The sequence below is a fragment of the Roseateles toxinivorans genome (genome assembly GCF_004362525.1).
GTDB classification, from domain to species: Bacteria; Pseudomonadota; Gammaproteobacteria; order Burkholderiales; family Burkholderiaceae_C; genus Paucibacter; species Paucibacter toxinivorans.
In genome coordinates this window covers 562,288-618,583 of sequence record NZ_SNXS01000001.1, presented here as the reverse complement: position 1 = coordinate 618,583, position 56,296 = coordinate 562,288, and the positions used below count along the sequence as shown (strand labels likewise).

The window sequence follows — 56,296 nt, the reverse complement described above, 5'->3', positions numbered from 1 at the left end:
TGCTGTCGGCGCTGATCGGCCGCTTCCACGGTGGACCGGCCCAAGTCGGCGTGCTGTCGTCGACCCTGTTCGGCGGCGTCTCCGGCTCGGCGGTCGCCGATGCCTCGGCGATCGGTTCACTGCTGATTCCCTGGCACAAGCGCCTCGGCTACCCAGCCGCGTTCTCGGCGGCGACCTTGGCTGCGGCCGCAACGATCGACATCCTGATCCCGCCGTCGATCCCGATGATCCTGTTCGCGCTGAGCTCAAACGCGTCGATCGCCGAGCTGTTCGTCGCCGGCGTGATGCCAGGCATCCTGATGTGCGGCGGCTTCATGGCGGCATGCTGGTGGGTGGGAAAGCGCCGCAACTTTCCGCGCGACACCACGCCCTTCGACGGTGCCGCTTTCCGCAAGCACCTGTTGTACGCCACCCCGGCAGTCGTGCTCCCGGTATTGATCATCATCTTCCTGCGCTTCGGCATTGCCACGCCGACCGAGGTGGCGGTGCTGTCGACCCTCTACGCCGGCGTGGTGTCGATGATCGTGTACCGCGACCTGAGTATCCAGCGCTTGCACCATGCGGTCGTGCAAGCGGGACTGGCCACGGGCGTCGTGCTGCTCGTCATCATGACATCGTCGGCCATCGGCTGGCTGTTGACCTTCGATCAGATGCCGCAGGGCATTGCGCAGTGGGTCCAGGCCAACGTGCACATCAAGTGGCTGGTGATCCTGTTGATGAACCTGCTAATGCTGTTCCTGGGCATGTTCATCGACTTGCCGGCTGCGGTGCTGCTGCTGACGCCCGTCTTCGTGCCGCTGGCCCAAAGCATCGGCATGGACATGACACAGCTCGGAATCATGATGGTCGTGAACCTCGCGATCGGCCTGTACACGCCGCCGGTTGGCACCACGCTGTTCATCACCAGTGCACTGGCCAAGGTCAAGGTGGGCCAGACGGTGCGCGAACTCGGACCGTTCTACCTGGTCGCGTTTGGCGTCCTGGCCCTCGTGTCCTACGTGCCGGCCAGCATCCTGCGCTGACCAACTTTCAACCTTCTCCAAGGAGATTCCCATGAGTACGACGATCGCCGCGCCGACCGGAATGGCCGGGCTGAGTGAACTGAAGCAATCGGCCTACCGCATCCGGCGCTACGCGCTTCAGATGGGCGAAGTGCAAGGTCAGGGCTACATCGGACAGGCCCTCGGCTGGGCTGACGTGCTGGCGGTGGCCTACAGCCACGCGCTGAATGTGCGCCCTGACGAACCTGAGTGGGAAGGCCGTGACCGCTTCCTTCTGTCACACGGCCACTACGCGATTGCCTTCTACGCCGCACTGATCGAGGCCGGCATCATTCCCCAGAGCGAACTCGAGACCTACGGCAGCGACGACAGCCGCCTGCCGATGTCCGGGATGGCGACCTACACGCCGGGCATGGAGATCTCCGGCGGCTCGCTGGGCCACGGCCTGCCGATCGCCGTTGGTATGGCCCTGGGCCTGCGGCAGAAGAAGAACCCGGCCTTCGTCTACAACTCGATGTCCGATGGCGAACTCGACGAAGGCTCGACCTGGGAAGCGGCCATGGGCGCTGCGCACCACGGTCTCGGCAACCTGATCTGCCTGGTCGACATCAACAACCAGCAGGCCGACGGTCAATCGTCCAAGGTGATGGGCTTCGAGCCGCTGGCCGACAAGTGGGCCGCGTTCGGCTGGCACGTCCAGCGCGTCGATGGCAACGATCTGCCAGCGGTGCTGAAGGCCTTTGACGCCGCACGCGCGCTTACCGAGGCCAAGCCGCGCGTGATCCTGTTCGACACGCTGATGGGCAAGGGCGTGCCCTTCCTGGAGAAGCGCGAGAAGAACCACTTCATCCGCGTCGACCCACCGGAGTGGCATGAAGCCTTGCAGATCCTGGACCAATCGCAACAAGCTCAAGGAGCCTTGGCATGAACGCACCAGTCGCAGAAAAGAAGCCGCGTCTCACCACGTCGGCCATGATCGCCTCCATCGCTGCTGAAGGGCAGCGCGTCAAGGCCGCGCCATTCGGCAAGGCTCTGGTCGAGCTGGCGGCGAACCGGGCCGAGATCGTCGGCATGACCGCCGACCTGGCAAAGTACACCGACCTGCACCTGTTTGCCCAGGCCTACCCCGAACGCTTCTACCAGATGGGCATGGCCGAGCAGCTGCTGATGGCGGCTGCCGGTGGCATGGCCAAGGAAGGCTTGATCCCGTTCGCGACGACTTATGCCGTGTTCGGCACCCGACGCGCCTACGACTTCATCCACCAGGTGATTGCCGAGGAGAACCTGAACGTCAAGATCTGCTGCGCACTGCCGGGCCTGACCACGGGCTACGGCCCCAGCCACCAGGCGACCGAAGACATCGCAATGATGCGCGGCATTCCCGGCATGACCATCGTCGACCCCTGCGACGCGCTGGACCTGGAGCAGGCCGTGCCGCAGATTGCTGCGCACAAGGGCCCGGTCTACTTGCGCCTGTCGCGTGGCAACGTGCCCCTGGTTCTGGACGAATACGACTACAAGTTCGAACTGGGCAAGGCCAAGGTGCTGCGCGAGGGCAATGAAGTGCTGGTGATCTCCAGCGGCTTCATGACGATGCGCGCGCTCGAAGTCGCGCAGTCACTCCAGGCCGACAACATCGGCGTAGCTGTATTGCACTGCCCGACGATCAAACCGTTGGACGAGGCAGCGATTGTCGAGGCCGTGAAGTACAAGCATCGGCTTGTCGTCGTCGCTGAGAACCACTCCGTGATCGGTGGACTGGGCGAAGCGGTAGCAAGTGTACTGCTGCGCCATCGCGTGCAACCGGCGGGCTTCCAGTTGGCTGGGCTCCCCGATGCCTATCTCGACGCTGGTGCGCTGCCGACGCTTCACGACCGCTACGGAATCAGCCGGGACGCGCTGGCGCAGCGAATCAAGAACTGGTTGGGTTGACCGCCGGCCCCGTTGTTGCGCATGCGCATGAGGTGATTCCAAAGGTCGGCGCCCGGTGACTTGGCCGAGCGTCGGCTTTGTTCCGGCTGCTCGAACGTCACCTTCTGGCCGATGCTGTTGAAAATCCCTCCGCCAAATCTGACCTGTTAGCCGTACAATTGGTGCGTTAGCAGTTCAGATCTTGGAGGGCGCCGAGATGATGGGACGACAAGCAAACGGGCAGGATCGACTCTTCTACTCGTTCAATCTCGAAGACCACGTCCCCCAGAGCCACCTGCTGCGCGGCATCGACCGCTGCTTGGACTTCGGTGGTCTGCGCGAGCACCTCGCTGAGCACTACAGCCCGATCGGTCGCCCCTCCATCGACCCCGAGCTGATGCTGCGCATGCTCATAGTGGGCTACTGCTACGGCATTCGGTCTGAACGTCGCCTGTGCGAGGAACTCCACCTCAACCTGGCCTACCGCTGGTTCTGCCGTCTGGGTCTTGAAGATCCTGTACCCGACCACTCCACCTTCTCCAAGAACCGCCATGGCCGTTTCCGCGACAGCGGCGTCTTTCGCTGGCTGTTCGACGAGGTTGTTCGGCGCTGCATGGCGGCCGGCCTGGTCAAGGCCGAAGGCTTTGCCGTAGACGCCAGCATCGTGGCGGCTGATGCCAGCAGTCAGCGGGGCGTCCCCGGCACGGAGCCCGTCGACTGGAAGGACCCGGCGCTGAGCACCCGTGCCGTGCGCGAGTACCTCCAGGGCTTGGACGCCGAAGCCTTGGGCAAGGTGCTACCCAAGAAGATCTCGCTGACCGATCCCCAAGCCAGCTGGACCGCGGCCGTGGGTGGTCCCGCGTTCTACGCTTACTCGACTAACTACCTCATCGATGTCGCTCACGGCGTGATCCTGGACGTCCAAGCCACGCCGGCACACCGCACCGCCGAAACTGAATCCACCAAAGTGATGGTCGAGCGGGTGCAGGCGCAGTTTGAACTCAAGCCCCAGCGGCTGATCGGTGACACGGCCTATGGCACGGCGGCCATGCTGAGCTGGATGGTCGACGAGCGAGGCATCGAGCCGCACGTGTCCGTGTGGGATCGAACGCAGCGCGACGACGAAACGTTCTCCAGCAGCGAGTTCACCTGGGACGAGCAAGCCAACGAATACACCTGCCCGCAAGGCCGTCCGCTGCGCAGCCAGTGGCGGGCCTTCAAGATCGAGCGCAGCCACGTCACCAAGGCCGACACCATCATCTACAGCGCCAGGAAGCAAGATTGCTCGAGCTGTCCCATGAAGCAGCGCTGCTGCCCCAACACCCCGGTGCGCAAGATCGCGCGCAGTGTTCACGAAGCTGCGCGCGACGTGGCGCGCAAGATCGCCACCACCGAGCAGTACGAGCGCTCGCGCTGCGAGCGCAAGAAAGTGGAAATGCTGTTCGCCCATCTGAAGCGAATCCTGCGACTGAATCGACTGCGCCTGCGAGGGCCCAGCGGAGCGAGCGACGAGTTCACGATGGCGGCGGTGGTGCAGAACCTGCGTCGTCTGGCGGTCATGGTGCCGCAAGGCCCGCCGTTCCAAGGCATTAGTGCGCCCGCTTGAGGCTAAACCCCACCGATCAACCTCAAAACCGGGTCGAAAGGCTTGGTTCTGACGAATAAAGGTGAACTGCGAGCCGCCGCACCCGGCCTGGCAGGACTGAACCCGTGCCGATCACCAACTTCTTCAACAGAATCGGCCGATAGTGTGTATTCGCCGCGACCCACGGAATCAGATTAGGATCTGATCCAGATCACCCAACGAGCGCCAGCTTCATGGCGCCGCGGCCTACAGCCCGATCCGGCCACAAGCAGCCGTTGGTCGAAGCCTGGCTGACGGCAGCTTCGTGCCGAGGCCGTGTGAGAACTCAATCTGACCGGAATTGGGTGCGCAAGGTTGGCGCGCGCGGTGCCCAGAGGTCCGTTTCGGGCCGTATGGACGGCGATTTACCTTTGCGAATCAGAACTGCGTCACCTGGCTTGGCGCATCTGCTGTACGGCTTCCAGCACCGACTCATGCTCCCAGCGTGAGATGCGCCGATGTTGGCTGGGCGTGCATTGGGCTTTCATCGGGCATTGCCCGCAGGCACTGCTCCAGTAGCGGTGCATCAGCAGACCACCCTCCAGGCGACTGAATCGGTAGATCGCACGCTGCCCCGCCGGGCAGCGGTACTCGTTATCGCTGGTGATGTAGACGAAGTCCGCCTTGTCGAAGCGGCCTTCAGCGCTGGCGCCTGAGGTCATGGGCTTGGGCAACATGACCGTGATGCCCGCATCGTCGCAGTCTTTGATCTGCTGCCCGCTGTAGCAACCCCGATCAGCAACGGCCTCCAGCGTGACCTGGCCCATGGCCTTCTTGACCGCCTGCGCGACCGGACTCAGTTGCGCACGCTCGTTGCCGATGTTCGTGACTTCGTGCGTCACGATCAGGTGGTGCTTGGCATTCACTGCCGCCTGCACGTTGTAGCCCACCACCCCGGTGGCCTTGCCTCTCGAGCTCATCGAGCGTGCGTCCGGGTCCGTCAATGACAGTTGCCCATCGGGCTGTGTGCCGAGTTGCTGTTTGATCTCGTGGAGTTGGCGCATCTCTTGGCGCAGCCACTCGATCTTGCCCTTCTGCCGCTGTGTCTTGGCCTCCACCTCTGGGGGCTGCGTGCGGCGTCCGAATCTCTAGAACTCAAGCGTCGAGTGCGGTCGGCATCATTAATCATATGTAGAAGGTCCGCAGCTATTCCCTAGTTTGAACAAGGTAGCTATCGAGCGGGTGGCGTACGATTCTTTGAAACCAATGGGAGAACCCTATGTTGCTTCGTGCCACCGCCCTTTTGACTTTTGCTGCTGCCGCAGGGGTCCTACCTGTCCAGGCGGCCAATTTGATCGTGAACCCCGGAAACGAGGAGGCGATGGTCGCTGGCGAGATCCCAGGATGGGTAGAAGTCATAGGAACGGGTTGGACCCAGCGCAGCCTGGACCCGGTGGCGTTTGAAGGGGCGCACTACTTCTTTGCCGGTGCGGGTTCTACGGCCACACTGCGGCAGTTCATCGATGTCTCCTCCTTTGCTACCAGCATCGACGGAGGTCTCGCGACTGTCGCGTTCAGTGGTCGTGTGCGTAGCTGGCCCCAGACGCCCGTTGACACGTCGTCCATAACTATTTCATTCTTGGACGCCGTCGGCACAGTGCTGGGTAGCCACACAATTGGGCCATACAGTGATACGACACAGTGGCAACTGGTCTCCGCCGATATGGCTGCGCCGACGAGTATGCGTGCGGTGCAACTTGACCTGATCGCCACGCGATTTGGCGGCACGAACAACGATGGCTACTTCGACGATCTGTCCTTGGAAGTGATGGCCGTCCCTGAACCGTCCAGCGCGGCGCTCCTCGCCGCCGGCGTCACTGCCCTTCTCTGGCGCCGTCGAATTCGCCGACAGGGCATCTAGCTTTTTCGGCCCGTGGCCCTCGGCCGAAGCTGAGCGGCGAACTACTACAACGCTGCCACTCACCAACGTCGGCTGGTGGCCGACTGTATGAACTGATCGAGCCAAGACAAATACCCGCAATGGGCACCTTGCTGTCTCCCGAGACGGCGGAGGCTATGTCGGCTCCTGTCCGGGTCCGTGCGCTCGGCCGAGCGCCTGGTAGCTGCCTTTCGCAGCATCGGGGCGCGGACCGCCAAGGTCAGCTATCTGGAACGGCCGCGGACTGGAAGTCCCGGCCACAAGCTGTCATCCACGAGCGTCTGTTTTCAGGGATTCCGTAGAAGCCCGGCCGTGCGTGGCAGTCGCGACCAAGGGCTCGAGAAACAGGCAAATCGCCGTAGATGCAAAGCCCCATCAGCGCTGTATCGGCCAGCGTATGCGGTCGCTTGGGCGGCGGATGCCGAACCGGAGCACAGCGAACTGATCGACCAACTCTGCGAAACGGCAATGATCGCCTTCGCGCGTGCCCGTGAAGCGGGTGAAGCCGAGTGGATGCTCATCTAGGCCCGGACGAGCAATTAATGCTCTCCTGCCGGTTTCGGAACGACACCGTGACGCGCTTCGCCCCCGACTGGCGGTCATAGGATCTTCTCGAAGTCCTTTGCTGCCTGGTCCAGCTTCTGGAACGCGCTCAGCACCCCGTCGAAGGGCAGGCCTTCCCGCGCAGCGAGGATGTCGAGGTCACCCGCAGCCCGGAACAGCTTCTCCGCCACCAGATTGCGTACGCGGATATCTCCCCCGCTGGCGATCTGATCGTTCAGGTTCTCGCCCGGCTCGCCCTCGGGCCGACTGCGCTCGATCTCCAGGCGCAAGGACTTCAGCAGAGTGCCTGCCGCGCCGAACTTGCGGGATCCGATGTCCTTGATCGCCTGCTGCAACTGTTCCAGCGGCGTCGTCCCGTCGCCGTCTTCGGACGGGGCGTAGTCCATCAGCGTCGCCGCGAGTTCGTCGATGCTGCGGAGCAGTTGTTCGACATCGACATCCCCCGCCTGCATGAGCAGGAAAGGTTGGATCGCTTCCGAGAATTCATTGCGCAACTCGTAGATCGTGATCGCCGCCTCTTCATGGCCGCGATCGGTGAAGCTGCCGTCGAGAGCGTACTGCCGCACCCGTTCGACCAGTTGGATTAGCGAGTACTGCTCGCTCAGGATCTCGTGGATCAGCGGGAGCACTGCAAACGGGTCCTCGCCGTTCTCTCTGCTCAGCACTTCAGCCTCGTTCACCAGCCTGCCGATGGTGTTCAGCGGCGCCAGCGCACCGCGCTTCCACTCGTCGCCGCTGACGGGCAAAGCATAGCGGACCATGCCGTCGGAGGTCAGGCCGTAGCCATCCTCGGCAGCCTGGCGGCGCAGTTGTTCGATCCACTCCGGTCCCTGATCGCGGAGGAACTCCTCTGCGCCCTCCTTGTAGGACGGGCTTTCCATGTCCATCATCCGCCGGGCTTCCGCTCGCACGGCTTCGACGCTGCCGCCGAGAGCCTGGATGCTGCCGAAGATGCGCAGCGCAGCCTCGAAGTCACGGTCCTGGTTCGCCTTGCGCAGTTGCGCGAACGTCCTTTCCAGCAGTTTGGCCAAGGGCGTGTCGGCCCTGCCGACCATCTGGCCCTCCATGCTGACCAGATGTCGCTCTTCCGGGACGGTCTGGCGCCATCGCTCCGTCAGCTCTTGTTTCCTGGCGAATTCCTTGCGCTTGACCTCCTCGGGGCTCAAGGTCGGCGGCATCACCATGCGGTCGAGGGCCAGGTCCTTGTCGAGTTGGTCGAGCAGGTCGTGGGCCGCCTGCCATTCCTGCTTGCGCGTGAACGCGGCCGCCTCGCTGAGCTTGAGTTTGGCACCGTTGGCGCCCGCCAGGCCCAGAGCCAGGCCGTCCTTGATGCGGGGGAGCATCTCATTGACCCGTTCGGTGAATTCCCTGCTCTCGCGGCTGGGCGGGCTGCTGGTTTCCGGCTTGACTGTCGTCGTCGGCGTCAAGGGCGGGACTAGCGGCGCAGTGCCTTCACCCGCGAGCAGCTTAGCCACCGCGTCCAGCCCCTGCAGCGCCGCGGCGTAGAGACCGTCCTTGGCCTTGCCCTGCGCGAATCCGAACACGGCCTTGAGCTTGCCGACGTCGCCGGTCTGGCCGCGCAGCGCGCCATCGATCTTGGGCGCCAGCTCGCGCAGTTGCGCCAGGTACTGCGCCTTCTCGGACGACTCTTGCTCTTCACTTTCGCTGCTTTCGAAGTGCGGGGCGTCGCCATCATCGTCATCGTCGCCGTCATTGTCCTCGCCGTCCTCCCCACGCACGACGACCTTCAGGCGCAGATCGGTCTGGTCGTAGAGGGCCTGGCGCAGGCGCTTGGCCATACCAGCAGCCGCGCCCTGCACGATGAAGGTCAGGGCCTGGTTCTCGTAGCGGCATTCGCCGGCGACGTACTTAGCCCCGCCCTTGGCGTCGATAGCCTCGGCGAGCATCTCGCGACGGGCAGGAGCGATGGCTCGCCGCATCACGAGCACCGCCGTGCCCTTGCCGGCAGTGCAGATCATGGCGTGCATGGTGGCCTCGCCCTTCTTCAACTCGCGCAGCAGCGGAACCAATTTGCTCGTCAGCAGCGCCGGGCTGTCCTCCTCTTCCTCGCCAGAGGAAGACTGCGACGCCGTTCTCTTTGCCTCGGCCTCTAGCTGCTTGCGCTCCTTGCCCGCTGCCTTCTCCGCGTCGTCGAGATAGCTGCCCAGCGCCTTGTCCGCCTTGTTCGCCTTGCGCAGCAGGTCCGCCTGCTTCTCAATGTCCTCAAGCGCCGCCAGCTTCGCCTCGGGCGTCTTGCCCGCCTCCAGCGCCGCCAGCGCCTTGACGAAGACGCCGTCCTTGTAGCCCCGGCCTTTGGAGAACTTCCTCCACTCCAGCTCCGTGATGTTTCTGTCGCTCATGGTTCCACCTGCTCCTTGTGGTTCGTTGTGTTGGTTCGCGGGCCGCGAGGTGCATCCGGGCGGATGGACCACAGCGCGGGCTGGCTGCTTACAGCTCCGGATCGACGCTGCGGCGATGCTTGCGCCCGAACTCAAGGCGCAGTTGGCGCAAACCCAGCGTCTCGGCTGCCTGCTTCAGCTGCGACCAATAGCCGCGGCTGACAGCGTGGTCCTCGCCGGCCTCCTCAAGGATGAGGAGGGCGCGCTCGTGCTGGTTGGCCTCGATCAGGCCGCGGAACTTCCGCGAGGCCGATGTGCCGGGAACTTCCGCGGCGGCGATCTGGAGCATCTCCAGCGCGAGAGACTTGCGTTTGTCGAGATCCATCGATGTTTTCTGACCGTCCGGCATGAAGCAGCTCGGCAGCATGCAGGAGGGATGGCTAATTCGCTGGCGTCTGAGATCCGGTGACAGGCATTCGAGACGGCCGGTATGCGAGGTATCTGGGTGGATCCGGGGCGCTGGCAGAATCGCGGCGTATGACGCGCCCCTCCCAACAGACGTTCATCCAGCGCCAGGAGATCGAACTGCCCGCGGACGGGCCGGACAGCTTTGCCGCCTTCCAGATCCTGGTTCGACCGATGTTCGAAGCGGTCCGCCCGCGAGGCGACCAGCCCTTCTTCGCGCGCTCGTCGTTGTCCCACCTGCCGGACGTGCTGATGTCACGCGCGGTGACCGCGTCGGTGCGCTTTGACAGGACGCTGCGCAAGATCGCCCGCTCCGGTATCGACGACGTCCTCGTGATGACCTATCTCAGCGGCTCGTTCAGTTGCGAGGTCAACGGCCGGGTCCGCACCGTCGAAGCTGGGGCGATCGCATTCTTCGACTTGGCGCGGCCATTCAGCATCCAGAGCGATGCCGTCGACAATATTTCGCTGCATATATCGCGGCATCGGCTGGCAGACTTGGTGCCGGCCATGAACGATATTCACGGCTTCGTGTTGCACAGCGGCGCCACGCGACAGTTGCTCCTCGATCACCTGAAGACATGCATCGAGGTGGCTCCGCAGATCACGTCCGCCGAATCGTCGCTCATCGGCGAAGCGACGATTCAGTTGGTGGCTGGAGCTCTCCAGCACGCTAAACGCGAGGGGATCAACCCGCCCTCCCATGCGGGCCTGGCCTCGCTCGCCGAGATCAAGAGTTTCATCGAAGAGCAACTCGCATGTACCGACCTAGGTCCGGACGATCTGACGCGGGCCTTCAGCCTGTCCCGGGCCAGCCTGTACCGCCTCTTCGAGCCGTTGGGCGGCGTTTCAGCCTACATCCTGGATCGCCGTCTGAACCGTGCACTGCAGGCCATCACGGAACCCCAGACCACCCACCTGCGGATCAAGCAACTCGCCCGCGACCTCGGCTTCACGCACCCGACCTCCTTCAGCCGCGCGTTCAAGAAGCGCTACGGAATGCCACCGCACGAGGTACGCGCCCGACGCGGCTACCCCGACGACGTGCAATCTGCGGCATGGAGGCAAGCCATGGCCACGCACCTGCCCTTGCTCGATACGGTGACGAAAACCTCGGGGTGAACGCTGACGCCGGGAGAGCGACGCACACCTGTCGAACGGCACCAGCGTGATGGCCGCGATCAGCTGCACGCCACGCAGGGCCTGCAGCGCCTGCACCACCGGCATCAGCCCCCAGTCAGGTAGCGCGTCGCGCAGGGCCTGCTCCAGCCGCTCGATGCGAGCACCGGACTCGGTGATCGCGTGCAGGTACTCCTGGAAGGCGATCTGCTGGGCCGAGTACTCCAGCTTGACCGTGGCCAGCCAGCGCAGGTGCGCGGCCGTCCATGAGGTCTTGCCGGCGTAGGGGATGCCGTTGCGCAGCAGCAAGGCCTTCAGGCGGTGGCGGCCGTTGCGCTGCTCGCGCACGGCCTCTTCGCGGGCACGCACCAGGCCGCGCACGGCTTCGTCCACGCCAACGGGCACGCGCACCACCGAGAGATCGCCCGAGCGGGCCAGCCTGGCCAGCAGCAGGGCGTCGCGCCGGTCGGTCTTGACCCGGTCGCCGCTCGGGCGAGAGATCGACGATGGGGCCACCACCTCGCAGTGCAAGCCCTGCGCCGTGAGGTGGCGCCAGATGACGAACCCGCAGGGGCCGGCCTCGTAGACGATGTGCCGCGGCTGGCCGCGGCTGACGAGTTTGCGCAGCGATTTGTCCAACGAGGCGAGGTCGCCCCGGATGCTGCCGATATGGCGGATCTCGCCATCCAGCGGCGCATCCGCCACGGCGATGTCGATACTGTCCTTGTGGACGTCCAAACCGACGAACAAGGTGCTAGATTTACTCATGGCCCGACTCCTTGCCAACTTGCGACGCCCCGGCAGCCCGTCCGCCGGGTGCATTGGTGTAGCTCTGCAGGCCCCGTGCCTGCAACCTACTGCATCGCAGGAGTCGGGCCGCCCGGCGTCACGACGCCATCTTGTCTAGGCAGCATGAAATTTCCTCACATTGCAGCAGTTGTCGCAATACCAATCGCGGCACTCGTCGCTTCGGCGACCTGTTTTGAAAAGGTCAGCACGTCAACTGTCTTGTGCTTTTCCCAGAGCGAACGCGCCATTTCGCCGCATGTCGCGGCAGATCTCGATCGTCTTCTCGAACGATCGAAAGACTTCGGCCCTGTTGTGACGCTCTTCGGCATCACCATACCTTCGAGCAGTCGTCGGAGCCTTACGTCCGAGCAAGAAATTTGAAGCGCGTTCTGAGCGAGATCTCGCCGACCTTTCCGGGCGTCGATCTCTACTACCCCAGTCGGCCAAGCAGAAGGCCTTGTGGACTACGCCCGGGCGCATTTCGGGCCGCAGTAAAGCGCCGCCAGGCGATGAAGGCATGATGGCGGCATGTGTACTCCACTGCTGACTTTCACGCCATGAATCCCACCAAGGGCGCGACCCTGGCCGATGTGGCTGCGGCTGCCGAGGTGGACCGCTCCACCGCCTCTCGCGTGCTCAACGCAGGCGTCGGCCACCGCGTGGGCGCCGCCACGAGGGAGCGCGTGCTGGCGGCCGCCAAAGCGCTCGGCTATGAGCCCAACCCGCTGGCACGTGGTCTGCGCACCGCCCGCTCGTACACGCTGGGAATCGCGGTGCCGCAGTTGGAGAACCCGGTCTTTCCCGAGATCATCTTCGGCGCCGAGATTGCCGCTCGGTCTCGCGGATATGCACTGCTGATATCGCACTCGGACGACGCCGGCGGCGATGCCGGCCACTACGCTCAGATGGCCCGCGTCAGCCGCGTGGATGGGCTTCTGGTGGCAACGCTGGAGCACGAAGTCGCACTGTTGGCTTCACTGCAGCAGACCTCCCTGCCCTACGTGGTACTCAACCGCAAACTCGACGGTGTCGGCAACTATGTGGTGTTTGACAGCTTCGCCGCCGCCAAGCTGGCCACCGAGCACCTGATTGCACTGGGCCACCGCCGCATCGCCCACCTGGCTGGGCGTGCGGAAGGCTACAACGGCCAGCGCCGGCTGGCCGGCTACCGGGCCGCCTTGGACGCGGCCGGCATTGCCTATGACCCAGCCCTCGTCATCACGGCGGGCTACACCTTTGAAGGCGGCGAGACCGGGATGCGCGCGCTGATCGACAGCGGCGCCGCGCTGACTGCCGTCGTCGCTGCTACCGTGCTCACCGCTGCGGGAGCGATGAAGCTTCTTCACGCGCGGAGCATCGCTATTCCCACGCAGGTCTCGGTCATCGCGATCCATGACGCCGCCATTGCGGACATGCTGCATCCGCAACTCACCACCGTGCGCCTGCCGCTGCGCGAGATGGGCAGCGTGGCGACCCATGGGTTGATCGACCTCGTTGAGCAGAAGACCGAAGCCATCGCGCACACGCTGCCGCTGGAGAGTCTGGTGCTGCGGGCTTCGACGGGCCGACCGCAGGCCTAGCTTGCTCGAGTAGACACCGTTCGGGCTGAGCTTGACGAAGGGTCTTGGACGCCAGCCGTCCACGGACCACCCGGCGCGTCACCAAACTCAGAGTAGCCACCTGAGTAAAAACCCCGATGCCACTTGCCTTACCTCGCAGGCATGATTTGCGCAATCGATTGCTCAACTGCAGCAACGCCCGCAAGGACACGTCATGAAACCCGTCAAAAGCAGCCCGCCTTCCTGGCTGGCCGAACTGACCCAGATCACTGGCCCGGACCAGACGCTGAGCAGCCTGCCCGAGCTCTGGGCCTATGCCCGCGACCGGCTGCCCTATGCCACCTACATGGTGCGTGACGGCAATCTGCCCGCGCGGCTGCCCTCGGCCGTGGCCTGCCCGGCGGACGTGGACGAGCTGCGGCGCGTCATCGAGTTGTCGCGCCGCGAGAAGATTCCGCTGATTCCGTTTGGAGCCGGCTCCGGCGTTCTGGGCGGCACGCTGCCGATGGACCACGAGCTGGTCGTCGACCTCAAGCGCATGAACCAGGTGATCGAGCTGAACACGCTGGACGGCACCGTCACCGTGCAGTCCGGCATGAACGGCGGCCAGTTCGAGGCCTGGCTCAACGAGCGCGGCTACAGCTGCGGCCACCTGCCGCAGTCGCTGCACATGTCCACCGTGGGCGGATGGGCGGCCTGCCGCGGCGCCGGTCAGAACTCCACCCGCTACGGCAAGATCGAGGACATCGTGCTCGGGCTGGCGGCCCTGTTGCCCGACGGCCGCGAGCTGCGCGTGCGCCCGGTCGCGCGTCGGGCGGTAGGCCCGAGCCTGAAGGACCTGATGGTCGGCTCCGAAGGCGCTTTCGGCATCATCACCGAGCTGACTCTGCGGGTTTGGAAGCTGCCCGAAGCGCGCCACAGCGTGGTGCTGGGATTCGAGACTTTAAAGACCGGCCTCGACGCACTGCGCCAGATCATGCAGGCCGAGCTGCGCCCCGCCGTCGTGCGCCTGTACGACGCGGCGGAGTCCGCACCGCGCGGTGCCAGCGTAGGCATCGGTGAGGGCAGGCCCTTCCTCGCGATCCTGGAGTTCTGCGGCTCGCCGCGCATGGCCGCGCTGGAGCGCGACCTGGCGATGGAGATCGTCGCGGCGCACGGCGGCGTGCAGCTTGGCGACGAACCGTATGAGCACTGGTGCGCACATCGATATGAGTCCTACTCGCCGCAGTGGCAGTCCAAGGACTACTTCATGGACACCATCGAAGTCACCGCGCCCTGGAGCGCATTGCCGGCCCTGCACGCACGCATCGCCCGCGAGATGCAGAGCCTGTTCCCAGGCATCCATTTCGGCACCCACTGGTCCCACGTTTATCCCGAAGGCGCCTGCCAATACATGACGCTGCGCCTGCCGCCGATGGAACGCAGCGAGGGCCTGCGTCTGCACCGCGAGGCCTGGCACCTGACGCTGACGGCCTGCCTGGACCTTGGCGGCACCATCAGCCACCATCATGGCGTCGGTGTGTTCCGCAACCCCTGGTTGCGCGAGGAGCTTGGCACGGGCTTGGAGCTGTTACAGGGCGTGAAGGACTATCTCGACCCTGACAACCTGTTCGTCCCCGGCAAGCTTGCCTTGCGTGCGCGCGAAGGCGCCGTCAACCTGGAGCACATCCACCATGAATGAGCGCGAGCTGATGCGCTTCTGCGCCTGCTGCCCCAACCCCTGCCGCCGGGACGTGCCTGCATCTCTGGCCCGACAGGTGGAATCGGAAACGCCATCGGCCCTGGCCCTGATCGCGCTGGCAGTGATCGACGGCCACCTGCCCTATGACGCCGACGCACAAGCCGCGCTCTCCCGCACCGAGGCGGCGCATGCCTGCAAGGCAGCTTGCCCTTACGGTTATGACATTGCCGGCGCGGTCGACACCCTCAACGCGCGCCTGAGCGCGGGAGCCGCGGCATGAACCGGGCGGTGCTCGGCATCGACATCGGCGCGGGCAGTCTGAAGACGATGGTCGTCGATGACCAGGGCCGTGAGCGTGGCAGTGCGTCGAAGGACTTCGCCACCGATACGCCGCATCCTGGCTGGAGCGAGCAGAACCCCGAGGACTGGTGGGCCGCGCTGTGCGAGACGGTGCCCCGCGCGCTGGCAACCGCCGGCATGACGGCGGCCGACGTGGCCGCGGTGGGCTTCAGTGCCGGCGCGCACACGCCGGTGATCACAGATGAAAGCAACCGCGTGCTGCGCCCGGCCATCCTGTGGAACGACCAGCGCAGCGGCGTGGAGGCGCGCGAGCTGCAGGCCGCGCACGCCGATCGCATCCTGGCCATCGGCCTGAACAAGGCCTCGCCCACCTGGACGCTGCCGCAGCTGATGTGGCTGAACCGGCACGAGCCCGAGATCGGCCAGAAGGCCAAGCGCGTCTACGTTGCCAAGGACTGGCTGCGCATGCGCCTGACCGGCGACTGGCACACCGATGTGACCGATGCGGTCGGCACCCTGCTGTGGGACCACGCAAATGCCTGCTGGTCCGACGAGTTGTGCGGCATGGCGGGCTGGGATCCGGCCACCTTACCGCCGGTGGTCAGCCCCACCACCCTGGTCGGCCGCGTGACCGAGGCCGCCAGCCTGGCCTGCGGGCTGCGCGTGGGCACACCGGTGATCTGCGGCACGTCCGACACCTCCTGCGAGTCCTACGGCGCCGGCTCGGACCGCGAGGGCGCGGGCGTAGTGAAGCTGGCCACGGCAGGCACGGTGAGCATCGTCGGCACCGCGCCTCGCGTGCACACGACGCTGATCAACTACCCCTTCGCCATCCCCGGCCTCTGGTACACGATCAGCGCCACCAACAGCTGCGCCAGCGCGCACCGCTGGCTGCGCGACCGCTTCTTCATGCACCCCGGCGCCAATGGCTCCGCCGTGTTCGCGGAGATGGACGCGATGGCTGCCGCTGCGCCGCTGGGCGCTGAAGGTCTGCTGTTCCACCCCTATCTGCAAGGCGAGCGCGCGCCCTACTGGGACCCGCTGCTGCGCGCCGATTTCGTCGGCCTGACGATGCGCCACGAGCGCGGCCACCTCGTGCGCGCGCTGTACGAAGGCATCGCGATGAGCTTGCGCGATGTGCTGGCTGACTTCAAGACACAGGGCATGAGCATGCAGGAGGCGCGCATCGTCGGCGGTGGCTCGCGCAGTGCGGCCTGGCGGCAGATCGTGGCCGACGTTCTGGGCGTGCGCATCGTGCTGCCGGCGGTGACCGATGCGTCCTTCGGCGCGGCGCTGCTGGCCGGCGTGGCGGCGGGCTTTTTCGAGAGCGAGTTCAAGGCCGCCGCGCACGGGCAGGCGAGCCGCGCGGTGCATGAGCCGAACGCCGCGGCGGCACGGCGCTATGACGATTTGTTCGGGCTGTACAAGGAGACGCAGGCCAGCCTGTCCGGCGTCAACCACCGCCTGCACGCCTTCGCCGCAGGACATTGAGCGATGGCACAGATCGAACTTCGGAGAATCGAGAAGCGCTACGGCGCCGTCGCCGTCGTGCAGCCGATGGACCTGCTGATCCCGGACGGGGAGCTGACCGTCTTCGTCGGCCCCTCCGGCTGCGGCAAGTCCACCACGCTGCGCATGATTGCCGGGCTGGAGGACGTGAGCAGCGGCCAGATGCTGATCGGCGGGCGCGACGTCACCCGGCTCGAACCCAAGGACCGGAACATCGCGATGGTGTTCCAGAACTACGCGCTCTACCCGCACAAGACGGTGTTCGAGAACCTCGCCTTCGGCCTGCGCCTGCGCAACCTGGACAAGGCGCAGATCGACCGGCGGGTGAAGTGGGCGGCCGAGATGCTGGGCATGGAGGCGCTGCTGGAACGCAAGCCGCGCCAGCTCTCCGGCGGACAGATGCAGCGGGTGGCCCTGGGCCGCGCGCTGGTGCGCGAGCCCGATGTGTTCCTGCTCGACGAGCCGCTGTCCAATCTCGACGCCAAGCTGCGCCTGCGCATGCGCGACGAGATCGCGCGCCTGCACCGCGAGCTGAAGACCAACATGATCTACGTCACCCACGACCAGGTGGAGGCCATGACCCTGGGCGACCGTATCGTGGTGATGAAGGACGGCCGCATCCAGCAGGTGGGCACGCCGCTGGAAGTGTACGACCGGCCGGTGAACCGCTTCGTGGCCGGCTTCATCGGCGCCCCGGAGATGAATCTGGTGGATGCGCGCATCGACGGCGGCAGCGTCGTGGCCAACGGCCTGCGCCTGCCGGTGAATTCGTCAATCAGGGATGGCACAGCCGTCACGCTGGGTGTGCGCCCCGAGCACATCACGCTGGGCGAGGCCGCCCACAGCCTGCCGATGCGCGCGGTGCAGATCGAGCAGATGGGCGCCTACACGCTCGCTGCCTTCGAGCACGAAGGCCTGCGCCTTCGCGCCATGCTCGGCCGAGATCAGCAGGTGGTTTTCGGCGAAACCCGTCATCTGCAACTCGATCTCCAGCAACTGCATCTTTTCGATCACGCAACCGGCGCGTGCCTGAGCCGGACCAACCCCGATGGAGCATCAGATGTCTGACGATAAGAAGACCGGAGACTTGGTTCCTGTAGTTGCCGAAAGTATCGACACGCGGCGGCGCCGCCTGACGGTGGCTGCCGGCGTGGCCGCGGCCGGCACGCTCGCCTCGCCCTGGGTGCATGCGCAGCAGAAGACGATCCGCTTTCTGAACTGCGAACCGAGCCGCGACAGCGTGCGCGCGATGAAGGTGGCCGCCGCCGAGTACGAGCGCGTCAGCGGCGTGCGGGTGGTGGTTGACACCGTGCCACCCGACCAGGTTTACGACAAGCTGCAGGCCTCCATCTCGGCTGGCACGCCTTACGACATCTCCGGCCTGATCTTCGTCGCCCATGTGGTGCTGCTGGCCGAAGCGGGCAAGCTGGTGCCGCTGACCAAGATGGTCAACAAGCACAAGTGGGGGCCACGCATCCTTTTCCCGGTCAAGGGCGAGCAGTACTGGTACCCCTACGACTACAACTTCGCCTGGATGTACTACCGCAAGGACCTGTACGCCGCCAAGGGCCTGAAGGTGCCGACCACCTGGGACCAGTTCGCCGACAACGCCAAGGCGCTGACCGCGGGCAACAACTTCGGCGTCACCATCCCCATCGGCTCCAACGGCGCGGGCCAGTGGCTGGCCCCGGGCTTCATGTGGGCGGACGGCGTCAAGCTGCTGGACGACAAATGGGGCCTGTCGCTGGACACGCCGCCAATGAAGAAGACGTTCTCCGGCTACCTGGACTTCATGAAGAAGCTCTCGCCCTCGATGCCGCCGGGCATGTCGCAGGCGCTGTTCGCCACCGTGATCGGCCAGTACTCGGGCGGCCAGACGGCTATGGCGCCCTATGCCGGCCGGTTGATGGAAGTGCTGGAGGACCGCGCGCCCGAACTGGCGGGCAAGACCGGCTTCTTCATGTACCCCGACTCGGTGGGCAAGAACGTCGCGGTGAACCACGGCTATGACGGATGGGTCGTCGTGAAGACGCCGATGCAGGAGGAAGCGATGAAGTTCATGGACTGGTTCACCGAGAACCAGTACATCAACTTCCTGCACACCGCACCGCTGCACTTCCAGCCGCCGCGCATGGATGTGTACGACGACCGCCGCTGGCGCGCGCACCCGTTGATCGAGAAGCACGGCGAACTGGTCGATTTCATGCGCAGCATCCTGACGCGCAACGACGTGATCATCCGCTCGGTGGACACCGAAGGCCCCGCGCCCGATGTGCGGCCGGGCAAGATGTTCGAGAGCTACGGCGTGATGGAAGCGATCCAGAGCCGGCTGATCAAGGACATGCCGGCCGACGAGGCGACCGAGCTGTGCATCCGCAAGCTCAAGGCCTCGATCGTCTGACGGCAAGCTTGAGCAGACGCTATGCGTGATTTCACGACGCCCACCGACCGGCTGATCCTGGGCGCTTTTGTGCTCTCGATCCTGCTGGTCGGCGCCCTGATCGCCGTACCGGTGCTGCACGCGGTGGAGCTCTCCTTCTACAAGGCGGAGTCCTTCATCAGCGCGCGGCAGTGGGTGGGCCTGGCGAACTACACCCGCGTGCTGGCCGACCCGGCCTTCTGGCATGCCTTCGCGCTGGGCCTGGGCTTCGCGCTGATCGCGATGGGCCTGCAGCTGTTGCTGGGCATCGGCTTCGCGCAACTGCTCAACCTGCCGCTGCGGGGCCGCGCCTTCGTGCGCGGCGCGGTGGTCCTGCCCTACCTGCTGCCCACGGTGGTGATCGCCGTCACCACGCACTGGCTGCTGGACGGGGCCTACGGCCTCTTCACCGTCTGGGCCCAGCAGCTGGGCTTCGGGCGGCCGGCTTGGTATGACCATCCGGTCTCGGCGGCGCTACTGATCATCATCGCCAGCGTCTGGACCTGGACACCCTTCGTCACCATCACCTTCCTGGCCGGCCTGCAGTCCATCCCCGCCAGCCTGTACGAAGCCGCGCGGGTGGACGGCGCGGGCGCCTGGAAGCGCTTCTGGCATGTGACGCTGCCGATGCTCAAGCCGGTGCTGCTGGTGGTCGTGCTGCTGCGCTCGATCTGGATGTTCAACAAGTTCGACATCGTGTGGCTGCTCACCAAGGGCGGGCCGTTGGGCGCGACAGAGCACCTGCCCATCCTCAGCTACCGCAAGGCCTTCAACCAGTTCGATGTCGGCGGCGGCGCGGCGGTGGCGACGCTCTCCTTCCTGGTGCTCTCGGTGATGATCGCGATCTACTTCTGGTACTTCCCGCTGGACGAGAAGGGGGCGGAGAAATGAGCGAAGCCCTCTTCGCGCGCCTGCCTTTCTGGGCTCGCACCTCCTTGTGGCTGGGCGTAGGCCTCATGTGCATCTGGTCGCTGTTCCCGATCTACTGGATGGTGGTGTCCAGCCTGCGCACACCGCAGGACCTGTTCCTGCCCCCCGACCTGATCCCCAAACGCATCGACTGGAAGTTCGAAAACTACACGACCCTGCTGGAGCTGACCGACTACGCGCAGCAGTTCAAGAACAGCGTGGTGGTGGCGCTGGCGGTCGTGGTGATCACGCTGCTGCTGTCCATCGTCATCGCGTACACAGTGACGCGCTACCGCGTGCCGGGCAAGTCGATCATCGTCGGCAGCATGCTCTACGCCTACATGTTCCCGCCGCTGCTGCTGGCGATCCCGATGCTGTCGATCTTTGCGCGCATGGGGCTGGCGGACAACCTGCTGGCCGTCGTGCTGGCGCACTGCACGCTGACGCTGCCGCTGGGGGTCTGGCTCTTCTGGGGCTTCTTCAAGGGCATGCCTTTTGACTTGGAAGAGGCGGCGATGGTGGACGGCTGCACGCGGCTGGGCGCCTTCATCCGTGTGGTCCTGCCGCTCTCGCTGCCGGGTATCGTCACCGTGGCGATCTTTGCCTTCCTGCTATCGTGGACAGACTACGTCTTCAGCTTCGTGCTGGTGTCCAGCGACTCCAACAAGACGCTGCCGGTGGGGCTGGCCTCCATCCTCGGCACCTTCGATGCACGCTGGGGCGAGCTGATGGCGGGGGCAACGCTGATCGCTGCGCCGCTTTTCGTCATCTTCGCCTTCCTCAGCCGCTACTTCATTCAAGGCCTGGCCGCAGGCGCCGTAAAGGGTTGACGTCATGGATTTGGGCTTGCAAGGCAAGGTCGCCGTCATCACCGGCGGCGCACGCGGCATCGGCTTGTGCGAGGCGCAGGCGCTGGGGCGCGAGGGCTGCGTGATCGCCCTCATAGACCTCGACGCTGCGGCGGCATCGAGCGCAGTCGATTCACTGCGCGGCGAGGGCATCCAGGCCAGCGCCTTCATCGGCAACGCTGCGGACGAGGCCACCGTGCGCCGCCTCGTTTTCGAGATCTGCGAGGACCTGGGCGGCCTGGACATCCTGGTCAACAACGCCGGCATCGGCGTGAAGCCCGCCTACCTGGTGCGCGACCTGCCCTTCGCCGAATGGCAGCGCATGCTCAGCGTGCACATGGACAGCACCTTCCTGTGGTCGCGCGAAGCGATTCCGCCGATGGCCGCACGCGGCTGGGGCCGCATCGTCAACACCTCCAGCATGAACTTCACCGGTGGCGGCCGGCCCGGCGTGGCCCACTACAGCGCCGCCAAGGCCGGCATTGCCGGCTTCACGCGGACTCTGGCCAAGGAGGCGGGGCCGCACGGCATCACAGTGAACGCGGTGGCGCCGGGCTATGTGGAGACCGAGCTGATTGCCGGCTTCACGCCCGAGATGCGCGCGCTGCTGGCTCGGCAGAATCCGGTGGGCCGCACCTGCAAGCCCGAAGAGGTGGCCGCCTCGGTCGCCTTCCTGTGTTCGCAGCAGGCCGCCTTCATCAATGGCGAGCTGCTCTGCATCGACGGCGGCCGCCGCGACTTCGCCTGGGAGAACTGAACAATGACACAAGCGATGCGGATCATCGGCTTCCCCGGCCGCTACGTGCAAGGCCCGGGCGCGCTGAAGTCCTTGCCCGACATGCTGACCGAGCTGGGCGCCCAACGGCCGGTGCTGGTCAGCGACGACATCGTGCAGGCGGCGGTGGGCCCGCAGTTGCCTCCATCACTGCCGCGCCTGCGCTTCGGCGGCGAATGCACCCGCGAAGCTGTGGCCGACCTGGCCGGGCAAGCGGTTGCGCTCGAGGCCGACACCCTCATCGCGCTGGGCGGCGGCAAGACCATCGACACCGCCAAGGGCGTGGCCCGCACGCTGGGCACGCGTCTTGTCATCGTGCCCAGCGTGGCCTCCAACGACTCTCCCACCTCGCGCTTGATCGTGCTGTACGACGACGCCCACCGATTGGTCGCAGTGGACTACCTCGCGCGCAATCCGGACCTGGTGCTGGTCGACACCGAGGTGATCGTCCAGGCCCCACTGCGCTTCTTCCGCGCCGGCATCGGTGACGCTGTGTCAAAGCGGTATGAGGCTCGGCAATGCGCCCTCTCGGGCGGCAAGAACTTCTTCGGCGGGCGGCCGCCGGACGTCGCGCTGGTGATGGCCGAGCGCTGCCACGCGGCGCTGGCGCAGTACGCGCCGGCGGCGCTGGCGGCCGTGTCGCGAAAGGAAGTCACGCTCGAGGTCGAGGCAGTCATCGAAGCCACCGTGTTGCTCAGCGGCCTGGCCTTCGAGAGCGGCGGCCTCTCGCTGTCGCACGCGCTGCTGCGTGGGCTCACCGCGATACCGGCCCTGGCCGAGGCGCTGCACGGCGAGATGGTCGCGTACGGCTCGCTGGTGCAGCTGTGCCTCGAAGCGCGCAGCGACGAGGAACGGCGCGCGCACGCCTCGTGGCTGGTGGGCCTCGGCCTGCCGGTGACTGCCGCTCAGCTTGGTGCCAGGCTGAGTGCGACCGAGCAGCAGCAGGTGGCTGAGCTCACCATGAACGCACCCTATATCGGCCACTTCGAACGCCCGTTGACGGCCGCCGATATTGCACAAGCCATCAACGCAGCGGAACAGATCGGGCAGACCGCGTTGGTCGGGTGACGGGCATCGCACAAGCCATGCTCAGCGAAGTCCGCTGAGCTGGCACATTGAGTGCTGAGGGTGATGTCCCAGGAGGTGGTGTAAGTTCTTGAGCGAGGCGGCCTGTAGAGGGTGGCCATCGTGAATCCGGATACGGTTGAGGTGCGACCCACCAGCCTTGATCCAAGGAATACACGATGACCGCCTCAACTATCGCATTAGCCGAGCTCGCCGAGAAGGGTGCTGACATTGATGTGCTGCGCCAGATGGTGCAGTTCATGGCCCAGCGCCTCATGGAGATCGATGTCGAGGGGCGCTGCGGCGCTGGCTACGACGAGAAGAGCGCCGAGCGCCTGAACAGCCGCAACGGCTTTCGCGAACGTACCTGGGAGACCCGTGCGGGCGGCGTCTAGCTGAAGATCCCCAAGCTGCGCCAGGGCAGCAACGCGGCGTAGTCATCGAAGGTCTTGGCGTTCGGCAGCGCGACAAACAGTGCGCGCAGGCATCCGACGCAGAGCTGTGCGGCGAGCGCTCTCGCCCATGGACATTGAACAGGCATCTAGTCCGTGCCACCGCTCGCTAGTCTCGGCACGGCCCATCCAGTGTTCGCCGGCTTGTTCCTCTACGACTTCAGTGACTCAGCGACAGTGGACCGGATCTCTTCAGTAGGACCTTTCGGCCTCTAGTCGGCCTTCCCCAAGAAGTTGGGGAGCCCCATGGCTCGTCGCCGCAGGTGCTGCAGATGCCGCCGCTGCTGACAAGTCGACCCGATGCGATACACCCGCATTCAGTTTGAAAACCGCCACCGCCTGAACAAGCAGCAGAGCCTGAGTCTTCAGACTCTCGGCGGCCGCGGCACTTTCTTCCACCAGGGCCGCGTTTTGCTGAGTGACCTGGTCCATCTGACTGACAGCCTCGCCGACTTGAGACACCCCGGCACTTTGCTCAATGCTGGCGGCAGTGATCTCGCCCATGATGTCGGTGACCCGCTTGATCGAGCTGACGACTTCGGTCATCGTCACACCGGCCTGACCAACCAAGGCGGTACCCTGCTCCACACGTTCGACACTGGCAGTGATCAGGCTCTTGATCTCTCTTGCGGCCGCTGCCGAACGGCCGGCCAGGCTACGGACTTCGGAGGCCACAACCGCGAAGCCGCGTCCCTGCTCCCCTGCGCGTGCAGCCTCCACCGCGGCATTGAGCGCCAGGATGTTGGTCTGGAACGCGATGCCATCTATCACACTGATGATGTCGGCAATCTTCTTGCTTGATTCATTGATGTCCCTCATGGTAGTGACCACTCTGCTGACATCCTCGCCGCCCCGAGTGGCGACCATGCTGGCACTCAGCGCGAGCTGATTGGCCTGTTTGGCGTTGTCTGCGTTCTGCTTCACAGTGGAACCCAGCTGCTCCATGGACGCAGCAGTCTCCTCCAGCGCCGAGGCCTGTTCCTCGGTGCGCTGGCTCAGATCCAGGTTGCCCTGCGCGATCTGAGAAGACGCGGTGGCCACGTTGTCGGCATTGCTGCGCACGCCACTGACGATGCGTACCAGGTTGTCCTTCATGCCGGCCAACGCACGCAGCAACTCAGCCGTTTCGTCCTTGCCGTCGCCGCTGAGATCCACCGTCAAGTCGCCGTCGGCCACACGCTCGGCGGCCAACTTGGCGCGGTTCATCGGCACGGTGATGGAGCGCGCAATCAGCAAACCGAACAGCCCACCGATCAACAATCCGCCTACGATGGAGGCGATCGACACTGCGCGAATCACGACATAGCGCTCAGCGGCCTCCGTGTACTGCTTGTGGGCCTCGTCAAGCTGCAGCTTGTTGAGGGCCACGATGCCCCTCTCCACCGGAACAAACAGCGGGCGGATGGCCTCCGTCACCACGCGCTGGGCCTCCTTGATATCGTTGGCGCGCAGCGCCTGCACTGCTGGGAGCAGGCCTTCCTGCACGAACTTCCTTCGGTCGGCGGCAAACGCCTTGGCGAGTGTTTCGGTCTCGGGGGTCAGCTTTGTGGCCATGTAGGCATCCCAGATCTTGCCGATAGTCGCTATGTTGGCTTCGACCTGCGCAGCGCGATCACTGATGACCTCGGGTGTCGGCGTGACAAGCGCTGTGGCGATGGCGAGCCGGTTGCGTAGTAGATTGGCCTGAATCTCGCCGAGCTGACCGATCGGTATCGCGCGGTCTTCAAACACCGACTTCAGTGCCTCGTTGGAATTGCCGATGCCCAGGAGGCCCAGCCCGCCGACACCAACCAGCATGGCCGAGAGCAGTCCGATCAACAGCAGCAAGCGGGTCGATATTCTGAGATTGTTCATGGACGGAGATCCTTTGCAAATATGGAGGAGTGCGGCCTACAGGGCGACCTGATTGGTCAGGATTTGTCTCTCGCCTTATATGTGTCGAACCGGCAGGCCCCAAACTGCGCAGAACGACTGCAAATCGGGGTATGCGGATGTTGATACATTATGGCGTACGCGTACGCTTAAATCATGAAGTTGCGCTGCTATGCACAGCCATATCGTCGAATCTGACTCGGCTAAATGTGAAGGCGATTGAGCGATTGCGAGTTGCTGCAGCGCAGCAGCGCTGAACTCATCAACTGCTGTCTGCCGGCGCAGGCGGGCGCTGCATGCTTGCCCTTCCTGCGCGAGGCTTTCCCGCAGATACGCAAGCCGCAGAGGCGCAGTCAGTCGCCGGCTCTCAATGAGGGGCCCCGGCGAATGACCCCAGACAGCCATGAGTTCTGCAGGGAACTGTCCCCGCGCAAGATAGATATTGACCAGCCCCAGTGTCACGATCGAGCTCTTGGCGTTTCTTCGCCAGACCGCGGCTGCCCACCTTGCTGAATCCCAAGAGCCGCTTGACCACTGCGAAGACGTGCTACACGCGCGCTCGAACCTTGGACTTGTTGCGGTTGCGTGCACGCTGCGCCTCGTCGAGATCGTTACCCTCGGACCAGCGCTCAACTGCCTTCAGATTCACGGCCGTGGAGCGCTGGGCGCCCCCCAATTGAGGGGCGCCATCCGCCAGCGCCTCTATTGCGTTCGCGTACGCTAAAAAGTAGTATGTCGTAATGCTGCTTGGCACGTGTGCCCAGGCTCGCGCGAACGCATCGGATTCACGGTGTGCAGTTTGAATCTGAGGCCAGCCCACAACGCGGCCTCTCATTGGCTGAGTCTCGAGGCTCAGGCCTTGAGCCGATGGCCAACACCGACCACTACCGCCGACTGGAAATGATTGTTCAGAACACCACCAACATGGTGGTGGTCACCAATCGGAACCGCGAGATCGAATGGGTCAATCCTGCCTATACCCAGGTAACGGGCTGGACACTGGACGAGATCAAGGGTCGCAACCCCCGCACCTTTTTGCACGGCCCTCGCACAAGCCAAGCCTCGGCCACCAAGCTCGGAGATCTGCTTCGCCAAGGGCAGGCAGTGGTGGACGTCGAGATGCTCAACTACAAGAAGTCGGGCGATCCCTTTTGGGTGTCCATGAACATCAGCCCGATACGCGATGATCGAGGCGCGATCACGGAATACGTTGCCATCGAGTCGGACATCACCGAGCGCAAGCGCCGCGACATAGAGACCGGGCGCATCGCAAGGCACAGCGCTGCGATGCAGCGCATCGCAAAGCTAGGCTACATGGAGCACGACCTGGCCACAGGCCAGGTGTATTGTTCGACCGAAGTCCTGGACATCATCGAGGCCACCAGCGATGACGTCGACTTGCGCTACGAAAGCCTGATGGCCTGGACCCATCCTGACGACGTCGCCATGGTCAGGCTCAACTACGAGCAGGCCGTCAACGACGCGGGGCCCTATGAGTCCGAGCACCGCGTGATCAGCAAGTCGGGCCAGATCAAATGGGTCCATATGCAGGGCGCCATCGAGGGCTGGGACGACGGCAGCACCGCAAGGTGCTGCATGACGGTTCAAGAGGTCACTCAGCGCAGGCTAAAAGAGCAGGAAGAACGCGAGGAGGCGCTGCAGAGGCAGCTCGCCACTATCCAATCGGACATGCTTTCCCGCATCAGCCAGGAGTTCAGAACCCCTTTGCAGGCGATGCTGGGATTCACCGAACTCGTCGAGCGCAGGGAAGTGCCGCTGATGTCCGACCGGTCCCGGGGTCAGCTGAAACAGGTTCGGCAGTCGGCCCGGCAGTTGCTGCACCTTGTTCACGACATGATGGAGTTCAACCGGCTGCACGAGGCCCGATCGCCGCTGATTGCGACGGCCGTCGACGTGCACGGAATGGTCCGAGACCTGGCCTCATCGCTTCGGTCCGTGGCTCAAGCTCAGAGCTTGACCCTGCATGCCGACATCGGCAATTCGACTCTCTATGCAAGGGCAGACTATCAAGGACTGCGGCAAATCCTTCTCAATCTGCTGGCCAATGCCTTTGACTACAACATTCCCGGCGGGCATGTCTGGCTGCAGTGCAAGTCCATCTCCGGAAGCCGCGTCGCCATTTCCGTGCAAGACAGTGGCATTGGCTTCGAGCGCAAGCATCTCAGCCACTTGTTTGAGCCCTTCTACCGCGTTGCAAGAAGTCCAGCCGATCTGCCGCCGCCATGCGGTAGCAGTCTTGGCCTCGCGATCGCCTACACACTGGCCCAAGGCATGGGTGGGGACCTGCTGCTCGAGAGCGAGCCTGCCACCGGCTCCACCTTTGTCCTCGTACTGCCGAGGGCTGACACACCGGATTTGCCGGCCGTCTCGCGAGACGGCGTTGAGCCCTTGCTAGAAGCATGCCGTGCTGATGGCGACCTCGGCGGTGGTCGGGTGCTGTACATCGACGACAACCCAGTCAGCACTGAGCTCGTGAAGATATACCTGCAGGGACAACCGAATATTGAGCTGATTTGCTGCAGCAGCGGCGCAGATGGCCTCAAGTCGGCACAGCGTCTCAGGCCCGACATCATCATTGTCGACAGCCATCTTCCGGACATGTCAGGCATGGACTCGCTCCGTGCAATCCAGAGCGATCCAGACCTTGCCCGTACACCCTGTATCTTCCTCTCGGAAGACGGGGATGAGCAATCGATAGAAACCGCCATAGGCGCGGGTTTTCGAGAATGTCTGTCCAAGCCGGTCGATGCCCAAGTGCTGGTGGCGACGCTGGATCGTCTGCTGAGTGAAGCACCGATGACATCGAGGTTCTAGGGGAAATGCGATTCTGATACCGGGCTGAGGGTCGTTTTCGTGCACACTTCCGAGCAATGGGTGAGCGCCTCCTCGGCCACTATATTTCCACGCCCCGGACAAGAGCACGAACGATGGGCCCCGCACAGGACTTTGCGTCAACCACAACATGATCACCGCCAAGCCTGCGCGCCCTCGCCTTCGGCGAACCAGGGTCGAGCAATCATTGCTTGAGGCCAAGGTGGTGCAGATCTCACTGCAGCTGTTCTCCGATGGTGGTGGAGAGGCGGTGTCGATACGCAAGATCGCCAGCGAGGTCGGTGTGCCGCCGATGTCGCTCTACCGCTACTTCCCTTCAAAAGCCCATCTCGTTCGCCACATCTGGCAGGACATTCTGTCCAGAGCCTGCGAGGAGGGCAAGTTCGAAGCGGCCCGTCACCGGGGACCCATGCACAAGCTCAAAGCGTTTGTGAGAGGCTTCCTGCGTCACTGGATCAACCACCGCCATCACTACTGGTTTGTATTTTGCAACCCAGCAGTCCCCTGCGTGGCTGGAGATCAACACGAGGCAGAGCCCGTACGTCCTGACCCGCGCGAAGTGCTTGAGCTACTGAGCAGCATGCTGGCCCGATGTTCCGGATCCCGGGCGCCGACCGAGGCACAGCGGCATCTTGCGGAGGAGCTCTTCTGCTCTGCGCTGGGCTTCCTGGTCACAACTGTCGGGCTGGCGCTCAAGACGCCTGCCGAGATCGATGGCCTGATGGAGCGGATGCTCGCCGGCATGGAGTCCCGTATTGGGGCCGCGCTTAGCTTGTGCGTCGCGGCACGCTAGCCAGGGTGCACCGCTACACCAACCGTCGATGGCTGCTCGAAGAAGCGAACCGCATTGCGCCCTGAATTCTTGGCCTGGTACATCGCGATGTCGGCCCGCTTCAGCAGCTCGTCCACCGAAGTGCCGCCGCCTGAAAACAAACAGACGCCAATGCTCGGAGAGCCGACATACGCAAAGTTGCCGAGCTGCACCGGCTCATTGACAGCTGAACGGATCTTCTCCGCAATCGCCGCAGCTTGACTCATGGCCTGATCCAAGCAAGAGCTCAGATCGGCCAGGATGACCACGAACTCGTCGCCGCCTTGACGTGCCACTGTGTCTTTGGCCCTGACACTGGCGCGCAGACGCCGGGCCACCTCGATCAGCAGCTGATCGCCCACATCGTGGCCCCGGCTATCGTTCAGAGCCTTGAATCGGTCAAGGTCGATGAACAGCACAGCCGCGAGAGTGTGGTGGCGCTCGCTGGCGATAAGCACCTGCCCCAATCTGTCGCGCAACAGCCTTCGATTGGGTAGGTCGGTCAGGGGGTCGTAGAAAGCCAAACTGTGGATGGCCTTCTCCGCCTGCTTCTTCAGAGTTATGTCAGAGAACACCGCCACATAGTTTTGAATGCGTCCCGCCTCGTCGGCCACCGCCGTGATGCTGAGCCACTCGGGGTAGATCTCTCCGTTCCTGCGCCGGTTCCAGACCTCGCCCTGCCAATGCTGGCTTTCGCTCAGCACTTGCCACATCGCCGCGTAGAAGGCCGGCGGGTGGCGCCCGGAGCTCAGTAGCCGTCCTGTGACCTGGCCCACGGCCTCGCTCGCCGTATAGCCGGTGATCTGAGTGAAGGCTTGGTTGACCTTCAGAATCACCTGCTTCGCATCGGTGATGACCATCGCCTCCAGCGATTCAAAGGCAATTGCTGCCACTCGCAGCTCAGCCTGGGCCTGCCGACGCGCGGTGACGTCGGAAGCTACGCCAACGAAACCATTGAGCGTGCCGTTGTCCCCGCGCAAGGGCTGCATATCCAGGTCCAGCCAGAGCTCGGAACCGTCCTTGCGCCGATTAAGAAACTGTGCCCTCATGCCATGCCCATTCTCGATGGCCAGGCTCAGCTTGGCCCGAATCGACGGGTCCGCATCTTCGTGCAGAAGGAGCAGACCTGGCTCTCGCCCCAACGCCTCGTCAGCGCCATATCCAGTGATGTCACTGAATGCCCTGTTGACCCAGACGATCCGGCGTTCGGCATCTGAGATGAGAACCGCGTTGTTGGTGAGCTCGGCCACCAGGGCCAGGCGCTGCAACTCATGCGCCTGTGCGGTCAAGCGCAGATACTGGCGCTTGACCATGCGCGCTGTTGGCTCAGCGACGCTCAGCGTCAGGATCAGGAACATCAACACGCTGCAGGTCGCCCACAGCTTGGCCGCATCAGCTGCCGTGGAATAGCGGCGGCGCGCAAGGCGCTCGAGCTCGTCGACCAGATCCTGTGCCGCCTCCAGGGCCGGGTCGACCTCGATCTCGACCTGGGCAGCCAGCAGGCGTGTGCCCGCCGTGGGCCCGTTCAATCGGCTCTCAAGCAAGGCCTCCGCCCTGGACCAGAGCCTTTGACGAGTAGTCGACCAAGTGGCTAGAGTCCGCACCAGGTCTTGCGACTCCGACTGAAACCCTCCCGCCTGAGCCAGGAGCCAGTCAAGACGTTGCCCCTGGACGGCAGCCCGGTCTAGGCTGGCGCGCAGTTGCTCGCCGGCACTCTCCGCCGCCACGCCCTCGGCATCACTGAGTACGGCAAGGCGTCCGATGCGCTGGCTGAGCATGCGTTGTGCGCCGGCAAGCTCGGCCATCTCGGCGTCGGCAGCCCGTACCCGTTGCGCCTTCTCTGCCTGCCACGCATAGAAGACTGCCTGCGCGCTGGCCAGCAGCAGCACTGCATACATCGCGACGCGCACCCAACCATGCGCAGACGCATCAGGTTTCGTTTCAGGCGGGCTGAAGCTCGCCTTGGATGTGGTGCTACGCATCGAAGCAATCAAAAAGTGTCAGCCGCACGCAGATTCTGAAAATCCAGCCTGGCAGAAAAGTCAACTGCATCCAGCGCCCTGGCGAACAGCCACCCCTGGTAGGCCTCGCAGCCATGGTCGCGCAGGAACTCCAGTTGCGCTTCGGTCTCAACGCCTTCGGCCACCAACGTCAGACCAAGGCTGTGTGCCAGCGCAATGATGGACCGGGATATCTTGACGTCGCTCATGTCATGCGGAATGTCACTAATGAAAGCCCGATCGATCTTCAGCTTGGACACGGGCAGCGCCTTCAGATAGGCCAGGGAGGAATAGCCCGTGCCGAAGTCGTCCAGTGCCACCGTGCAACCCAGGGCTGCCAGGGACTCGAGCTGCTCGCGGGCAATCACGGGTTGGACCATGGCAATCGATTCGGTGATCTCGATCTCCAGCAACCGGGCCGGCGCCCCGGAACGTTGCAGTGCGGCGCGCACCTTGTCGGGCAGATTGCGCTGCCGGAACTGCTGAGCGGAGAAGTTGACAGCCACCCTCAGTGGGGTACCTGCATCGGACCAGATAGCTATCTGCCGGCAGGCGGTCTCCAGCACCCAGTCCGACAAGGGAAGGATCAGCCCGGTGGTCTCGGCTACCGGGATGAAGCGGCTTGGCGACACTTCGCCCAGCAGCTCGTCGGTCCAACGCAGCAAAGCTTCTGCACCGACTATGGCCCCGGTACAGGTGTCCACCTGGGGTTGGTAGAGCAGCCTCAGACCACCCCGATTGATCGCGTCCTTCAGCCGGGCATGCATCTGCATGTTCGCGTGCGCGTGTTTGTCCAACTGCGCCGAATAGCAGGCATAGGTGCCGCGGCCGGCTCGCTTGGCCTGGTACATGGCCAAGTCCGCATAGCGCAACAGGTTGTCGCAATCCTGCGCGTCGTCTGGCGAGAACGCCAGACCAATGCTGCCGCTGGCATCGACCTCCTGACCCTGAACGATGCAGGGCAAGTCGAGTGACAGCAGAAGCTTCTCGGCTACGGTCACCGCCTCATCCACACTGTTCAGGTCCGACAGCAGGATGCCGAACTCATCGCCGCCCAGACGGGCCAGCGTGTCGCCCTCGCGCAGCGCCGAGCGCAACCTTTGACTCACTTGCACGAGCAGTTCGTCGCCAGCCAAGTGTCCAAAGCTGTCGTTCACCGTTTTGAAATCATCCAGATCCAGGAACAGTGCTGCCACCCGCCTTTCGCTGCGCTTGGTCTGCGCAATCGCCTGGTTCAACTGCAGACGGAACAGCCAACGATTGGGCAGGCCAGTGAGTTCGTCATGCGTGGCGCGATGCCGCAAGGACTCCTCGAAACTCTTGCGTTCGGTCAGATCACGAACATAGGCGATCGCGTGCTGTTCACTCTCATCTTCCCAGTGGCCGACCGAGATATCCACCGGCAGCATCCGCCCGTCACGGCGCATCAGCCTCAGATCCAGGGATCCCATAGCCCTTGCATTTGCCGACGCAAAGTACTCGCGCATCGCGTGACCGTGCTTGTCGCGTAGATGCGGCGGCAGGAAGATGTCGACGTTGCGGCCAATCAGCTCCTGGCTCGGATAGCCCGAAAGCGTCTCCATGGCGGGATTGGCCATCAGTATCTGACCAAGACGGTTGACCCACAGCACGCCATCGGGAGCCACGCTCAGTGCGAGCTTCTCGCGCTGGTGCTGCGTCTCCAATCGCTCAAGCGGCCGGCGCAAGGCCTCGTTGAAGGTGACATGGAACAGGTACAGATAGGCGGCGACCTTGTATAGATGGCCGATACCAGACGCTGCGTCGTGGTCGAGGATGCCCGCCATTGTGAAAAACAGCCCGGAAACCGCCGACAGTGCCACGGCGTAAATCAATGCTGTCACGCACTCGCGAGCTAGTTCCTGGCGACGGAGCCAAAGCACCCACAGCGTTAGCGCGTTGGCGCCTATCGTCAGCCATTCGAACCCGGTCAACAGCGGCGTCCGCCCTGAGCCTTCGACAAACAAGGCTGGCACCCGCGCCGACCAAAGCAGGCCAATGGTGCAGACCAGACTCAACGCCACCAGCATCAATGCAAGCCAGAAAGGCTTGCGGCTTTCTGCAATGTTGGGCTGCGCTGGCAGCAGCGCATAGAAAAGTAGCGTGGTCGCGGCGAGCATCCGCGCCAGTATCCAGAAATAGGTCGACTTCTGCATCGAGTTGGGGCTCAACGCATCAGGCATGCCGGTATCGCTGAGCGAGTGCAGGAAGTCGAGCACACCAACCCCCAGGAATGCGAGACCCAGCAACACCACAGCCCCCTTGCGCGCCGGTAGGATGGCACGGTAGCCCGTCACGAAGACGAGCAGCGACACCAGCGCGGAAACCAGCTCCACGGCACTGTGCAGGAACAGGAATAGCTCCGGGGCGATCGTCACAGGTCGTGACGGATGGGAGACCAACCACAACAAAGGCAGGGAAAGCAGCAGCAAGCCCCAAGCTGCGGCGCTTTGACAGGGGTGTTTGTGCCTGGCTTGCATGTCAGGCGGTCAGGGCAGAAGTTGGAAAGCCACTGTCAGGCGTACACCCTGACGGCACCCATCAGACGCTGCGCCCGCTCGCTCGTGGTGTTTGCCGCAGCACCGCTCTGCTCCACCATCGCCGCACTCCGCTGCGCCACCTCGTCAAGTTGGTCCACCGCCCGGCCGACCTGGGCGATGCCGATGGTCTGTTCGCGGGACGCACCGGTGATGGCGGTGATCAGATCGCTCAGCAGAGTCTCCATGCTGGAGAACACGAACTCCTTCTGAGTGATCGGCGCATTTGCTCTCATCAGACCTCCACAGCTTGGCTTGCAGGAACACGGACCGCACCAGACTCGCGTCAACGACGTCTTGCGTCAGCTCAATATTTTAGCGTACGCGTACGCAATATAACGTAAAACTGGCTGCAAAGTGACACTTCTTGCCTCAGTCGCGCCGGTCGGCAATGAGCAACGCCTGCTCTCATCCGGGCAAGGCGGCGCACCGGCGATCGCGTCGCCCAAGGGCTTGGCCACTGGCTGCCGACGCGCCAATGCAGCTTGGTCGATTACGTCAGGAAGGATGTTCAGGCGCTCAACCATCAGCGTGCGCGCCATCGCACGGAAACCATGCGGAGTCATGGCGTCGTTATCGAAGCCCATCCGGCGCAGGGCTGTGCGGAGCGTGTTCTCGCTCATGGGCCGCTCGCCGGCCTGAAGGCTGGGGAACACGAACTGGCCGTGACCGGTAAGTGGCTGAAGATCCTTCAGGATATCCACTGCGCGCAGTGCAAGCGGCACAAAGTGCGGGCGTCCATTGAGCTTGCCGGCCTTTTCCGCTTCATATCAGCGGCCGGGATACTGATCATCGCGGCACCCAGATCAACCCAAGCCCACTCTAGCGCGCGGATATTGCCCGGCCGTTGAAACACCAGCGCCGACAGTTCCAGCGCCGCCCTGGTGGTCGGCTGGCCCTCATAGGCGAGGATCGATCGCATCAGGGCGCCAGCTGCAACCGGTTCCAGTACGGCAGCCATGTGCTTCGTCGCCACGGCCTTGAGCGCGCCACGCGCAAAGAGTGCGCCAACTCTCGCACGCCCCGGGCCTCGACGCGCCGGAGGGTAGCCAGCAGCAGCGGAGCTGTCGGTCAGCGGCAGCTTACCGATCCACGAGAACACGTCCTTCTCCAGGCGCACGAGCCAGCGCTCGGCATAGGCTTCGCTCCAGTCCGACACTCGGGTGGCATGGTAGTCGCGGGTGACAGCCTCGAAGGTGTTGACGCTGGCGGCCTTGCGCTGCAGCTTGTCCACGATGCGCTGATGGGCCGGGTCGGTGCCCGATTGCTGGAGCAAACACGCGGCGTCGCGTTTGGAGCGTGCGGCCTTTGCAGTGAGGCCCGGATACTGGCCCAGCGCCAGCCGCTTTTCTTTGCCGTCGAAGTAGTACTTCCAAAACCAACGCTTAGAGCCGGTGGCGGCAACCTCAAGGTAGAGGCCAGCTCCGTCCACTACGCGTATGCGGGCTTTATCAGCGGGGCATTTGGCGTTCTTGCACTGGGCGTCGGTGAGGGCCATAGGGGAACAAATCTTGATGGGAGAGCCGAAGTGGCCCGCGTTCCCCTAAATGTGCCCCTAGATTTTCTGCGCTGCAACGAGACGACATGAACCGATTTGGCATGAAAAAAGCCCTAAGTCGTTGATTTACTTAGGGCTTCTGAGTCTTCATGACACGTCATGAAATGTTCTGATGGGGTGGCTAATGGGACTCGAACCCACGACAACAGGAATCACAATCCTGGACTCTACCAACTGAGCTATAGCCACCGCAGAGCCTGCAATTATAGCCTAGATTTCCGACCCTCTTAACGAGCCGAGCAGGAAATCTCCAATCAAGGCGTCGCTGCAGATGCGGCCAGGGCGGCGACCACCGGCTTGAGCTCAACCTTGAAACGAGTCTTCAGCGCGGCGAAGTAGGCCGAGGCCTCGGCGGCGGACCAGGCCTGGGCATACTGCTGATCGGCACGCTTGGCATCGATCACCGCCGAGTCGCGCGGCAGCACCTTGACGATGCGCACCACCGCATAGCCAGCCTCGCCGCCATCGACGCCAACCCAGGCCGGCAGCTTGCTGGCATCGGCACGCATGATGTCTTCGATCATGGAGCGAGGCAGATCGCGGGCCTGCACGCGCGAGACAATCTGCGCCGGCTCCAACCCTGCGGCATCGCCCCCCTTCTTCAGCGCCTCCAGACGGGCCTCGCCATCCTTCTTGGCCTGGGCCACGGCCATCTTCTTGACCACGCGGTCCTGCACCTGCGCTTTGACCTCCGCGAAGGGCAGCAGGCGAGCCGGGTCGTGCTTGACGACTCGGGCCGACACCAACATGTTGGGGGAGATCTCCAGAGCTTCGGTGTTGCGCTTGTTGCGCAGGGCCTCGACGCCGAATACCGCATCAAGCAGTTTGGGCGAGGCCGGCGTGCCGACGGCAGTAGGCAGCGGCTTGCGTTGCACGGTGGCAGTCTGGATCGTGAGCTTGAGCTTGTCGGCGGCCGGCTTAAGGCTGTCGGACTGCTCATAGACCAGATTGCTGAATTGCTCGGCCGCTTCGGCGTATCGGGCCTGCGCGACTTGCTTGCGCACATCGTCTTCGATCTCTGCGCGCACCGCCTCGAAAGGCTTCTTTTCACCGCCGCGCACGGCCGTCAGCATGATGATGTGGTAACCGAACTCGGTTTCGATCACATTGCTGATCTCGCCCTGCTTCATCGCATAGGCCGCGTCCTCGAAGGCCTTGGTCATGCCACCGCGACCGAAGAAATCCAGGTCGCCACCCTGCGCGGCCGAGCCCGGGTCCTGCGAGTTCTTGCGCGCCACGTCGGCGAAGGTGCCCGGTGCCTTGCGCACCTCAGCCAGCAGCGCCTCGGCCTTGGCCTTCGCCTTGGCCTTGTCATCGGCCGATGCCGACGGCTCGGTCTTGATCAGGATGTGGCTGGCACGGCGTTCCTCGGCCACCGTGTAGCGCGACTCGTTGGTCTTGAAATACTCGCGCAGCTTGTCCTCGGACACGTTGACGTCCTTCTTCAGCGCGTCTAGATCCAGTACCAGAAACTCGATGCTGGCCGTCTCCTGCGACTGGAACTGGGAGGCATTGGCCGGATCCTTGTAGTAGGCTTCCAGCTCGGCATCGCTCGGGGTGATGCGGCCCAGATAGTCCTTGACGCTGAAGCGCTGCACCTGCACCTCGCGCTGCTGCAGGAGCACGTCGAAGGCAGCCGCCGAATTGACGGATGAGGCGAATGCGGTGCCACTGACGCCCTGCACCACCTGGCGCAGGGTCAGGTCTTGCCGAAGACGCTGCTCGAACGAAGCCGAGCTCATGCCCTGGGCTGCCAGCATGCCCTTGTTGACGCTACCGTCGGGCATGCGAATGAAGGCAAACTGTGGGTCCGCCTGGAACAAGCGCTGCAGGCGCTCGTCGCTGACCACCAGATGCTGCTTGGTGGCCGCAATCTGCATGACCTTGTCGCGCACCAGGGCGTCCAGCGCTTCGCGCTTGGCCTCGGGCGAGTCCAGCAGTTTCGGATCCACATTCGGAGCCTGACGGCGCATGCGCTCGGACTGGTCGCGCAGCGCAACGTCCCATTCGGCCTGGGTAATGCCCTGCCCGTCCACCACGGCGACCTTGGCGTTTCCGCCCTCGGTGAACCGCGAATAGCCTTCAACACCGAACAGCACGAACGAAGGGAAGATCAGCAGCAGCAGGATGAACTGCAGCACTTTGGTGTGCTTGCGGACGAAATCAAACATCGAGAAACCTCAGGCGGGCAACGCGCAGCGCCTAAGCATGCGCGTGGTTAAGCATCATCCGGCTTGACATCGCCGGTGCTTGGCTGGACTGCTTGACTTGCAGACGCAACAAAGGCGAACCAGGGTTCGCCTTTGCGTAGATTCGCATTCTAGCCCAGTGACAGCGCTCGCGAAGCGCCGGGGTCGGCAATCAGGTCAGGCACGAAAACTGCCGAATTGATGGTGGGTGCTGAGGGGCTCGAACCCCCGACCTACGCCTTGTAAGGGCGCCGCTCTACCAACTGAGCTAAGCACCCTGAGAGCCGACTTACAAGCGTCCTATGAGCGTCAACCGTTCAGTTGACCGCGTCCTTCAATGCCTTGCCGGGACGGAACTTCGGAACTTTTGCAGCCTTGATCTTGATTGTATCGCCGGTGCGCGGGTTGCGTCCCGTACGGCTGGCGCGCTTGGTGATGCTGAAGGTGCCGAAGCCCACCAGGGACACGGTGCCATTCTTCTTCAGGGTGGTCTTGACGCCACCGATCAGGGCCTCGAGCGCACGGCCCGCCGCGGCCTTGGAAATGTCCGCCTGCTTGGCGATGTGCTCGATCAATTCTGACTTGTTCACGGGTCTTCCCCCTCTCAAATAGGTCTCGGATGGATGCGTGGTGTCGGGTCCGTCCGCTGTGGGCGCCGGGCCGCGCTGATGCGGCCCGTTGGTGCGGCTTTTTTGCTGCCTGCCCAGCGTTGGCGGGAGGATGGATTCTATGCGGATTCAGTGGCCTTTCCAGGCAGGGACAAGTCCCGATACAAAAGCGGCGCAGGTCTGCAACTTGTGCACATCCGCTGACACTTTTTGCGCTGTAGCCTGCTCAGTCGCGGCCCACCACCAGGCCGACGCCGACGGCCGTCAGCGCCATGCCCAGCCAGACCAGGGCGCTCATCGACTCGCCGAACAGCAGCCAGCCTTGCAGCGCTGCGCAGGGTGGCACCAGATACAGCAGGCTGGTGACCCGAGTCGCCGCCCCGCGCTGTACCAGCAGGTAGAGCATGGAGCTGCCCGCCAGGGTCAGCATCAGCACCGACCAGGCCAGCGCGCCCAGCAGCTCGGCATGCCAGACCATGGGCTCCTGTTCAAGCAGGGCGAAGGGCAGGGTCAGCACAAGGGCCGCCAGCAGCTGGATCAGCACCGCGCTGCGAACGTCGCACGGCGCCACGAAGCGCTTCTGGTACAAGGTGCCGGTGGTGATGGCCAGCAGGGCACAGGCGCCCAGCGACAGATTCACGGCATTCAGCTCGCCCAGCCCCAGCTTGCGCCACAGCACCAGCACCAGGCCACCCAGCCCCAGCAGCAGACCGACCCACTGCCGTCCACTGACGCGGTGCTGGGTGCCGGTGGCGCTGAGCCACACGGCCGTCAGCACCGGCTGCAGACCCGCCATCAGGGCGATCGTGCCGGCCCCCATGCCGGCCTTGACGGCGGCCCACACGCCACCGAGATAGATGGCATGGGTCAGCGCACCGACCATGGCCAGATGGCCCCACTGACGGCGATCGCGCGGCCATCCGACATCGTGAGACAGCTTGATCCAGATCACGAAGGTCAGCGCGGACAGCGCGAAGCGCAGCGCCAGAAAGCTCAGCGGCGGCGCGTGCGGCATGCCGAAACGGGCGACGACGAAGCCGGTGCTCCAGATCAGCACAAAGGCCGCCGGCATGACACGCCACAGCAGCGGCGCTGCGCCGGCGTTGACGTTGAACCGCACGACTCAGCGCGCCTTGGCGCGGATCTCGGGCACGGCCTTCTGCAGGTAGTAAACCATGGACCAGATCGTCAGCACCACCGCGGCCAGTATCAGCACCGTGCCCCAGACGCGGGTGTTGATCACGTCGAACAGCGTGCCGTCATAGAGCAGGAAGGGGATGGCCACCATCTGCACCATCGTCTTGAGTTTGCCCACCATGTGCACGGCTACGCTGCGCGAGGCACCGATCTGAGCCATCCACTCGCGCAGCGCCGAGATCGCGATCTCGCGGCCGATGATGACCAGGGCCACCAGCGCGTTGACGCGGCCCAGCTCCAGCAGCACCAGCAGGGCTGCGCAGACCAGGATCTTGTCGGCCACCGGATCGAGGAAGGCACCGAAGGCCGAGGTCTGGTTCAGCTTGCGCGCCAGATAGCCATCGAGCCAGTCGGTCAGCGCCACCGTAACGAATAGCACCGTGGCCACCAGATTCGCCATCGGCGCCGAAATCTTCAGATAGAAGACGCCGACGATGAGCGGAATGGCCAGGATGCGGGCCCAGGTCAGCAGGGTGGGGAGCGTCAGAAACATGGATGGATTGTGCCCAACAAAGGTGCTTCGCGACGCGCCGGGCGCAAATCAGTTGTCCAAGGTACGCGGCTTGAACCTGCGATCGTCGTTGAAAAGAAACGTCTCTGTGAACTTCCAGGGCTTGGGCATGCGCGTCACGTCGCCGAATGGCGCGGCGCGGTGCACCGCATCGATGGCCAGCTGGGTCGTGTCTCGCGCCTGCCCCGGATGACGAACTACGTCGATGCGGCGCACCGAGCCATCGCCATGCAGCTCGATCTCCAGCACCGGGATGGCCAGCAACACCTGGGGCACCTCGCCCAGATAGGTGCGCTGCGGATTGGCAGCCACCAGCCGCTCGGCGGCCTGCTGGCGCAGCGCCTCCTGATTGCGCACCGGCTTGGGCGGCTGCAGCTTGAGGCCAGCGGTCGGGCCCGGGGCACGGCCATCGGCGGGCACCTGGCGAGCCTCCACCGGGGCGGCCGGCGGCGCTGGCGTGGCAGCCACACCGGCAGGCGCGGGGGCCTTAGGTCCCGAGCAGGCCGACAGCAGGCTCAGCAAGGAGGCCGCCAGCAGCAGCGAGGGCAGACGCTGGCCCGGGCCGGGGATGGCGGGGGCGGGTACGACAGGTTCAACGCAAGGCACGGTATATCTCCATGGCCAGTTCTTTGGATATGCCTTTGACGGTGGCAATTTCTTCGGCGCTGGCATTGGCCACGCCGCGCACGCCACCGAAGCGCTGCAGCAGCTGCGCGCGCTTCTTCGGGCCTATGCCCGCAATGTCTTCGAGGCGGCTGCCGCCGGTGCGGATGTTCGCACGCTTGGCACGCATGCCGGTGATGGCGAAGCGGTGCGCCTCGTCACGGATTTGCGCCACCAGCATCAGCGCCGCCGAATCGCGCCCGAGATAAACCTTCTCGCGGCCATCGGCAAACACCAGCTCCTCAAGGCCGACCTTGCGGCCCTCGCCCTTCTCGACGCCGATGATCAGCGCCAGGTCCAGCCCGAGTTCGACAAAGACCTCGCGCGCCATGCTGACCTGGCCCTTGCCGCCATCGACCAGCACGATGTCGGGCAGGCGGCCGGTGCCCAGCTGGGCGGCCTCGGCCAGCTTGCTGTAGCGCCGGGTCAAGACCTGCCGCATGGCGGCATAGTCGTCGCCACCGGTGATGCCGTCGATGTTGTAGCGCCGGTACTGCGAGGCCTGCATCTGGTGAGCTTCAAACACCACGCAGGATGCCATGGTCGCCTCGCCCGCGGTGTGGCTGATGTCGAAACACTCGATGCGAAAGGTATCCATATTCTCGGGGCTGAGCTCCAGCGCCTCGACCAGCGCCCGTGTGCGCGCCTGCTGCGAGCCCTCCTCGGCCAGCAGCCGGGCAATCGCCAGCTCGGCGCCCTTGATGCACATGTCCAGCCAGATGCGACGCTGCTCGCGCGGCTGGTGCTGCACATGCACGCGCTGGCCGGATTGCTCGCCCAGCGCCTCGATCAGCGCCTTGTCCACCGCATGGCTCAGCACCAGCAGCGGTGGCACCGGAGACTCCAGATAGTGCTGGGCGATGAAGGCCTCCAGCACCTGCACCTCGGGCACGGCGGCGGCCTGGCGGTCTTCCAGGCGCTCCTGCAACTCCTCCTGGCCCAGTGCGGTGGCCTCCTCGACATGGGCCGGGAAGTAGCTGCGGTCGCCCAGATGCCGGCCGCCGCGCACCATCGCCAGGTTGACGCAGGCACGGCCGCCGCGCACCTCGACAGCCAGCATGTCCACGTCGCGGTCGCGGCCGGTGGCGCTGTTCTCTTCGACCGATTGCTGGGCCAGCACATTCGACAGCGCCGAGATCTGGTTGCGCACCTCGGCCGCCTGCTCGAAGGCCAGAGCATCGGAGAAGGCCATCATCTTGGTCTGCAGGCTGCTCAGCACCTCCTGCGTGTCGCCGAGCAGAAAGCGCTCGGCGTTCTCGACGTCGCGCGCATAGTCGGCGTCGGAGATGATCTTCACGCAGGGGCCCGAGCAGCGGCGGATCTGGTACAGCAGGCAGGGCCGCGAACGGTTGTTGAAGACCGAGTCCTCGCAGGTGCGCAGCTTGAACACCTTCTGTATCAGCTGGATCGACTCCTTCACCGCCCAGGCGCTCGGATAGGGCCCGAAATAGCGGTGCCTTCGATCGACCGCGCCGCGGTAATAGGCCAGGCGCGGATAGGCATGGGCGGCGATCTTCAGGTAGGGGTAGCTCTTGTCGTCGCGGAACAGGATATTGAACTTCGGGTTCAACGTCTTGATCAGGTTGTTTTCCAGCAGCAGGGCCTCGGCCTCGGTGCGCACGACGGTGGTCTCCATGCGCGCAATGCGGCTGACCATCTGGCCGATACGGGTTCCGGCATGGTCGCGCTGGAAGTAGCTCGTCACCCGCTTCTTCAGGCTGCGCGCCTTGCCGACATAGAGCACCTGGTCCTGGGCATCGAAATAGCGATAGACCCCCGGCAGCGCCGGCAGGGCGGCCACCTCGGCGAGCAGGCGCGCGCGGTCGGCGTCGGCGGCCGGCGGCGAGGTGTCTGGATGGACGGCATCGGATGTCATAGGGCTCGATTGTGCCCAAGCATCGCGGTCCGATAATCGCCCCCCATGACCCACCCCACCAAGCATTGGGATGTTTTCTGCCGCGTCATCGACAACTTCGGCGATGTCGGCGTGTGCTGGCGCCTGGCCCGTGACCTGTCCAGCCGCGGCCAGACGGTCAGACTGTGGCTGGACGATCGCTCGGCTCTGGCCTGGATGGCTCCCGAGGGGGCGTCCGGTGTCGAGGTGCGCGACTGGCCGGTCACGCTAGGCGACGAGCAACCTGGCGACGTGGTGGTCGAGGCCTTTGGCTGCGAACTGCCCGACGCCTTTTTGGCGCGCATGGCGCAACGCCAATCCGCCTCCGTCTGGATCAATCTCGAATACCTCAGCGCCGAGCCCTATGTCGAGCGCTCGCACCGTCTGCGCTCACCGCAGTTCAGCGGCCCGGCGGCCGGGCTGGACAAATGGTTTTTCTACCCCGGCTTCACGGCCCGCACCGGCGGCCTGCTGCGCGAGCCGGGGCTGCCGGCCGAGCAGGCGGCGTTCGACCGCGACACCTGGCTCGCCGGCCTGGGGCTGCGGCGGGCGGCAGGTGAGCGGGTGGTGACGCTGTTCTGCTACGACAACTCTGCCCTGCCCGCCCTGCTGGCCGAGCTTGCCGCGCAGCCCTGCCTGCTGCTCGTCACTGCCGGTGCGGCAGCGCGCCAGGTGCAGGCGCTGATGGGCACCGACCTGCGCCAGGGTCGGCTGCGCGCCCACCTGCTGCCGTTGCTGAGCCAACCCGAGTTCGACCGCCTGCTGTGGGCCTCGGACCTGAATCTGGTGCGCGGCGAGGACTCGTTCGTGCGCGCCCAGTGGGCCGGCAAGCCGTTCATCTGGCAGATCTACCTCCAGCATGACGCGGCCCACGCCACCAAGCTGGAGGCCTTTCTGGATCTCTATCTGGCCGGCGCGCCGCCCTCGCTCGCCGCCCCCACCCGCGTGCTGTGGCGCGCCTGGAACGGCCTGCAAGCCCTGCCGCCTGGAGGTTTGCAGGTCTGTCCGTGGCTTGATCAGGCGCAGGAAACCGCCACTCTGTGGCGCCAACAATTGCTGAATCAAGGGGATTTGAGCACCCAGCTGCTGAGCTTCGTCGCAAACCCAGGGTAAAATACTGGGCTTTGCCGAGCCTGACGGGGAGTCCGGGCGCAGGCTGCAAGAACGCTCTAACGCAATTCACCGACCGCTATGGACAGCAGTGCGCGGACAGTGAGCGGCCGGTGAGACACCACCCCAGACATCCCCAGACACCCCATTACGGAACACTCATGAAGATCGCTCAGGAAATTCGCGCAGGCAACGTGATCATGCACGGCAAGGACCCCATGGTCGTGCTCAGGACGGAATACAGCCGTGGCGGCCGCAACTCGGCCACCGTGCGCATGAAGCTCAAGAGCCTGCTGAACAACTCGGGCACCGAGGTCGTGTTCAAGGCCGATGACAAGATGGACCAGATCATTCTGGAGAAGAAGGAGTGCACCTACACCTACTTCGCCGACCCGATGTATGTGTTCATGGACTCCGAGTACAACCAGTTCGAGGTGGAAGCCGAGAACATGGGCGATGCCATCCAGTACCTGGAAGACAATATGCCCGTCGAAGTGGTGTTCTATGACGGCAAGGCCATCTCGGTCGAGCTGCCCACCAGCCTGGTGCGTGAAGTGACCTGGACCGAGCCCGCAGTCAAGGGCGACACCTCGGGCAAGGTGCTCAAGCCTGCCAAGATCTCCACCGGTTTTGAAATCCCGGTGCCGATCTTCGTGGCGCAAGGCGACAAGATCGAAATCGACACGCGTACGCACGAATACCGCAAGCGCGTCTGATTGGCGCTTCGTATCGAAAAAGGGCACTTCGGTGCCCTTTTTGCTTTTGAGCTCTACTTCGACCATGAAAACCCACGCGATACGGCCCGGCACGCTGGATCAGACAGATCGCCCACTCACCTGCACAGCCGAGCAGGCCCTGCGAGGCAGCGAGTTGCCCGGCCGCTGGGCGCGCCGCGAGCGTTTCGTGTGGCTTGCCACAGGCTTCGGCCGGGGCGAGCAGTTCCTGGCCGCCTGGCAGGTCTGGAAGGCGGACCCGCTGCGCTGCGAGCGCCTTGTATTCATCGCCATCGAAGACCGGCCGCTGAGCCGCAGCGAGCTGGCCCAGGCAGGCGCCCCCGATCTGGCCCGCCAGTTGCACGCCGCCTGGCCGCCGCTGACCCACAATCTGCACCGCCTCAGCTTCGAGCAGGGCCGCGTGCAGCTGCTGCTGGCCTTCGGCGAGGTCGCGCCCTGGCTGGCGGAGCTGGTGGCCAGCGTCGATGCCTTTGTGCTGGCTGAGGCCGGCGGCAGGGACCGCTACCGGCTCAAGTCGCTGGCCAAGCTGGCCGCACCGGGCGCCACCCTGGTCATGCCCGGCCGGAACGATGCCCTGCTGACCCAGGCCGGCTTCGAGCTGCGGCACAACGACGGCCTGACCATGGCCCGCTACCAACCCCGCTTCATCGCCCAGCGGCCGGCCGCGCGCACGCCGGTGGCACCCGGCGCCAGGCAGGCGGTGGTGCTGGGCGCCGGCCTGGCCGGCTGCGCAGCGGCCTGGGCGCTGGCCGAGCAGGGCCTGGAAGTGCGCATGTTCGATCAGGGCGCAGCGATTGCCCAGGCGGGTTCGGGCAACGCCGTCGGCCTGTTTCACGGCACCCTCAACCCGGACGACGGCCTGCATGCACGCTTCAATCGCGCGGCGGCACTGGAGTTGCGCCGCATCCTGCCGGCGCTGCCCCTGCCCTGGCGCATCGACGGCCTGCTGCGCACCGAGTCCACCCGCGATCTGGCCCAGATGCAGGCCCTGCTGGCCGATCTGGGCCTGCCCGCCGACTACGTGCAGGCGCTGGATGCCCGCCAGGCCGGCGCGCACTCGGGCCTGCCGCATCAAGGTCCGGCCTGGTACTACCCGGGTGGCGGCGCGCTGTCGCCGCCCAGCCTCGCCCGTGCCTTTGTCGAGGCAGCGCCGGCGGGCAGGGTCAGGTTTTGCTCGGGCCAGGCCATCAGGCAGCTGCGTCGGGCAGGCGATGGCTGGCAGTTGCTGGACGAAGACGGTCGTGTGCTGGCCGAAACCCCACTGCTGGTGATCAGCACCGGCACCGGCAGCCTGAACCTGCTGCAGACGCAGGGCTGGCCGCTGCGGCTGCAGCGCGGCCAGATCACTCACCTGCCGACTTCGACGCCGGGCCTGCGCATGCCGTCCATTCCGGTGGCCGGCACCGGCTACGTGGTGACAGATCAGGCAGGTGATGTGTGGTGCGGTGCCACGGCCCAGGATCACGATCTGGACCCGAGCCTGCGCGAAACCGACCACGAGCACAACATCGCCCAGCTGATGCGCTTGAGCAATGCCGAAATCGAGGTGGTGCAGCTGAACTTGCTGCAAGGCCGCGTGGGCTGGCGGGTGATTGCCGAAGACAGGCTGCCGCTGGTGGGCGCCCTACCCGATCTCGCGGCGCTGGAAGCCCGGCGCGATCAGCCCCGCTTCATCGCCCGGCAGCCCGGGCTGTTGGTGGCCACCGGAATGGCCTCCCGAGGCATTACCTGGGCCGCGCTGAGCGGCCAGGTACTGGCTTCACTGGCCACCGGAGCACCCTGCCCCGTGGAAGCCAGCCTGCTGGACGCCATAGACCCGGCGCGCTTCGATGCGCGCAGGGCGAGGGGGCAGGCCGCTTAGGAAGCGTCAGCGGGTTTTGGTGCTTCCTGGCTCGCCCCACCGTCATTGCCCTGCGAATCGCCGGGCCCATGGTCGCTGGTCTTCTTCTTGGCCTTCTCTTCCTTCTTCTTTTTCTTGGCGAGTTCGCGCTGACGTTTTTCGTAGGAGTAATTCGGTGTTGCCATGAAGTTTCCGCTGGTTGAATTCGGGGTACCGGTCTGAATGAAACAGATTAAACCGGCGGATAAGCCGTGTCGCGCACGGCGGGAACGTTGTGGGCAAAGCGCATCGTCTTCACGCCTTCGCTCGTTCCCAGCAGGCACACGCTGGCGCGGTGGCGGGCAAATATGCCCACGGTGACCACGCCAGGCCATTGGTTGATCTCGATTTCCGAGGCCAGCGGATCGGTGATCTGCAGGCCGCGCACATCGAGGATATGACAGCCATTGTCGGTCACAACGCCGTCACGCAGCGTGGGCTGGCCGCCGATGCGCTGAAAACGCCGCGCCAGCTGGGTGGCCGCCATCGGAATCACCTCCACCGGCAGCGGGAACTTGCCCAGCACCGGCACCAGCTTGGAGGCATCGGCGATGCAGATGAAGTCATTGGCCAGGTCGGCGACGATCTTCTCGCGCGTCAGCGCCGCGCCACCGCCCTTGATCATATTGCCGTCGTGGTCGATCTCGTCGGCGCCATCGATATAGACCGCCAGCCGTTCGACGCTGGAGGCGTCCACCACATTGATGCCCCGCGCGCGCAGCCGCTCGGTGCTGCGGTCCGAGCTGGACACGGCGCCGACGATGCGGTCCTTCATGCTGGCCAGCGCGTCGATGAAGTGGTCGACCGTCGAGCCCGTGCCAACGCCCACCACGGTGCCCGGCACCACATAGGCCAGGGCGGCCTGGGCGACCAGCGCCTTGAGTTCGTCTTGTGTCATGAGGAAGTGGGCCCTTGTTGGAGACTGCGCCCATTATCCAAGATGGGCCGAACTGCGCGGCGCTTGCGCACCGCCGCGGCCAGTTCCTGCAGCAGCGGCAGGGTCTGATCCCAGCCCAGGCAGGCATCGGTGATGGACACGCCATGCTTCAGATCGGCCTTGGTCTGGCCCTCGGCCAGGTCCTGGCGCCCCGGCTGCAGGTGGCTTTCAATCATCACGCCGGTGATGCCGGCATCACCGCCAGCAATCTGCCCGGCCACATCGCGGCCCACATCGACCTGACGCTCGTACTTCTTGCTCGAGTTGGCATGGGAAAAGTCGATCATCACCTGCTCTCGCAGGCCGGCGCTGCGCAGCGCCGCATAGGCCGCGGCCACCGAGGCAGCGTCGTAGTTCGGTGCCTTGCCGCCGCGCAGGATGACATGGCAGTCGGCATTGCCGCGGGTCTCGAAGATGGCCGCCTGGCCCATCTTGGTCATGCCCATGAAGGCGTGGCTGGCGCTGGCGGCCAGCACGGCGTCACTGGCCACCTTGATGCCACCATCGGTGCCGTTCTTGAAGCCCACCGGGCTGCTCAGGCCCGAGGCGAGCTGGCGGTGGCTCTGGCTCTCGGTGGTGCGCGCGCCAATGGCGCCCCAGGCGATCAGGTCGGCGATGTACTGCGGCGACAGCAGGTCCAGGAACTCCGTGCCCGAGGGCAGGCCCAGGGCCGTGATGTCCAGCAGCAGTTGGCGGGCCAGGCGCAGGCCCTCATTCATATGGAAGCTGCCGTCCAGGCGCGGGTCGTTGATATAGCCCTTCCAGCCCACCGTCGTGCGCGGCTTCTCGAAATAGACGCGCATCACCAGCAGCAGGTCCTTGGACAGGCCGTCGCGCACATCGCGCAACAGTTGCGCGTACTGCATCGCCTGGTCGTGGTCATGGATCGAGCAGGGGCCGACCACCACCAGCAGGCGGTCGTCCTTGCCGTGCAGGATGTCGCTGATCTCATAGCGGGTGCGCTCGACCAGGGACAGCGCCTCGTCGGGTATCGGCTGCTGGTCCAGCAGCAGGGCCGGCGAGATCAGTGGGCGCACGGCACCGATGCGGGTGTCATCGGTGCGTGTCGTGTCATGCGTGCCATCGCGCGAGCCGACTTCGCGGTCATGTTGATGGTCGTCCAGGGTGTTCATCGTCGCGTACTCCAGAGGCTGTTCAGGGCATTATCGATTCAGAGGCTGTGGAAGCAGCGGCCACATACCGCGCGGTAGCGCGCATTGCCGCCGATCTCGACCTGGGCGCCCTCGGTGACGCGCTTCATGTGCTCATCGACACGCATATTCATCGTCGCCTTGCGGCCGCAGTGGCAGATCGTCTTCATCTCATCCATCTCGTCGGCCAGGCCCAGCAGGCTGGCCGATCCGGGGAAGAGCTGGCCGCGAAAATCGGTGCGCAGTCCGTAGCAGATCACCGGCGTGCCCTTGATGTGAGCAATGGCGTGCAGGGCCCAGACCTGTGCCTCGGTGAGGAATTGCGCCTCGTCGATCAGCAGGCAGGACACCCGCTCGGCAGCGTCGAAGATGGCGGCGAAATCGGTCTCGGGCGAGAACAGCTCGGCCTCGCGTTGCGGCCCCAGGCGCGAAGTCACGAATCCCTGGCCGTAACGGTTGTCGGTGGCGGAGGTGAAGATGCGCACGCGGTGACCCCGCTCCTCGTAGTTGTGGGCAACCTGGAGCAGGGCGGTCGATTTGCCGGCATTCATGGCGGCGTAGCGGAAAAACAGTTTGGCCATGGCGATATTGTCGTCTGGGCAGCGCAGGAAGTCGCAATGCGACAATTCACGGATCACTCCCCTCATGCCCATGGCCCTGATTCCCTACGCCCTCACCCGCCCCTTTCTGTTCGGACTGGACCCCGAGCAGGCCCATGAATTGACCTTGGGCAGCATTGCCCGGCTGCAGAACACGCCGGCGCAATGCCTGTGGTCGCAGACCCGGGTGCAGGACCCGGTGACCGTGGCGGGCCTGAAGTTCCCGAACCGCATCGGCCTGGCCGCCGGCCTGGACAAGAACGGCCGCTGCATCGACGGCCTGGGCGCGATGGGCTTCGGCTTCATCGAGGTCGGCACGGTCACGCCCAAGGGTCAGCCGGGCAATCCGAAGCCGCGCATGTTCCGTCTGCCCGAGGCCAAAGGGTTGATCAACCGGCTGGGCTTCAACAACGAGGGACTGGATGCTTTTCTGGCCAATGTGCTGCGCGCGCGCAGCTTTCGCGCCGCCGGTGGCCTGATCGGTCTGAACATCGGCAAGAACGCCGCCACGCCGATAGAGAACGCGGTCGACGACTATCTGCATTGCCTGGACGGCGTCTACCCGCACGCCGACTATGTGACGGTCAATATCTCGAGCCCCAACACCAAGAATCTGCGCGAGCTGCAGAGCGACGACGCGCTCGACGCGCTGCTCGGCGCGGTGCAGCAGCGCAAGACGGCGCTTGCCCAGAAGCATGGCCGCGCGGTGCCCATCTTTGTCAAGATCGCCCCCGATCTGGACGAGGCGCAAGTCGCGGTGATTGCGGCCACCCTGCTGAAGCACCAGATCGATGGCGTGATCGCCACCAACACAACGATCGCCCGCGACGCGGTCAAGGGCATGCCCCATGCCGAAGAGATGGGCGGGTTGAGCGGCAAGCCGGTGTTCGAGGCCAGCAACCGGGTGATACGGCTGCTGCGTGCGGCCCTGGGCCACAACTATCCGATCATCGGCGTCGGTGGCGTGCTCAGCGGCGACGATGCGCGGGCCAAGATCGCCGCCGGCGCCGACCTGGTGCAGGTCTATACCGGTTTCATCTACCGCGGGCCGGAGCTGGTGCCAGAGTGCGCGCGTGCCTTGAAGCACGCGTAATGATCGTCAGAAGCAGTCAAGCGTAGGAAAAGCTGCGTCGGCGTCGCGGCAGGACTGCAGGAACAGCGCCAGCCCAGGGTCGCCGTTCCACAGCGTGTAGCGCCGGCGCCCGTACTTGGCGGCCATCTGCTCGCCCTGCAGCGCGGCGTGCATTGCAAAGGCGCGGGCACGCTCCAACCATTGCTCGTCATCGCTGCGGCGGTAGAGCTTCAGCAAGGCATAGCCATTGCCGGCCGTGCCATGGCACAGGCCCGGACCCTTGATCAGCGGCCCTGCGGCCCAGACCAGCTCGCCGGCGGCCGATAGCAGCTCATCCAATTCGGCGTGTGCCGGGGCCCCGGCCAGCCGGCAGATGATGCCCGGCGCGCCATGGCAGTCCTGCACCAGGGGCAGCTTGGCGCCGTTCTGGGCCGCATAGGGCGTAGTCGGCCAGTTCACCCGGCCCTGGGCATCACGCAGCGCCGTGCGCGCCAGGATGGCCACCGTGCGTTCGAGATAGCCCTGCACCAGGTCCGGCGGCAACAGGTGCGCGCCGCGCAGCACCGGGAACACATTGCCGACAACGCCGTGGGCGGCGCCGAGGTACTGGCTCTTGCGGCCGTACAGATCCTGCGTCCACTGCCAGACGCCAAGCTCGGCATCAAAGGTCATGCTGTCCCAGACGATTTGCACCGCCTGCCGAAACAGCGCAGGCCAGCGCGCATCGTCGCTGGCTTCGGCCATGAACAGCGCCGCCAGCATGCTGCCCGGCGAGCCCAGCAGCGACTCCAGCGCAGGATGGTGCAGATTGGCCTGCACATTGGCGTAAAGCGCATCGGCGACGGCGTCGCTGCGATCGTGTTGCCAGTGCTGCAACAGCAGGCCGGTCTCACCCATCAGCCAGGAGGTCTGCCCCATGCCCCATTCGTCTGTGAAGACATGGCTGCGCTCGGGCAGCGTGGCGATGGTGGGGCCGAAGTCCTGCTCGAAGGTGATCGCGCCAAGTGCCTTCAATCGCTCCAGCGCCCAGATCACGCCGCCGGCACCGAAATACAGATTGGCGCGGGGCAGATCTGCCTCGCTCGGATCGAGGTCCAGCGGATGGTTGGGCCACAGATCCTGCGGCGAAAAGGCGGCCAGCAGATCGGCGGCGATGCGCTCGATCTGCTCCTTCGCCGCGCCGTCGCTCCAGGCAGCGCCCGTCAGAGCCTCGTGCCTGGAGGCGTCGTACAGCATCAGATCAGCGGCACACCGGTCTTGCCCTGCACTTCTTCGCGGCTCACGCCTTCGGCGAGTTCCACGAGCTTCAGGCCCTGCGGGGTCACGTCCATCACCGCCAGGTCGGTGATGATGCGGTTGACCACGCCCACGCCGGTCAGCGGCAGCGTGCAGCTGGGCAAGATCTTCAGGTCGGTGGTGCCGTCCTTCTTCTTGGCCACATGCTCCATCAGCACGATCACGCGCTTGACGCCGGCCACCAGGTCCATCGCGCCGCCCATGCCCTTGACCATCTTGCCGGGAATCATCCAGTTGGCCAGATCACCCTTCTCGCTGACCTGCATCGCGCCGAGGATGGACAGATTGATCTTGCCGCCGCGGATCATCGCAAAGCTGTCATGCGAGCCGAAGATGCTGGAGCCGGGTATCGTCGTCACCGTCTGCTTGCCGGCATTGATCAGGTCGGCGTCGACCTCGTCCTCGGTCGGGAACGGGCCAATGCCCAGCATGCCGTTCTCGCTCTGCAGCCAGACTTCCTTGTCGGCGGGCACGAAGTTGGCGACGAGCGTCGGGATGCCAATGCCCAGATTGACGTAGAAGCCGTCTTGCAGTTCCTGCGCCGCACGGGCCGCCATTTGGTCTTGTGTCCAGGCCATGATCAGGCTCCCTTCTTTTCGGTCAGAGTTCTCTTCTCAATGCGCTTCTCGGGATTTGCATTGACGACGATGCGGTGCACATAGATGCCCGCCAGATGCACATCGTCCGGATCGATCTCGCCGACCTCGACCAGCTGCTCGACCTCGACCACGGTGATCTTGCCTGCCATCGCCACGGCCGGGTTGAAGTTGCGCGCCGTGCGGCGGAACACCAGATTGCCGCTCTTGTCGGCCTTGTAGGCCTTGACCAGGGAAACATCGGGCAGCAGCGCGTGCTCCATCACATAGGTCGAGCCGTCGAATTCGCGCAGTTCCTTGCCGTCGGCCACGATGGTACCCACGCCGGTGCGGGTGAAGAAGGCCGGGATGCCGGCGCCACCGGCGCGCAGCTTCTCGGCCAGGGTGCCCTGGGGCGTGAATTCCAGCTCCAGCTCGCCGGCCAGGTACTGGCGCTCGAACTCCTTGTTCTCGCCCACATAGCTGGAGATCATCTTCTTGATCTGGCGGGTTTCCAGCAACTGGCCCAGGCCGAAGCCATCGACGCCGGCATTGTTGGAAATCACCGTCAGGTTCTTGGCGCCGCTGTCGCGCAGCGCCGCGATCAAGGCCTCGGGAATGCCGCAAAGGCCGAAGCCGCCGACGGCCAGCAGCTGGCCGTCCTTGGCAATGCCATCCAGCGCGGCTGCGGCGCTGGGATAGAGCTTGTTCATCGTTGTCTCCGGTAGAGGAATTCGTGCGTGAAGCAAAACGCGCCAAAGCGTACACCGTAACGCCGGCGCGGGGCAGTACGTAGATTTGACTAAGGTCCGGCCCGGAGGCGGCTATGCTTCATTTCCGTCCCCATCCCCGGCCTTGCGGCCCGCCCACCATGAATGCAGCCCAGCTACAGGAACAAATCCCTCGCATCTTCGCCCCCTGGATCACCGCCATGGGCCTGGAGGTGCTGGAGACAGCGCCCGGCCGGGTCTTGCTGAAGCTCCCCGTGAAGCGCGAGTTCGTTCATGTCGGCGGCGTGATGTGCGGCCAGGCGGCGATGGCCGCGGCCGACACGGCGATGGTGCTGGCGATGATGGTCGAGCTCGGCGAATTCCGGCCGATGACGACGGTGCAACTGCAGACGAGTTTCTTGCGCCCGGTCTCGGGCGACCACTGCCTGGTCACCGCCACCGTGCTGCGCAGCGGCAAGAGCCTGGCCTTCGGCAGCATAGATATCGCCAACCCGGACGGCCGCCTGGCGGCTCAGGCGACCACGACCTACGCCCTGCTCTGACCTGGCCGATGACGCTCGACTACCGCACCGCCTTCGAGATGGCACCGATCGGCCTGGTGCTGTCGCGCAAGCGGCTGATCGTCGATTGCAACCGTCAGCTGGTGGCCATGTTCGGTACCGTGCGCGAACGGCTGATCGGCCAGAGCTTCGAGGTGCTCTATCCCAGCCAGGCGGAGTTCGAGCGCACCGGTGAGCGCATCGTCGCCAGTCTTGACGCGGTGGGCTCCGAGGGCTATTACGCCGACGACCGGGTGATGCGGCGCGTCGGCTCGGGCCAGATGTTCTGGTGCCATGTGTCGGGCCGCGCGCTGGACCCGACCGACCCCCATGCCGAGGGCATCTGGAGCTTCGAGGACCTGTCGGCCAAACGTAGGCTGAAGGTCGAGCTGACCGCCCGCGAGCGCGAGATCGCCGCGCTGCTGATCGAGGGCCAGACCAGCAAGCTGATCGGCAAGCGGCTGGCCATCAGCCCGCGCACGGTGGACATCTATCGCGCGCGGCTGATGAAGAAGTACGCCGCGGCGACGACGCCGGAGCTGGTCAACAAGTTGCTGTCGGCCTGAGCGGCCCGGCCCTCCTCGCTCCCTCAGTTGCCCTTGGACTTGAAGGTCTCGCTGATGCGATTGCGCTCCGCCTCCATCGCCTCGGGCGACAGCACCTTGACGCCGGTGCCCGGCTCTTTCGAGCGCTTGGCGATATTGCTGCCGGTGGTGCGCTCGGGCGGCTCATAGGGCTCGGCCTTGGCCACCTGAGCGGGGGCCTCGGGCACGCTGCTGCAGGCCTGCAGGCCCAGGCACAGCGGTACGGCCAGAATCAATAGAAACGATTTGCTGAACGACATGGATTCTCCCTGTTAGGGCGCTGCCCGCTAACGGGGCCGCTGCACCAAGCGCATTGTGAGCAAGAGCCTGTGTCAAGAGGCTGAGGAGAATCCCTGGTCAGGACACCGCCGCGCGCAGCCAGTCCGGCAGCGGCACCGACTTCTGCTGCGGGAAGTCCACCCACACCGTGGTCGCGCCGCCGGCGGCATAGATCACGCCGGGTTCATCGACCCGCTCCAGAGTAATGTAGGTGTCGAAACTGCTGCGGCCCGGGTTGCAGGCGTAGTGCCTGGCGACGATCTCGCCCGGGTACTCCAGCTGCTTGTAGAAATTGCAGAAGGCATTGGCGATCACCGGGCCCTGGCCCGACGGGTCGGGCGCGCCGCCCAGCTCATGCAGCCACTGGATGCGCGAGATCTCCAGATAGCGGAAGTAGACCGTGTTGTTGACATGGCCCATCGCATCCATATCGCCCCAGCGGATGGGGATACGCATCTCGTGGACCAGCTTTTTCTGTTCAGGAATGTCGATGCGCATGGTGCTATCGGCTGACGCCGAGCTCGGTGTACAGCCGCTCGACCAGCGCTCGCAAGTCCTCGACCTCGCGCATCAGCCGGTCCTGGTTCGCCTTCAAGGCGGCCAGTTCGCTGGCAGCAACGAAGTCCTCGGGCGCGGCGCTGCTGATCATCTGACTCACGTCAATGGCACCACACAGCAGATGCATCCAGCGCGACTCGCGAGCACCGGGCGCGCGCGGCAGCTTGACGACCAGCGGCCCGCCCTTTTCTGCGCTGCGCTCGGCCAGTTCGTCGAGAAAACCTTCGACCGAAGACACATCGGCAAAGCGGTGCAGGCGCTCGGTGTTGGCGCGCAACTCGGCGCTCGTCTGCGGGCCGCGCAGCATCAGCAGCGCCAGCACCGCGACCGACTGCGAGGGCAGGCCCATCACGCGGCCCATATTGTGTTCATAGCGGCTGACCCGCGAGCCGCTGGACTCGAAGGCCAGGTTCAGGCCCTTCAGCGCATCGACGGCGACCTGCACCTCGGCATCGGTGGCATTGAGCACCGGGTCGCGGGCGGTCTTCTGGTTGCAGCCGGCAACCAGCGAGTTCAGAGACAGCGGGTAGCTGTCGGGCACGGTATGGGCTTTTTCGATCAGCACACCGAGGACACGGGCCTCCAGCAAAGACAGTTCCCTCATAGGCTCACACCGCGAAACCGTCGTCGGCCTGTATCACCGCGCCATTGATGAAGTGGCTCTCCTTGGCGCACAACATCATCAGCACCGCGTCCAGATCCTGCGGCTGTCCAACGCGCTTGCGCGGCAGCATATTGATCAGCTTTTGGCCCTGCTCGGTGGCCCAGTGGTGGTGGTTGATCTCGGTGTCGATATAGCCCGGGCAGATGGCGTTGACATTGATGCCGTACTTGCCCCACTCCAGCGCCATCGCACGGGTCATATGGATGACCGCCGCCTTGCTCATCGCATAGACGCCGATCTGGCTCAGCGCGCGCAGGCCGGCCATCGAGGCGATGTTGACGATGCGTCCGCCCAGATAGGTGCCGGGTGCAGCGCCGCGCGCCCGCGCCAGCATGCGCTTGCCGACCTCCTGGGCCACGAAGAAGGCTCCCTTGGCATTGGTGTCCATCACATAGTCGTAGTCATCGGGACTGACATCGACAAGCTTCTGTGTCGTGCTGACGCCGGAATTGTTGATCAGTATGTCCAGGGTGCCGACCTCGGTCTCGGCGTGGGCCACGGCCGACTTGATGCTGTCGTGGTCGGTGACGTCGAGTTCGACCACATGGGCGTCGCCGCCGCCGGCCTCGATTTCGGCGCGCAGGGTCTTCAGCCTTTCGGTGCGCCGGCCGGCCAGGACCACGGCCGCGCCGGCATGGGCCAGGACCTTGGCGAACTGCGTGCCCAGGCCGCTGGAAGCGCCGGTCACAAGGGCCACACGGCCCGACAAATCAATGCTGTAGCTCATGGTGTTTTTGGGGTTGGATAGCTTGCAATCACGATAGCACGAAGCCATTGCGGCCGAGGCAAAAACGGCTCCTTCACAGGCTCTTGCGGACAAAAGCACGACCGTTCTTTTTTTGTCACTTTCCCCGCTAAAATGCCGCGCAAGCCTTCACCGGCAGCCTCCTCAAGGAACTCCATGACAAACCAGGAATTGATTGCGCAGTACGGCCCCCGTGAAGCGATGGAATACGACGTTGTCATCGTCGGTGCCGGCCCTGGCGGCCTGGCCACGGCGATCCGGCTCAAGCAGCTCGCTGCCGCCAAGGGCGCTGAGCTGTCGGTGGTGGTGCTGGAAAAGGGTTCCGAGCCCGGTGCGCACATCCTGTCCGGCGCGGTGATGGACCCGCGCGGCCTGAACGAATTGCTGCCGAACTGGAAGGAGCTTGGCGCGCCGCTGAAGCAGCCGGTGACCAGCGACGACATCCTGTTCCTGAACGAAACAGGCAGCACCCGCACGCCCGATTTCCTGGTGCCCGAGTGCTTCCACAACGAGGGCAACTACGTCATCTCGCTGGGTGCGGTAACCAAATGGCTGGGCGAGCAGGCCGAGGCCTTGGGCGTCGAGATCTTCCCCGGCTTCACCGCGGCCGAAGTGGTCTATGGCGAGGACGGCGCCGTACGCGGCGTGGCCACCGGCAATCTGGGCGTGGGCAAGGACGGCCAGCCGCACGACGGCTTCCAGCTGGGCATGGAGTTGCACGGAAAGTACACGGTGTTCGCGGAGGGAGCGCGTGGCCATCTGGGCAAGCAGTTGATCGCCAAGTTCAAGCTCGACGCGGGCCGCGACCCGCAGACCTATGCCATCGGCATCAAGGAGCTGTGGGAAGTGCCCGCCGACAAGGCCCAGCCCGGCAAGGTGGTGCACACCGCCGGCTGGCCCATCGCCGATGACAGCTTTGGCGGC

At 64.7% G+C, this 56,296-nt stretch carries 51 protein-coding genes, 2 tRNA genes and 4 pseudogenes (2 of these 57 running past the window's edge); 27 read left to right on the top strand and 30 right to left on the bottom strand.

The genetic code is table 11. From position 1 onward, the window contains the following. From DES47_RS02865 to DES47_RS02850, 4 genes are all read left to right on the top strand, one after another. A protein-coding gene (locus DES47_RS02865) for a TRAP transporter large permease (RefSeq protein WP_133699132.1) crosses the window boundary here: on the top strand, nucleotides 1–1,022 show its 3' portion. It extends 238 nt beyond the left edge of the window; only the last 1,022 of its 1,260 coding nucleotides appear in the window; its start codon lies beyond the left edge, outside the window; it ends in the stop codon at nucleotides 1,020–1,022. Nucleotides 1,023–1,083: 61 nt separating this feature from the next. Continuing rightward, nucleotides 1,084–1,929, top strand: a complete 846-nt coding sequence (locus DES47_RS02860) for a transketolase (RefSeq protein WP_133699703.1) — start codon at nucleotides 1,084–1,086, stop codon at nucleotides 1,927–1,929. Then, a complete protein-coding gene (locus DES47_RS02855; RefSeq protein WP_133699131.1) occupies nucleotides 1,926–2,933 on the top strand; it encodes a transketolase family protein in 1,008 nt (335 codons plus the stop codon). The genes DES47_RS02860 and DES47_RS02855 overlap by 4 nt, the downstream gene beginning before the upstream one ends. 196 nt (nucleotides 2,934–3,129) lie before the next feature. Beyond that, nucleotides 3,130–4,518 carry a transposase gene (locus tag DES47_RS02850; RefSeq protein WP_133699702.1) on the top strand — a complete coding sequence of 463 codons (1,389 nt, stop codon included), beginning with the start codon at nucleotides 3,130–3,132 and terminating at the stop codon, nucleotides 4,516–4,518. 425 nt (nucleotides 4,519–4,943) lie between these two features. Here DES47_RS02850 and DES47_RS02845 read toward each other — a convergent pair. Further along, a pseudogene (locus tag DES47_RS02845) lies at nucleotides 4,944–5,612 on the bottom strand (transposase); the annotation flags it as partial. Nucleotides 5,613–5,755: 143 nt separating this feature from the next. Here DES47_RS02845 and DES47_RS02840 point away from each other — a divergent pair. After that, complete coding sequence (locus DES47_RS02840) at nucleotides 5,756–6,397, top strand: PEP-CTERM sorting domain-containing protein (protein WP_133699129.1); 642 nt, start codon at nucleotides 5,756–5,758, stop codon at nucleotides 6,395–6,397. Between the two features lie 617 nt (nucleotides 6,398–7,014). Here the strand turns inward: DES47_RS02840 and DES47_RS02835 are convergent. Then, a complete protein-coding gene (locus DES47_RS02835; RefSeq protein WP_133699128.1) occupies nucleotides 7,015–9,339 on the bottom strand; it encodes a hypothetical protein in 2,325 nt (774 codons plus the stop codon). 88 nt (nucleotides 9,340–9,427) lie between these two features. Then, complete coding sequence (locus tag DES47_RS02830) at nucleotides 9,428–9,703, bottom strand: hypothetical protein (protein ID WP_133699127.1); 276 nt, start codon at nucleotides 9,701–9,703, stop codon at nucleotides 9,428–9,430. Between the two features lie 152 nt (nucleotides 9,704–9,855). Here DES47_RS02830 and DES47_RS02825 point away from each other — a divergent pair, with 152 nt between their 5' ends. Next, on the top strand, nucleotides 9,856–10,905 hold the full coding sequence (locus DES47_RS02825) for a helix-turn-helix domain-containing protein (RefSeq protein ID WP_133699126.1): 1,050 nt from the start codon (nucleotides 9,856–9,858) through the stop codon (nucleotides 10,903–10,905). Between the two features lie 309 nt (nucleotides 10,906–11,214). Here DES47_RS02825 and DES47_RS29120 read toward each other — a convergent pair. Beyond that, nucleotides 11,215–11,670: pseudogene (locus tag DES47_RS29120) on the bottom strand (IS110 family transposase); the annotation flags it as partial. A 144-nt stretch (nucleotides 11,671–11,814) separates the two neighbouring features. Between DES47_RS29120 and DES47_RS28610 the strand changes: the two are divergent. The 12 genes and pseudogenes from DES47_RS28610 to DES47_RS02760 form a co-directional block, all read left to right on the top strand. Beyond that, nucleotides 11,815–12,072: a hypothetical protein gene (locus tag DES47_RS28610; RefSeq protein WP_166651818.1), complete on the top strand. Its 258-nt coding sequence runs from the start codon at nucleotides 11,815–11,817 to the stop codon at nucleotides 12,070–12,072. A gap of 176 nt (nucleotides 12,073–12,248) precedes the next feature. Then, nucleotides 12,249–13,271 carry a LacI family DNA-binding transcriptional regulator gene (locus DES47_RS02810; RefSeq protein ID WP_133699123.1) on the top strand — a complete coding sequence of 341 codons (1,023 nt, stop codon included), beginning with the start codon at nucleotides 12,249–12,251 and terminating at the stop codon, nucleotides 13,269–13,271. A gap of 193 nt (nucleotides 13,272–13,464) precedes the next feature. After that, nucleotides 13,465–14,931, top strand: coding sequence for an FAD-binding oxidoreductase (locus tag DES47_RS02805; RefSeq protein ID WP_133699122.1), 1,467 nt, complete (start codon nucleotides 13,465–13,467; stop codon nucleotides 14,929–14,931). Then, the gene (locus DES47_RS02800; RefSeq protein WP_133699121.1) at nucleotides 14,924–15,211 is read left to right on the top strand and encodes a hypothetical protein; all 288 of its coding nucleotides are present in this window, start codon (nucleotides 14,924–14,926) and stop codon (nucleotides 15,209–15,211) included. The genes DES47_RS02805 and DES47_RS02800 overlap by 8 nt, the downstream gene beginning before the upstream one ends. Then, nucleotides 15,208–16,722, top strand: a complete 1,515-nt coding sequence (xylB, locus tag DES47_RS02795) for a xylulokinase (protein WP_133699120.1) — start codon at nucleotides 15,208–15,210, stop codon at nucleotides 16,720–16,722. Before DES47_RS02800 ends, xylB begins: the two co-directional genes overlap by 4 nt. 3 nt (nucleotides 16,723–16,725) lie before the next feature. After that, nucleotides 16,726–17,808 (top strand): ABC transporter ATP-binding protein, encoded by a 1,083-nt coding sequence (locus tag DES47_RS02790; protein ID WP_133699119.1) that lies wholly within the window; start codon nucleotides 16,726–16,728, stop codon nucleotides 17,806–17,808. Further along, the gene (locus tag DES47_RS02785; protein WP_166651817.1) at nucleotides 17,801–19,141 is read left to right on the top strand and encodes an ABC transporter substrate-binding protein; all 1,341 of its coding nucleotides are present in this window, start codon (nucleotides 17,801–17,803) and stop codon (nucleotides 19,139–19,141) included. Before DES47_RS02790 ends, DES47_RS02785 begins: the two co-directional genes overlap by 8 nt. Nucleotides 19,142–19,162: 21 nt before the next feature. Next, complete coding sequence (locus tag DES47_RS02780) at nucleotides 19,163–20,050, top strand: carbohydrate ABC transporter permease (protein ID WP_133699117.1); 888 nt, start codon at nucleotides 19,163–19,165, stop codon at nucleotides 20,048–20,050. Continuing rightward, a complete protein-coding gene (locus tag DES47_RS02775) occupies nucleotides 20,047–20,898 on the top strand; it encodes a carbohydrate ABC transporter permease (protein WP_133699116.1) in 852 nt (283 codons plus the stop codon). Before DES47_RS02780 ends, DES47_RS02775 begins: the two co-directional genes overlap by 4 nt. Before the next feature lie 4 nt (nucleotides 20,899–20,902). Beyond that, entirely contained in the window at nucleotides 20,903–21,673 is a 771-nt protein-coding gene (locus tag DES47_RS02770; RefSeq protein WP_133699115.1) for an SDR family NAD(P)-dependent oxidoreductase, read from the top strand. Nucleotides 21,674–21,688: 15 nt separating this feature from the next. Then, a complete protein-coding gene (locus DES47_RS02765; RefSeq protein ID WP_243748129.1) occupies nucleotides 21,689–22,759 on the top strand; it encodes a glycerol dehydrogenase in 1,071 nt (356 codons plus the stop codon). 176 nt (nucleotides 22,760–22,935) lie between these two features. Further along, a pseudogene (locus DES47_RS02760) lies at nucleotides 22,936–23,148 on the top strand (transposase); the annotation flags it as partial. A gap of 252 nt (nucleotides 23,149–23,400) precedes the next feature. Here the strand turns inward: DES47_RS02760 and DES47_RS29520 are convergent. Then, entirely contained in the window at nucleotides 23,401–25,062 is a 1,662-nt protein-coding gene (locus tag DES47_RS29520) for a methyl-accepting chemotaxis protein (protein ID WP_133699112.1), read from the bottom strand. 444 nt (nucleotides 25,063–25,506) lie between these two features. After that, a pseudogene (locus tag DES47_RS29695) lies at nucleotides 25,507–25,690 on the bottom strand (IS5/IS1182 family transposase); the annotation flags it as partial. A 257-nt stretch (nucleotides 25,691–25,947) separates the two neighbouring features. Between DES47_RS29695 and DES47_RS02750 the strand changes: the two are divergent. Continuing rightward, nucleotides 25,948–27,915 carry a PAS domain-containing hybrid sensor histidine kinase/response regulator gene (locus tag DES47_RS02750; protein WP_133699111.1) on the top strand — a complete coding sequence of 656 codons (1,968 nt, stop codon included), beginning with the start codon at nucleotides 25,948–25,950 and terminating at the stop codon, nucleotides 27,913–27,915. A 148-nt stretch (nucleotides 27,916–28,063) separates the two neighbouring features. Continuing rightward, nucleotides 28,064–28,726, top strand: coding sequence for a TetR/AcrR family transcriptional regulator (locus DES47_RS02745; RefSeq protein WP_133699110.1), 663 nt, complete (start codon nucleotides 28,064–28,066; stop codon nucleotides 28,724–28,726). Here DES47_RS02745 and DES47_RS02740 read toward each other — a convergent pair. The 13 genes from DES47_RS02740 to uvrC form a co-directional block, all read right to left on the bottom strand. Further along, nucleotides 28,723–30,726 (bottom strand): diguanylate cyclase domain-containing protein, encoded by a 2,004-nt coding sequence (locus DES47_RS02740; protein WP_133699109.1) that lies wholly within the window; start codon nucleotides 30,724–30,726, stop codon nucleotides 28,723–28,725. The two genes, DES47_RS02745 and DES47_RS02740, sit on opposite strands and share 4 nt — an antisense overlap. Nucleotides 30,727–30,734: 8 nt before the next feature. Further along, nucleotides 30,735–33,194, bottom strand: coding sequence for a bifunctional diguanylate cyclase/phosphodiesterase (locus tag DES47_RS02735; protein WP_166651816.1), 2,460 nt, complete (start codon nucleotides 33,192–33,194; stop codon nucleotides 30,735–30,737). An 83-nt stretch (nucleotides 33,195–33,277) separates the two neighbouring features. After that, nucleotides 33,278–33,535: a hypothetical protein gene (locus DES47_RS02730; protein ID WP_133699107.1), complete on the bottom strand. Its 258-nt coding sequence runs from the start codon at nucleotides 33,533–33,535 to the stop codon at nucleotides 33,278–33,280. A gap of 66 nt (nucleotides 33,536–33,601) precedes the next feature. Then, on the bottom strand, nucleotides 33,602–34,003 hold the full coding sequence (locus DES47_RS29105; protein ID WP_243748128.1) for a tyrosine-type recombinase/integrase: 402 nt from the start codon (nucleotides 34,001–34,003) through the stop codon (nucleotides 33,602–33,604). Continuing rightward, nucleotides 33,991–34,797, bottom strand: a complete 807-nt coding sequence (locus DES47_RS02725; protein ID WP_243748127.1) for a tyrosine-type recombinase/integrase — start codon at nucleotides 34,795–34,797, stop codon at nucleotides 33,991–33,993. The genes DES47_RS29105 and DES47_RS02725 overlap by 13 nt, the downstream gene beginning before the upstream one ends. Nucleotides 34,798–34,970: 173 nt before the next feature. After that, nucleotides 34,971–35,046, bottom strand: a tRNA-His gene (locus tag DES47_RS02720). A 65-nt stretch (nucleotides 35,047–35,111) separates the two neighbouring features. Then, nucleotides 35,112–37,028: a SurA N-terminal domain-containing protein gene (locus DES47_RS02715; RefSeq protein ID WP_133699106.1), complete on the bottom strand. Its 1,917-nt coding sequence runs from the start codon at nucleotides 37,026–37,028 to the stop codon at nucleotides 35,112–35,114. Nucleotides 37,029–37,248: 220 nt separating this feature from the next. Continuing rightward, a tRNA-Val gene (locus DES47_RS02710) sits at nucleotides 37,249–37,324 on the bottom strand. A 39-nt stretch (nucleotides 37,325–37,363) separates the two neighbouring features. Then, the gene (locus DES47_RS02705) at nucleotides 37,364–37,636 is read right to left on the bottom strand and encodes an HU family DNA-binding protein (RefSeq protein WP_133699105.1); all 273 of its coding nucleotides are present in this window, start codon (nucleotides 37,634–37,636) and stop codon (nucleotides 37,364–37,366) included. Nucleotides 37,637–37,880: 244 nt separating this feature from the next. Beyond that, the gene (locus DES47_RS02700; RefSeq protein ID WP_133699701.1) at nucleotides 37,881–38,726 is read right to left on the bottom strand and encodes a DMT family transporter; all 846 of its coding nucleotides are present in this window, start codon (nucleotides 38,724–38,726) and stop codon (nucleotides 37,881–37,883) included. 51 nt (nucleotides 38,727–38,777) lie between these two features. Continuing rightward, complete coding sequence (pgsA, locus tag DES47_RS02695; RefSeq protein ID WP_133699104.1) at nucleotides 38,778–39,344, bottom strand: CDP-diacylglycerol--glycerol-3-phosphate 3-phosphatidyltransferase; 567 nt, start codon at nucleotides 39,342–39,344, stop codon at nucleotides 38,778–38,780. Between the two features lie 48 nt (nucleotides 39,345–39,392). Beyond that, nucleotides 39,393–39,968, bottom strand: a complete 576-nt coding sequence (locus DES47_RS02690) for a hypothetical protein (protein WP_243748126.1) — start codon at nucleotides 39,966–39,968, stop codon at nucleotides 39,393–39,395. Next, nucleotides 39,955–41,901: an excinuclease ABC subunit UvrC gene (uvrC, locus tag DES47_RS02685; RefSeq protein WP_133699103.1), complete on the bottom strand. Its 1,947-nt coding sequence runs from the start codon at nucleotides 41,899–41,901 to the stop codon at nucleotides 39,955–39,957. Before uvrC ends, DES47_RS02690 begins: the two co-directional genes overlap by 14 nt. A 45-nt stretch (nucleotides 41,902–41,946) precedes the next feature. On the opposite strand from uvrC, the gene earP reads away from it, so the two are divergent. The 3 genes from earP to mnmC1 all read left to right on the top strand — a co-directional run bounded on the left by earP (nucleotide 41,947) and on the right by mnmC1 (nucleotide 45,624). Then, a complete protein-coding gene (earP, locus tag DES47_RS02680; RefSeq protein ID WP_133699102.1) occupies nucleotides 41,947–43,032 on the top strand; it encodes an elongation factor P maturation arginine rhamnosyltransferase EarP in 1,086 nt (361 codons plus the stop codon). Between the two features lie 158 nt (nucleotides 43,033–43,190). Beyond that, nucleotides 43,191–43,745 (top strand): elongation factor P, encoded by a 555-nt coding sequence (gene efp, locus DES47_RS02675; protein ID WP_133699101.1) that lies wholly within the window; start codon nucleotides 43,191–43,193, stop codon nucleotides 43,743–43,745. A 64-nt stretch (nucleotides 43,746–43,809) separates the two neighbouring features. Then, on the top strand, nucleotides 43,810–45,624 hold the full coding sequence (mnmC1, locus tag DES47_RS02670; RefSeq protein WP_133699100.1) for an FAD-dependent 5-carboxymethylaminomethyl-2-thiouridine(34) oxidoreductase MnmC1: 1,815 nt from the start codon (nucleotides 43,810–43,812) through the stop codon (nucleotides 45,622–45,624). Here mnmC1 and DES47_RS28605 read toward each other — a convergent pair. Genes DES47_RS28605 through DES47_RS02655 form a run of 4 tightly spaced genes read right to left on the bottom strand, consistent with a single transcriptional unit; the run spans nucleotide 45,621 to nucleotide 48,311 of the window. Next, the gene (locus DES47_RS28605; RefSeq protein WP_166651815.1) at nucleotides 45,621–45,788 is read right to left on the bottom strand and encodes a hypothetical protein; all 168 of its coding nucleotides are present in this window, start codon (nucleotides 45,786–45,788) and stop codon (nucleotides 45,621–45,623) included. The two genes, mnmC1 and DES47_RS28605, sit on opposite strands and share 4 nt — an antisense overlap. A gap of 47 nt (nucleotides 45,789–45,835) precedes the next feature. Next, nucleotides 45,836–46,540: a ribose-5-phosphate isomerase RpiA gene (gene rpiA, locus DES47_RS02665; protein ID WP_133699099.1), complete on the bottom strand. Its 705-nt coding sequence runs from the start codon at nucleotides 46,538–46,540 to the stop codon at nucleotides 45,836–45,838. Then, on the bottom strand, nucleotides 46,537–47,712 hold the full coding sequence (locus DES47_RS02660) for a 3-deoxy-7-phosphoheptulonate synthase (protein WP_133699098.1): 1,176 nt from the start codon (nucleotides 47,710–47,712) through the stop codon (nucleotides 46,537–46,539). Before DES47_RS02660 ends, rpiA begins: the two co-directional genes overlap by 4 nt. Before the next feature lie 38 nt (nucleotides 47,713–47,750). After that, nucleotides 47,751–48,311 carry a thymidine kinase gene (locus DES47_RS02655; RefSeq protein ID WP_133699097.1) on the bottom strand — a complete coding sequence of 187 codons (561 nt, stop codon included), beginning with the start codon at nucleotides 48,309–48,311 and terminating at the stop codon, nucleotides 47,751–47,753. A gap of 70 nt (nucleotides 48,312–48,381) precedes the next feature. Here DES47_RS02655 and DES47_RS02650 point away from each other — a divergent pair, with 70 nt between their 5' ends. Then, nucleotides 48,382–49,422, top strand: a complete 1,041-nt coding sequence (locus DES47_RS02650; RefSeq protein ID WP_133699699.1) for a quinone-dependent dihydroorotate dehydrogenase — start codon at nucleotides 48,382–48,384, stop codon at nucleotides 49,420–49,422. Between the two features lie 6 nt (nucleotides 49,423–49,428). On the opposite strand, the gene DES47_RS02645 is transcribed toward DES47_RS02650, so the two are convergent. From DES47_RS02645 to DES47_RS02635, 3 genes are read right to left on the bottom strand one after another with little or no spacing between them, the layout of a single operon-like run. Continuing rightward, nucleotides 49,429–50,637, bottom strand: coding sequence for a lanthionine synthetase C family protein (locus tag DES47_RS02645; protein ID WP_133699096.1), 1,209 nt, complete (start codon nucleotides 50,635–50,637; stop codon nucleotides 49,429–49,431). Then, nucleotides 50,637–51,275, bottom strand: a complete 639-nt coding sequence (locus DES47_RS02640; protein WP_133699095.1) for a CoA transferase subunit B — start codon at nucleotides 51,273–51,275, stop codon at nucleotides 50,637–50,639. The genes DES47_RS02645 and DES47_RS02640 overlap by 1 nt, the downstream gene beginning before the upstream one ends. Nucleotides 51,276–51,277: 2 nt before the next feature. Then, nucleotides 51,278–51,985: a CoA transferase subunit A gene (locus DES47_RS02635; protein ID WP_133699094.1), complete on the bottom strand. Its 708-nt coding sequence runs from the start codon at nucleotides 51,983–51,985 to the stop codon at nucleotides 51,278–51,280. Nucleotides 51,986–52,143: 158 nt separating this feature from the next. Here DES47_RS02635 and DES47_RS02630 point away from each other — a divergent pair, with 158 nt between their 5' ends. Both DES47_RS02630 and DES47_RS02625 read left to right on the top strand, forming a co-directional pair. After that, nucleotides 52,144–52,545: a PaaI family thioesterase gene (locus DES47_RS02630; protein ID WP_133699093.1), complete on the top strand. Its 402-nt coding sequence runs from the start codon at nucleotides 52,144–52,146 to the stop codon at nucleotides 52,543–52,545. A gap of 8 nt (nucleotides 52,546–52,553) precedes the next feature. Next, a complete protein-coding gene (locus DES47_RS02625) occupies nucleotides 52,554–53,108 on the top strand; it encodes a LuxR C-terminal-related transcriptional regulator (RefSeq protein ID WP_133699092.1) in 555 nt (184 codons plus the stop codon). A 23-nt stretch (nucleotides 53,109–53,131) separates the two neighbouring features. On the opposite strand, the gene DES47_RS02620 is transcribed toward DES47_RS02625, so the two are convergent. From DES47_RS02620 to DES47_RS02605, 4 genes are all read right to left on the bottom strand, one after another. Further along, complete coding sequence (locus tag DES47_RS02620; RefSeq protein ID WP_133699091.1) at nucleotides 53,132–53,386, bottom strand: hypothetical protein; 255 nt, start codon at nucleotides 53,384–53,386, stop codon at nucleotides 53,132–53,134. 97 nt (nucleotides 53,387–53,483) lie between these two features. Next, nucleotides 53,484–53,903, bottom strand: coding sequence for an acyl-CoA thioesterase (locus tag DES47_RS02615; RefSeq protein WP_133699090.1), 420 nt, complete (start codon nucleotides 53,901–53,903; stop codon nucleotides 53,484–53,486). A gap of 4 nt (nucleotides 53,904–53,907) precedes the next feature. Then, entirely contained in the window at nucleotides 53,908–54,567 is a 660-nt protein-coding gene (locus DES47_RS02610; protein WP_133699089.1) for a YceH family protein, read from the bottom strand. A gap of 4 nt (nucleotides 54,568–54,571) precedes the next feature. After that, a complete protein-coding gene (locus DES47_RS02605; RefSeq protein ID WP_133699088.1) occupies nucleotides 54,572–55,354 on the bottom strand; it encodes an SDR family oxidoreductase in 783 nt (260 codons plus the stop codon). A 174-nt stretch (nucleotides 55,355–55,528) separates the two neighbouring features. Here DES47_RS02605 and DES47_RS02600 point away from each other — a divergent pair, with 174 nt between their 5' ends. Beyond that, on the top strand, nucleotides 55,529–56,296 hold the start of the coding sequence (locus DES47_RS02600; RefSeq protein ID WP_133699087.1) for an electron transfer flavoprotein-ubiquinone oxidoreductase. 918 nt of this gene lie beyond the right edge of the window; only the first 768 of its 1,686 coding nucleotides appear in the window; the start codon lies at nucleotides 55,529–55,531; the stop codon falls past the right edge of the window.

Coding starts and splice junctions, on each gene's coding strand:
- DES47_RS02860 (WP_133699703.1), top strand. CDS start 1,084: ATGGCCGGGCTGAGTGAACTGAAGCAATCGGCCTACCGCATCCGGCGC.
- DES47_RS02855 (WP_133699131.1), top strand. CDS start 1,926: ATGAACGCACCAGTCGCAGAAAAGAAGCCGCGTCTCACCACGTCGGCC.
- DES47_RS02850 (WP_133699702.1), top strand. CDS start 3,130: ATGATGGGACGACAAGCAAACGGGCAGGATCGACTCTTCTACTCGTTC.
- DES47_RS02840 (WP_133699129.1), top strand. CDS start 5,756: ATGTTGCTTCGTGCCACCGCCCTTTTGACTTTTGCTGCTGCCGCAGGG.
- DES47_RS02835 (WP_133699128.1), bottom strand. CDS start 9,339: ATGAGCGACAGAAACATCACGGAGCTGGAGTGGAGGAAGTTCTCCAAA.
- DES47_RS02830 (WP_133699127.1), bottom strand. CDS start 9,703: ATGGATCTCGACAAACGCAAGTCTCTCGCGCTGGAGATGCTCCAGATC.
- DES47_RS02825 (WP_133699126.1), top strand. CDS start 9,856: ATGACGCGCCCCTCCCAACAGACGTTCATCCAGCGCCAGGAGATCGAA.
- DES47_RS28610 (WP_166651818.1), top strand. CDS start 11,815: ATGAAATTTCCTCACATTGCAGCAGTTGTCGCAATACCAATCGCGGCA.
- DES47_RS02810 (WP_133699123.1), top strand. CDS start 12,249: ATGAATCCCACCAAGGGCGCGACCCTGGCCGATGTGGCTGCGGCTGCC.
- DES47_RS02805 (WP_133699122.1), top strand. CDS start 13,465: ATGAAACCCGTCAAAAGCAGCCCGCCTTCCTGGCTGGCCGAACTGACC.
- DES47_RS02800 (WP_133699121.1), top strand. CDS start 14,924: ATGAATGAGCGCGAGCTGATGCGCTTCTGCGCCTGCTGCCCCAACCCC.
- xylB (WP_133699120.1), top strand. CDS start 15,208: ATGAACCGGGCGGTGCTCGGCATCGACATCGGCGCGGGCAGTCTGAAG.
- DES47_RS02790 (WP_133699119.1), top strand. CDS start 16,726: ATGGCACAGATCGAACTTCGGAGAATCGAGAAGCGCTACGGCGCCGTC.
- DES47_RS02785 (WP_166651817.1), top strand. CDS start 17,801: ATGTCTGACGATAAGAAGACCGGAGACTTGGTTCCTGTAGTTGCCGAA.
- DES47_RS02780 (WP_133699117.1), top strand. CDS start 19,163: ATGCGTGATTTCACGACGCCCACCGACCGGCTGATCCTGGGCGCTTTT.
- DES47_RS02775 (WP_133699116.1), top strand. CDS start 20,047: ATGAGCGAAGCCCTCTTCGCGCGCCTGCCTTTCTGGGCTCGCACCTCC.
- DES47_RS02770 (WP_133699115.1), top strand. CDS start 20,903: ATGGATTTGGGCTTGCAAGGCAAGGTCGCCGTCATCACCGGCGGCGCA.
- DES47_RS02765 (WP_243748129.1), top strand. CDS start 21,689: ATGCGGATCATCGGCTTCCCCGGCCGCTACGTGCAAGGCCCGGGCGCG.
- DES47_RS29520 (WP_133699112.1), bottom strand. CDS start 25,062: ATGAACAATCTCAGAATATCGACCCGCTTGCTGCTGTTGATCGGACTG.
- DES47_RS02750 (WP_133699111.1), top strand. CDS start 25,948: ATGGCCAACACCGACCACTACCGCCGACTGGAAATGATTGTTCAGAAC.
- DES47_RS02745 (WP_133699110.1), top strand. CDS start 28,064: ATGATCACCGCCAAGCCTGCGCGCCCTCGCCTTCGGCGAACCAGGGTC.
- DES47_RS02740 (WP_133699109.1), bottom strand. CDS start 30,726: ATGCGTAGCACCACATCCAAGGCGAGCTTCAGCCCGCCTGAAACGAAA.
- DES47_RS02730 (WP_133699107.1), bottom strand. CDS start 33,535: ATGAGAGCAAATGCGCCGATCACTCAGAAGGAGTTCGTGTTCTCCAGC.
- DES47_RS02725 (WP_243748127.1), bottom strand. CDS start 34,797: ATGGCCCTCACCGACGCCCAGTGCAAGAACGCCAAATGCCCCGCTGAT.
- DES47_RS02715 (WP_133699106.1), bottom strand. CDS start 37,028: ATGTTTGATTTCGTCCGCAAGCACACCAAAGTGCTGCAGTTCATCCTG.
- DES47_RS02700 (WP_133699701.1), bottom strand. CDS start 38,726: ATGCCGGCGGCCTTTGTGCTGATCTGGAGCACCGGCTTCGTCGTCGCC.
- pgsA (WP_133699104.1), bottom strand. CDS start 39,344: ATGTTTCTGACGCTCCCCACCCTGCTGACCTGGGCCCGCATCCTGGCC.
- uvrC (WP_133699103.1), bottom strand. CDS start 41,901: ATGACATCCGATGCCGTCCATCCAGACACCTCGCCGCCGGCCGCCGAC.
- earP (WP_133699102.1), top strand. CDS start 41,947: ATGACCCACCCCACCAAGCATTGGGATGTTTTCTGCCGCGTCATCGAC.
- efp (WP_133699101.1), top strand. CDS start 43,191: ATGAAGATCGCTCAGGAAATTCGCGCAGGCAACGTGATCATGCACGGC.
- mnmC1 (WP_133699100.1), top strand. CDS start 43,810: ATGAAAACCCACGCGATACGGCCCGGCACGCTGGATCAGACAGATCGC.
- DES47_RS28605 (WP_166651815.1), bottom strand. CDS start 45,788: ATGGCAACACCGAATTACTCCTACGAAAAACGTCAGCGCGAACTCGCC.
- rpiA (WP_133699099.1), bottom strand. CDS start 46,540: ATGACACAAGACGAACTCAAGGCGCTGGTCGCCCAGGCCGCCCTGGCC.
- DES47_RS02660 (WP_133699098.1), bottom strand. CDS start 47,712: ATGAACACCCTGGACGACCATCAACATGACCGCGAAGTCGGCTCGCGC.
- DES47_RS02655 (WP_133699097.1), bottom strand. CDS start 48,311: ATGGCCAAACTGTTTTTCCGCTACGCCGCCATGAATGCCGGCAAATCG.
- DES47_RS02650 (WP_133699699.1), top strand. CDS start 48,382: ATGGCCCTGATTCCCTACGCCCTCACCCGCCCCTTTCTGTTCGGACTG.
- DES47_RS02645 (WP_133699096.1), bottom strand. CDS start 50,637: ATGCTGTACGACGCCTCCAGGCACGAGGCTCTGACGGGCGCTGCCTGG.
- DES47_RS02640 (WP_133699095.1), bottom strand. CDS start 51,275: ATGGCCTGGACACAAGACCAAATGGCGGCCCGTGCGGCGCAGGAACTG.
- DES47_RS02635 (WP_133699094.1), bottom strand. CDS start 51,985: ATGAACAAGCTCTATCCCAGCGCCGCAGCCGCGCTGGATGGCATTGCC.
- DES47_RS02630 (WP_133699093.1), top strand. CDS start 52,144: ATGAATGCAGCCCAGCTACAGGAACAAATCCCTCGCATCTTCGCCCCC.
- DES47_RS02625 (WP_133699092.1), top strand. CDS start 52,554: ATGACGCTCGACTACCGCACCGCCTTCGAGATGGCACCGATCGGCCTG.
- DES47_RS02620 (WP_133699091.1), bottom strand. CDS start 53,386: ATGTCGTTCAGCAAATCGTTTCTATTGATTCTGGCCGTACCGCTGTGC.
- DES47_RS02615 (WP_133699090.1), bottom strand. CDS start 53,903: ATGCGCATCGACATTCCTGAACAGAAAAAGCTGGTCCACGAGATGCGT.
- DES47_RS02610 (WP_133699089.1), bottom strand. CDS start 54,567: ATGAGGGAACTGTCTTTGCTGGAGGCCCGTGTCCTCGGTGTGCTGATC.
- DES47_RS02605 (WP_133699088.1), bottom strand. CDS start 55,354: ATGAGCTACAGCATTGATTTGTCGGGCCGTGTGGCCCTTGTGACCGGC.